This window comes from Moorena sp. SIO4E2 (assembly GCF_010671945.1).
GTDB lineage: Bacteria > Cyanobacteriota > Cyanobacteriia > Cyanobacteriales > Coleofasciculaceae > Moorena > Moorena producens.
The window spans coordinates 1-57671 of record NZ_JAAHIE010000001.1 but is presented as its reverse complement, the minus strand read 5'-3'; the positions used below and the strand labels follow the sequence as shown (position 1 = coordinate 57671).

Genomic DNA, 57671 nt, shown 5'->3' with positions numbered 1-57671 from the left:
CTCGGCCAATGGAGTCCCAGTGGCATTGGAGTGCCACCAGTGGGTTGGGATTACCGTACTGTGGAGAAATCATCTGATCGGGACTATGTGTTAACAAAACCCTTAGCAGAAGGAAGTTTTATCTCTTTAACTCTGGCTTGGGACCGTTTGGTAGAGTTAGAGGATGACAATAATAATGATGCTTATGATCTTGGGGAGAGTTTTAGCGATCGCGGTTTGAATAATCTTGACCTCTATTTAATGCCAGTCGGAGAAGAGGACATTACCAAAAGTGTCTGTGCTTCTATCAGTGAAGCGGATGCTGTGGAACATATTTTCTGCCAAGTCCCTGCTCAGGGTCGCTATAAAATTCGGGTTCAGTATCAACAACAGGTTAATCAGCCGTCTCAAGCTTATGCTTTAGCTTGGTGGACAGTTCCAGATCCCAAATGATAGGCAACAGAGGCAAGAGGGCTAAGCTGCTAGCTTTGAGCAAAAACTTGGCTCGAAAAATAAAAACTTGATTGGGGATTCATCCCATGGTGCCCTTACGGGTCAGATCTCAAGATTGAAGGCGCTAGAAGCTAAAGTTACAATCTAGCTAAAGTAGGAATGGTAGTTGATTCACAATAGAGTTGGAATGGAGGAAGAGTTTTACTACCGAGGAATAGATAAAATTCGTCAAGGAGACTTGAACGAAGCAATCGAGGAATTTGACAAAGCCTTAGAGATTAATCCGAACTTCGCCGAAGCCTACTATAAACGAGCTATGGCTCGCTTTGACTTAGGGGATCAACAAGGCGCGCTTGCCGATTATACTCAGGCTTTACAAATCAATTCTGAAAGTATTGAAGTTTATTTCGGGCGGGGTTTGGCTCGATTGGCACTGGGAGATGCCACTGGAGCAATAGAAGATGCCAATCAAATACTTAAGATTAATCCTAATCAGCCTGCAGCTTGTAAGCTTCAAGGTAGTGCCTACCGTAAGTTAGGAGATAATCAGGCTGCGATCGCATCATTTAAACAAGCAGCTCAGCTCTACCTAGACCAACAAGATAAATTAAATTGTCGTCGTTGTCTTGAGAGTATCAATCAAATTCAACAACAGCAAATACTAGCTTTAGGTCGAGCCCAGACTAACGATTTTTGCCATCAAGCAATAAATAAAGTTAACACAGGCAAGTACCGAGAAGCCTTAGAGGATTTCAACTGGCTCCTTGAGGTTGACCCCAAAAATGCCCAAGCTTATTGCTATCGAGGTATTGTTCACTGCAAACTCGGTGATTACAGGAGAGCCATTCAAGACCTTGGTCAAGCTATGGAACTAAATCCCCAAGATGCTCAGGTTCGTTACCATCGAGGATTAGTACGAATTGAATTGGGAGATTACCGGGGAGCTATTGATGACTTGACCAAGTTACTACAAAGTAATCCGGAAAATCGGGACGTCTTAATCCATCGGGGTAATGCCTATATCCAGATGGGAGACTATCGCCAAGCCATCGAAGATTATTCCCGAGTTATTACTCTTAAACCCAATGATGCTCAATCATATCGTTATCGGGCAACCGCTCGTGAAAAGTTTGAAGATCTACGGGGAGCATTTGAAGATTATCAACAAGCGGCAAACCTGTATTTCGATCAACAAGACTGGACTAATTATCGGAAACTGCTCGATAAACTCAAACAGCTACAGCCATTACAACTGACCGAGGGGTCGAGCAATCGAGAATCACAAGCACCATCAAATATCAAACCTAGTAGGGAGTTGCAACAAAGACTACTAAGACTGGTAGGAGGACAATCCGATATCGCCACACGCCTACTTGACTTGGCTAAGGGAAAATACCCAGGGATGCCAGAAAAATGGTATTGGGAGAAGGTGATCAAGGATTTAGAACGATAGCGCTATAATAATTGAAATATTGATAAAACTAGCGACAATTAATCATTCAGCTTATGCGCTACAGATGGTGCTACTTGAGGTGCTATCAGCTATCAGCTGTTGCGATTGCTTCAATGGCAGCTTCTAATGCGATCGCAATATGAGTCCAATGGGTTCCTCCCTGACAAAACACAATATAAGGCTCCTTAAGCGGACCATCGGCAGAAAATTCTGACGTACTGCCATCAATAAAAGTCCCCCCAGCCATCACTAACTGACTCTCATAACCCGGCATTGCGGCTGGGACAGGGTCGAGGTAGGAACCTATCGGAGAATGCTGTTGTATCCCTCGACAGAAAGCGATTAATTTTTCCGCTGAACCCAACTCAACTGCTTGAATTACATCCCGACGGGGTACCATCGGTGGGGGATTGACAGGATAACCAAGTTGTGCTATAGTATGAGCGATTAAATGACTCCCTTTGAGGGCTTCACCAACCATTTGGGGAGCTAGGAATAATCCTTGAAACAGCAATCGATTTTGATCGAAAGTCGCCCCACCTGAACTACCAATCCCTGGAGCAGTCAGACGACAGGTCGCCGCTTCAACTAAGTCAGCTTTTCCAGCGACATAGCCTCCAGCAGTAGCAATCGTTCCCCCAGGATTTTTAATCAAGGAACCCGCCATCAAATCTGCTCCTACTGCTGTCGGTTCTTGTTCTTCTACAAATTCCCCGTAACAGTTATCCACAAAACAGATAGTATCAGGATTTTGTTGTTTGACAAGCTTGACAATTTTTTCTATTTCTGATATTGAAAGACTCTTTCGCCAAGAATACCCACAGGAACGCTGAATGAACACCAGGCGGGTATTCTCTCCTACCGCTGTTGCCAAGGCTGACCAATCTAAACTTCCCTCACTAGTTAGGGACAACTGGCGGTAACGAATCCCAAATTCTATTAGGGAACCTTGACCATCACCCCGTAAACCAATCACCTCTTCCAAGGTATCGTAAGGGGCACCGGCAATCGCTAGCATTTCATCTCCAGGACGCAATACCCCAAACAGGCAAGATGCGATCGCATGGGTTCCGGAAACAAATTGTACCCGTACAGCTGCAGATTCAGCTCCCATGACATCAGCAAACACCATGTCGAGAGTTTTGCGTCCTAAATCATCATGTCCATAGCCCGAAACACCAGCAAAGTGATGGACTCCTACACGATGTACTCGAAAAGAATCCAGTACCTTTTTGAGATTTTGCTTGACGGCGGTGTCAATACCATAAAAGATCGGAAATAGTGCTTTTTCTGCTGCTTGCAGCCGTTGAGAGCTGTTGATTCCCAAAATTCGCGCCTCGAAATTTTAGATCAAAATTTTAGATCAAAGAGAGCGGGTTATGACAATTTGTATCCTATTAGACTTACTGCATGACAATTGCTACTTCAGATAATCTTCGTTTAGATTGGGTCGTTATTACCTATATGGCCTTTATTCACCTAGCAGCCCTGTTTGCCTTACTTCCGAGCAACTTTAACTGGACAGCAGTGGGCTTAATGATCTTTTTCCACTGGGTGACAGGGGGCTTGGGGGTAACTCTGGGATGGCATCGCTTAGTGACCCACCGCAGTTTTCAGACACCCAAGTGGTTAGAATACTTCCTAGTTTTGTGTGGTACCATTTCCTGTCAAGGAGGAGTGATCGATTGGGTAGGACTACATCGCATCCATCATTTGCACTCTGACACCCAACCGGATCCCCATGACTCCCATCAAGGGTTTTGGTGGAGTCACATGGCTTGGATGTTGCATAAAATTCCTGCTGATGAGCAAATTTCTAAATTCACTAAAGATATTTCTGGAGATCGGGTTTATCAGTTTTTGGATAAGTATTTTGTGCTTGTTCAAGTGGTTCTAGGACTGTTGCTGTATGCCATGGGTGGCTGGCCATTTGTAGTGTGGGGGATTTTTGTGCGGCTAGTACTGGTGTTTCACTGTACCTGGTTTGTCAACAGTGCTACTCACAAATTTGGTTATCGCACCTATGAGTCTAATGATTGCTCAAAAAACTGCTGGTGGGTAGCCCTACTAACCTATGGCGAAGGCTGGCACAACAATCACCATGCTTATCAGTATTCTGCAAGGCATGGCATTAAATGGTGGGAAATTGACCTGACTTGGATGACGATTCAGTTCCTACAACAGCTGGGTTTAGCCAAAAACGTGAAACTGATTAGTCCTGAACAGACATAAGTTTCCCTAGGGTAGTACCTTGAGTGCTACCCTGCCAGTTGCCGAGCGGCTTCAGTTCTGAGGGCGGCTTAGTTGTAAAACCTCCTGAGCAGCAGAGTATACTCCGGTTTCCAAAGTGCAAGCACCATGGATTTATCCTGTCTACTTCAGGACTTATGACTCTAGCACTGAGGCTTAGGGAGTTTCTGGTAAAATTATAAAATATTAAAAATTCTTAGCTTTTGTTTACAAAAAACGTAAAGTCTGCCTTTATAATCGTATAAGTATTGTTACTAATCTCAAATTGTTCTTATCGAACGTTAACGGATACACCTTAGCAACAACTCCTTAGTGATGCCCCGGATACTGGTCATCGATGACGACCCCGCAATTTCAGAATTAGTCACCATCAATTTGGAGATGGCTGGCTACGATGTTAGTCAAGCAATGGATGGCATCAAGGGTCAGGCTCTAGCTCTGCAACTGCAGCCAGACCTGATTATGTTAGACTTGATGCTACCCAAGGTAGATGGTTTCACCGTCTGCCAACGGTTACGTCGGGATGAACGCACTTCCGATATTCCAGTATTGATGTTGACTGCCCTAGGTCAAACCCAAGACAAGGTAGAAGGCTTTAATGCTGGTGCCGATGATTATCTCACCAAACCCTTTGAACTCGAAGAAATGCTGGCGCGAGTGCGAGCATTACTACGGCGCACAGACCGAATTCCCCAAGCTGCTAAGCATACGGAAATACTGAACTATGGTCCTTTGACCCTAGTTCCAGAAAGGTTTGAGGCGATTTGGTTTGATAAAACCGTGAAACTGACCCATCTGGAGTTTGAACTACTGCACTGTTTACTGCAGCGCCATGGTCAAACTGTTTCTCCGAGCGAAATCCTTAAAGAAGTTTGGGGGTATGACCCTGACGATGATATCGAAACCATTCGAGTGCATATTCGTCACCTGAGAACCAAGCTAGAACCTGATCCCCGCCATCCTAAGTACATCAAAACCGTTTATGGAGCAGGTTATTGCTTAGAGTTACCCAATACAGAAAAGACCCTAGAAGTGACTTCGGCGACTGCCTAGGATGAAATTGGTAATGTCAGAGGTACTACAAATCTACCTTCTTAAGCTAGAGTGGAAAGCCCCCGCCCTTAAGCCGGGGGTAAGCTTTCTCACCGTTAGTCAGTTGGCTAATTCTGATCAAAAATTGATCAAGTTCTAGGGAGCCAAGGCATTGCCCCGCAACAAGCTACCAATTGTCTTCGCTGTAATCTTCATTTGGATAAGAGGATTAGCAGGTACAACGGTTTTATAGAGATAGCTATCGAAAGTCAGCCGCTGCACATCCTTGTCAGCACACATCTCTACAAAGGCTTCTCGGCTAGCATCGGAGTTATAGAAAACTCGTTGTAGAATATCTAGGACTTTGTAGGTCATGCCGTATTTCTTATCCCAGCGCTTCAGGTAAAGCTTGAGGTCACTCTCTGTGGGGATACGGCTACCGCCATTAGAGGTTTCCACAATGGTTTCAGCACACATGCGAGCTGATTTAGCCGCAAAGTAAATCCCTTCCCCAGAGGATTTAGTTACTGTTCCAGCAGCATCACCTACCAAAGCTACCCGACCAACTACACGTCTAGGTCTGGGATGCTCAGGAATCGGATGGGCTTCCACTTTGATAATTTTTCCACCCACAAGTTTTTTAGCCGCACGGGCGCGAATCCCTGCTTGTAGCTTTTTGATCAGGGATTGGTTGACCCTCATAGTGCCGGTGCCAACAGCAACGTGGTCGTATTTAGGGAAGACCCAGGCGTAGAAATCAGGAGAGACATCATTACCCACATACATTTCTGCCAGGTCTTGGTAGTAATTCATCATGTTCTCTGGCAAACTGATGCGCTCTTGGAAAGCGATCGCATAATTGTAATCCCCAGCATCAATTGCTTTGGCAACCCGGGAATTTGCCCCATCAGCTCCAATCACCACATCTACTTTCAAGGTTTTGTGGGTTCCCTTGACACTGCCATCAGAATGGTCAGAATAATAGATGGTATAGGGTTGAGAGTTACTGGTGGGAATATCGAGTTTATAAACGGTGCCATTAATTAAGTTAGCCCCCAACTCAGCCGCACGATTGCGCATGAACCCATCAAGCACCTCGCGACGGCACATCCCAATATATTCGTTTTCCTTTTCTATATGGATATCAACTTCAAGATCAGACGGTGAGATCATCTTCATGTTTCTCACTTGCCGGTCAATAATTTCTGGTGGCAGGTCAAACTCACTCACCATACATAGTGGAATCGCACCACCACAGGGCTTAGCATTGTCCAGCTTACGCTCAAACAAATAGGTTTCGATTCCTGCTTTAGCTAACGTCTCGGCAGCAGAAGAACCTGCTGGTCCCGAACCAACTACTGCAACCCTTAGTGCTGGCATGTTTTCTCCCATGGTTTTTTAAGCTACGCAATGCATACTATCATGGACTTTCCTGTGATCTGAAGCTTCCCTAATATTTGGGGTCAAGTTGCAATACACCTTAACAAAAGTTCGTCACATTACTTAACAATTACAGCGGTGATTGGTCATTTTCATCGTTACCGATTAATTGTTAAGATTAATTATTAATTATTAATTATTGTGTAATTTTTAGTAATTGTTATTGTTAATGGTTAATTCTTAATTAGACCGAGCTTAGACCTGTTGGGAAATAAGAGAAAATATCGATAGTGTAGGCAAATCGGTAAAGTAATACCAATTCCTCAAAGTAGGACTACAGATGCAGATGATCCGAGAGTCGAGTTTTGGAACTACTGAATTTAGCGTTGCAGTTTCTTCCGTGCCTGCTGACGTAGCTTCAGGGCATTCCGGTGGTTAGGTTCAATCTGGAGTGCCTTATTTAAAGAAGTGATTGCCTGATTAAAGCGTCCTAGTGTCATCTGAGCTTCCCCCTTAGTCATCCAAGCCTCTGCCAAATTTCGTTGAAGTGCGATCGCTTTCTCCAAAGCCGTAATCGCCTCAACAGAACGACCCAACTTTTGGAGGGTTATTCCCTGTGAAAGCCAAGCTTCCGTTAAATCTGGCTTGAGAGTAAGGGCTTGGTTATAGAGTCTAAGGGCTTCTACAGACCTTTGCTGTTGGTCAAAGGCTTGACCAAGGCTCCACACAGCTTCTGGATAGTTAGGTTTGAAATGTAAGGCATCATTACAAGCAACAATTGCCATCTCCGGCTTTTGGAGTTTATTCAGACTGTAGCATCTGCCCCAATAGGCTTCCGCAAAATCGGCTTTTTTAGCGATCGCTTGGTCGTATAGTTTGAGAGCTTCCTGGTACTGTCGAGATTTCCGCAACTGCTCAGCTTCCTCTAAAAATTGCTCTTCTGTAACCGTAGCCTCAGTCTTATAGTCAGTCTTATAGTCAGTCTTATAGTCAGTCTTATAGTCAGTCTTATAGTCAGTATTTTCACCAGTCGGTTGAGCAGATAGAAAAGTTTTCCACAGCAGCAAGCTGACCCCCAAGATAGTTATCGATACAGTAATTAACCCCAACTTCACCAATCGTTGCGGAATAGATACTGTTGTCAAGTTAGTTGCTGAACCTCTCGAATGTTCGGTGAGGTCAAGTTGAGGCGTAGTTCTACTTTGACTCCTGGTCATCATTGACGAGTGGACTGTAGTTTTTGGTAGGTTCCTAATGTCGGGAATTGGGAGTTCCATCCCAGACTGGCTTTCCCTGGTAATTTCCTGAGTAGGGATTTCTTCCTCAGCTTCAGACAACAGTTGCTGTGTTGGTAAACTAGCCAATACCTCTAGAGCGTCAGTTGCTGTCCGATAACGGTCACGGAAATCATAGCGCACCATAATGTCAAGAATATGGGCCAACTCTGGGCTAACCTGCTTTGCGTAGTGTTGCCAATCAATTTCACTAGTTATGGGATTTTCCTTCAAGTTTTTGGGATGAACCCCAGTTAATGCCTGGATACCAACCATCCCGACAGCATAGATATCACTGCTAAAGCGGGGCTTTCCTGCCAATTGCTCATGGGGCATATAGCCCTGGGTGCCTATAGAAACCGTTAAATGAGTTTCCCCGGTTTCAGGATTAATCTTTTGGCTACTGACTTGCTTAACAGCACCAAAGTCAATCAGCACGATTTTCTCGTCCCCTTGGCGGCGGATCAGGTTAGAGGGCTTAATATCCCGGTGGATAATCTGTTGTTGATGAACAAAGGCCAATACCTGTAGAATGTCTGTTAATAAAGCAATAACTCGCTCTTGTGAACACGGATCACCCTGGACAAGTTCTCGATTCAAAGGTTGTCCTTCAATCAATTCCTGAACCAGATAAAACTGCTGATCTTCCTCAAAATGTGCTAGTAGGCGAGGGATCTGGTCATGATTACCTAGCTGGTAGAGAAATCGAGCTTCTCTATCGAAAAGGCGTCTTGCCATTTGCAGCGTTGCCGTCTGTTCGGTTTGGGGCAAAAGATGTTTAACCACACATCGGGGTTGATTTGGCAAATGTATATCTTGTGCCAGGAACGTTCGACCAAACCCACCAGATCCCAGTTGGTTGATAATTTTGTAGCGTCCGCCTACTAGGGCTTTTGCAGGTTTTGTCTGTGCAGATAAGCGGCTCATCGAGGGGTTAGTGATGACTACCTAATTATGATTCCAAATTCAGTAAATATACCATTGATTTGGATCCTAAAGCCAGTTATACCACAAAGAAAGTTAACATTACCAGTTGTTTAATTAACCCTCAACTCCCTCGTCTTGGTGCCCGTTCACGCTTAGCTTTTAAAAAGCGCAGGGTCCCACGGCAACATTAACTTTTTCCTTGACTATCGGACATTAAGAGACTTGTCCCTTAATCAGCTCAACTAACGATAAGTGACTCAAATGAGGGAGTAAGCTGTCACCCATTGAAATTGTGCATGGGGCTGATGGTCAGATGGTCAGATGGCGAGATAGTCAGAGGGTAGACCGGCTTTTGCAGAAGTGGCTCGGACTGAAATTTCAATAGACATCTGCGGAAAATACTCAATACCTCTGTGCAACTGCCTGTAAAAACGCGATCGCCAATTTCAATTACGAGTCAGTTTCTAGCTCAAAATAGGTAGTTGAGCTAATTGATGTTAATAAATCGGCCTTTTTACGAGGGTTATACTCATTGTTTATTTCGACAAAAAAAGTAATCAATTATTATAACGCCATTATATTGGGGGTATTAGTGCCCCAAATCTTAATCTCACTAACCCCAAAATACTGCTAATTATATTTTCATACTTCCTGGGATTCTTTATCGATGATGTTTTGACAAACAAACATCAGATGCACCCATCACCAAGCAAGATGCGCTGCTCTACATGGATTTGAAATTGACCATAGCTGAACAAAATCCCATCAGAGTGCATAATACCCATAAGACCAGTATTAAACCAGCCTTAAAACCCCCTACCCCCTTTTAAAATTACCAATTCATCGAGTATGCTATGGCTATACCCTTTTGTCAGGATAGTAGCTTGGCCGCAAAACAAGCGGTTGCTTAGGTCTACTTTCTGAGATCTTCTTCCAGAAGTGGTACAAAAGCGTACAAAGTACGGCTGGCTATCGCCTTTTGGCTCTTAGCTCAGAGATTCTCTCTGGGATGATGTATGTCAGTCGATAAAATCATTACCTGAAACGAGTATTTTCCGACCAGACGTTTATAGGACCAGACCTTTGTAACTTGATCCAAGACTACCAACCGGATAATGCCAACAAATTTTGGTCATTACTGACTTTTAAACTATGGTATAAATAATTTATTTCATGAATACATCTGTCTCAGTAGTTATCACCACCTTTAATAAAGCCCAGTACCTCGAACAATCAGTAAAGAGTGTACTAGCGCAAACATTTTCCCAGATTGAATGCATTATTGTCGATGATGGCTCTACCGATAATACCCGCCAAGTTGCTGATCAGTTAGTCCACTACCACCCAGAGATACAGTACTTTTATAAAGACAATGGAGGGGTATCGTCTGCTCGTAATTTTGGCGCTGATAAAGCCACTGGAGAATGGATTCAATTCTTAGATGCTGATGATTGGATTCATGAAGATAAAATCAGATTTCAATTGAGCTGTTTAGAGGGAACTGGTGATAATGTAGTATTTTACTCCGACTATGAACGGGTCTATGTTGATCAAAACGAAAACATTATTGAAACCAAGCCTCATGTTGTTGGTGCTCTCACCAAAGAACAGCTCATCGAACGACTGCTAATTTGTCCAGATTTTCTGGCAGATTCTCCTTTTCCCTTGTTACAGCAATCGATGCTGTTCAAGAAAAAACTCTTAGACCAGAGAAATTTTGATACTCGCCTGAAAGCCTGTGAGGATCGAGAATGGGTATTAGAACTTCTGCAACGGAACGTCAGATTCGTCCATACTCCAATCATCGGAGCCTATTATAGAAAACACCGCTTCAATCTCACCGATAATAGCTCACTGATGCGGGAGTCTTACATTAAGTATTTTGAAATTGTCTTGACAAATCACCAAAAATTAGTTAGCTTATGCCAGAAAAGTATTAAGTATTTGATAGAAAAAAGTTTTGAGGAAAAAGACCAGGAAAGTTTTACCAGATTAGCTAAATTAGTGGAATTACCAGTAGATCTGCTCAATGGCAAAATTAAAGTTAATCATCGTTGGTTATTAAATTTACTCTATTGGCTCAGAACGATGATACCAAACTTTTTACTATACGAAAGATACCGAGGTCCCCGTTCTCGTAAACTTTTATCCATCATTAGCCGTCGGTCTTAGCATAAACTGGGATAAAAGTCCCGTTCCGTAGAATCAGCCTCAGGATAAATCCTAGAGAGCATCCTGATTAAATTCCTGATTAAATTCCTCCTGTCAACAGCAGCAACACTGTTTGAAATAGTCCCACCATCACTCCTAAAATACCCCCTAAATTCACAATAGCTTGTAATTCACTTTTCACTAAAGTCTGAATCGTGATTTCCATATCTTTTGGAGAAGTAGCGTTTACCCGTTCAACAATCACCTCATCAATAGATAAAATCGGAATCACTTCAGTCATAATTTTTTCCAAATCCTCCTCCAGGTAGCGCTCTATAACCAAAGCGAGTTCCTTGCTAATCATTGTCAACGATGTAGTCATAATTGCTGAATCTCGGAGCCGATTAACAATTAAGGCAGACACTTTTTCCCAGTCAATAGATTGATTTAATCCTTGTATAAATTCAGCACCCCCCTCTTGAATATAAGCACGCACCGAATCCCGCATAGTTTTCCGTAGTTGTCTCACTGTTGACAAAGGCAGATTTTGCAATGAAACATTTTGCAACCATTCCCGCAAGCGATCGCGAGTTCCTAGAGCCACAATTAACTCTTCGATGCGAGCATTAGTCGCTTCTTTTTCGTCAAGGCAAAAGCTTCGCAGGCGGATCAAAGCATTGCGTATACCAAATAAATTTGCCACTACCCAGTATGTCCCACTGGACTTTTCCCGAAAGTCTTCATCAATGATTTGAATGTTGCGGTCAGTTAGGAAATCAATAACTGCCTGTCGCAAAATATCTGGGGGTAGTACTACTTTTAATATCCACTCAGAAAGCTTCCGAGCTTGTTCTTGATCCAGTCGAAACTCCAATAAAATCTGGTCAAAAACATGGTTAAGTTGGGCTTCTAGGAAATCCTTACGACGGGCTAAGACTTTTAGCATACGTGGCAACGATTCCCCGATCAAGTCTCGGAGAATCCCAGCAAGAATATGAGCTGTTTTCTGTTGCTTATCCGACCGGACTTGATCTAGCGCTAGGTTTAATAGCCACAAGATCGCTCCTTCCACACGTTCAGTATGGAGCAGACGCTTTGCCAAACGCTGTAACTCTGTTGGCGTCAGCAGAGAACCCATAATAGTGTCAGCAACTCGCCTAGCCAGCCGTTCCTGGTTGCGAGGAATTAAACCTGGTGTAAAAGGTAGCTGACGCTTACCGATGTAAATTGGTCTGTAGGGACGGAACAACATTTTGATGGCTAAATCATTGGTGAAATAGCCAATAATTCCCCCAGCTATGGGAGGAACAAACAACAATAATAGGTTAAACAGATCCAAAACAAAAATCGAGTTGTGTAGAACTTAAAAAGCAGGTAATAGGTAAGTTTAAAGTATGATATAAAAAGTCATAAGTTTACACTAGTTATAGCATTTATTAAATAGGTGAGGTACCACGCTCTGGGGGGTTTAGGGAGTAGATAGTAGGGAGTAGGTAATAGGGAATAGAGAACTTCCGTTAAGGGAATAGGGAAAAAATCCTGTGTACCTCATTACTAGTAGAAACGCTATATATGGCTGCGGTTCCTTAACAATTATTAGGTTTGAGGATTAATTTAAAGATGCACCATCCCTCACCTTTATCATTATTGCTGCCTTTACACTTGCTATCTTCATCTTTTATACTTCAAGAATTTATTTAATGCCCAATCTCTATTGTAGGCTTTTTCGAAAAGTGACATCCTGCTACACTAAACCCGAACGGGATATAATACACATTGCCGTTGATGGCACTGTTCGTTTTCTTTTTCTTTAAACCATGACTGAAGTACCACCAGGCTCTCCTGAAAGTCACCCTCAAACCAATTCAGAACAGATAAATGCTGAAGATTTATTAACCTTACTGCGGCGCAAAGAACGCAACTGGGTGGAGTGGGGTCAAGCCTGTCAGCAGCTACAAAAAGCTGGCTACAGTTCTCAGGTAATTTTTGAAGAAACTGGGTTTGAGCCAATTCAACAGAATCAAGTGATGGTGGCATCTCAGGTTTACACAAGTTTGATTACAGTCGGGGTGTCCGATGAAGTGCGATCGCGTTTTGAGAGTACTGGTAGCGATTCCCTGTACGAGTTGCGGATTCTCACCCAAGAGGAACGAGCTGCTGCTGCTGAATTTCTCGTTGCTAGGAACTTGAACTCCGAAGGAGCCCATGAAGTTGCCAAAGCACTCAAGACCTTTTCCCGCAGAAGCCGTCCACCGGAGGGATTCACCAATCATCCTGGTGATGCTGTTGCCTATCAGTATTGGAAACTTGCCAAACAACACAATGATTTGCAAGAACGTTCTCGTTTGATTGCCCGAGGCTTGATGTTTGCTCATACTCAACAAGCCCGACAACAAATCGAAGAATTACTCACAGGAGCATTTGGTAGCACTCAGCGTCCAGCCCCCAGATTACCCATATACCGCCTTGAAGCTGAAGAAGATTTGCCCCGTTTGCTTCCGGTAGTGGGTGCCTTACCCCTGACAATAGCTGATCTCAACCAGGTTCCTAGAACTGACTATAAGGGCACTTTTAGTATAGTTAAGGGGCTTCGAGAGCAGATGTTCGCCGCAGTACCGGGCTGGCAGGTAGTTTTGAAGGCACAAGATCCAGTGGTGATTTTGTGTAACAGTAATCAGCTGCCTATTCAACAGAATAACAAACCTGAAGAGATTTTGCTTATTATTGACCGCTCACAGCAGCAGTGGGATGGGGACAGCTACTTTTTGGTTGAAGAATCAGGACAGTTAGAGATTAAGTGGTTTCCAGATTCTCCTGATATTAGTTTTTTGGGACGCCTCATCCTAGTATTACGACCGAAAAAAATTCTGGATGAAGCATTAAGTCAAGATGTCTGGCAAATTGATGAGTAATTAGTCATTAGTTATTAAGTTAGTTAATTTCTGTTTTGTTGACTCTTGACTCTTGGCTGTTGACTCTTAAAAATTACCCTCAACAAAACCCTTTTCATCAGGCTCAAGTAGTTCGATTAGCCAGTACTGCATAGAATGGATCGCCTAAAGTGATCCCAAGCTGTAGCAGAAAAGTAGGAAGCGGGGATGGTCGAGCAACAACCTCAGGCGAACTAAATCCAGGAATAGACTGGTAATAGGTTTTCACTAACTCCACTCGACTTGTCTCGGTCCCATCTCGCCAGGACTGAATCGCCTTTTGAAAAAACATTCGGTTAGAAAAGCTAATAATTGCCATTCCCCCTGGTTTTAAGACACGATGAATCTCAGCAAAAACTTTTTCAGGGTACTGAAGATACTGAACTGAAACAGCAATCAGCACAGCATCAAAGTCTTGGTCAGGCAATGGCAATTGCTGGTTTTGATTCAAGTCTTGGATAAAGTAGTGATTAAGTCTAGGATTTTTGACCAATTCTTCCAGATTCATGCCATGCCCCTCAACATGAGCAAACTCCATGTCTTCTGGTAAGTGAGAAACCCAACTGCTCATGAGATCCAGGATTCGCGTGTTGGGTTGTAGTCGTTCCCGGTAGAGGTTTACCAGCTGATCGATAAAGCCCTCATCGACATGAGTCACAAACCGTGGAAATGAATAGAACAGAACATCATCGCTCTCATCCAATTTACTGCGTTGAAGGCGCTGGTAGATCATTTTATGATATGGTACGTATCTTGCTCACGAATATTATAAAGATTTATGAAGTTTATGGTAAGTATTTCTGAGTTTGGGTTATTGCAAGGAATATTTTGAGGCGGTTAGACAGGATTCTACAACAAAAATAGGGAAGAGCATTAATATCTCTTCCCCATTGTTGATTTTTGTATTGATTTTGGTTGTCTTGGTTTCGGTTTTGGAGTGCTTTCCGACTTTCCTTAAGCTTCCGGCGCAGCATCTGAGTCTGTTTTTTCAGTTGTTTGCGCCGTGCAGAGCCGATACTTTTTAGCTACCAGAATCTACCAAAGGTAAACTCTAGCTCGCCAATGCAAGCTGATTTCTCAGCCAGGGGGTATCTCCCAAAGCCCTCAGGAATATCCCGCGAGCGCCATAAAAATTTCAACAAATTTGGTTCCACCGGGAACTAAGCGCAACTATTAAACCCTTGGTTTTCGGCTTTAATTTAAGTTACATAATAATCCCTGTCGGTGTTACCCTAATTTAAGTCTAACAAATAATAAGAGTTTTTGCTAGACTCTGCGACATTTTCTCTAGCTGTTTACTAACCCTTAGTTACAGTGGGCGGGGAGAGACTCGAACTCTCATGACCATAAGGCCGCCACATTTTGAGTGTGGTGCGTCTACCAATTTCGCCACCCGCCCGTTTGGGCATCTCCTTTATTATAACTAATTAATCGCTGATTTAACAAGGACTGATAAGATTGAGAACTTGCCCAACGGTCAATTTCTCGCGCCCGTAGTACAGGTAAGGGATGGCTCAGTTGAGAGATCTGCAATTGTTGGAGTACTTGACCCAGCTCAGTATCACCAGCGCTATCGTAAGCTCTAGCTTGAGTAATAAACGCATCTAGGTTAAGTTGTGGTGCCAGAGTTGGCGAACCACCAGCCAGTTTCATCAATACAGACATGACCACTCTCGGATTTTGAGTAGCCAGTAAAGCAGCGCGATCGCAACTAAATTCCGCACATCTTAGCCACTCTAACATCTTCTCCTGTATGCTTTGAGCAATGAGCATCCCCCAATTGGGAATTAAACTAGCCGCTAATACCATGATATTGAGCGGTGTCAGGTACACCCCATGTTCACATTTGAGATGACCCAGTTCATGGGCAATAACCGCCTGAATTTCCTCTGGTGTCAGGAGATCAATTAAAGAGGTGTGCAAGACAATGAAAGGCTGTTTACCCCGCATAGCGAAGGTATAGGCATTGGGAGCGGGATTTTGCTGCACATAAAGCTGAGGCGGCTCTAAATCTAAAGTTGTGCAGGCATCTTCGAGTAGTTTATGAAGATGGGGCAGTTGATTTTCTCCCACCAAGACACTAGCAGCAATATTGTTCAGGTAAAAAAACTGTTCCGCCACAGGACCTAGTAAATTTCGCACCACCAAGTCTATCCCTGGCAACTGTTTCAGGGCTGTGGTTGCTTCCAAATCTAGGGGATGACGAAAATGATCTGCCTTCAGACCAAATAGTGATGTTTTAGTCATTAGCTGTTAGTCGTTAGTCATTAGTAATTACTTATTAGTCTAGGACTTCCCCAAAATCTATGGCTCAAGCCTAATCTATTGTAGGGGTACAAGCCTTGCACCCTAACTAGTTATAGCGCTACCTCTATATAGCTAATTCTATAGCGTCACTGCCTAAGTCTTCTAGTCCTTGGTTGTAGTCTTGAATTGACAGACTTTAAACTAACAATGCCCTAAACGCTAAACGACTTACCACAGCCACAGCTTTGATTGGCATTGGGGTTGGTGAATTGGAATCCACCACCAATCATAGCATCGCTGTAATCCAGTACCAGACCGTAGAGATAAAGCAGACTTTTTGGATCACAGATTATTTTGAAGCCATCGTAGTCAAAGATTTCATCATTCTCCCGAATGTTACTAGGTTCTTCAAAATCCATCATGTAAGACAGTCCTGAACAGCCTCCCTGGCGAACACCAACTCGCAGGTAAAGGTCTTTTCCTTGACTTTGTTGCAGGGCTAAAACGTGCTTTAGAGCTTTGTCTGTCAGTTGAATACCTTTTTGCTGTGACTCAGTTACTTGTGCCATTGCTTACTTTTGACTCCTAATTTTGCTTGGTCTTAAGTTGTTGTGGATTTTCAAGAAAGATAATTATCAGGCTCTAACCCAAGATTTAGCTTAGAGTGTCTCATCAAACTAGATGCTTCACAGCTTATAGCTGAATCAGCTCTGCCAGTTCACAGTTTTGTTGTTTATCGATAATTCTCTAATTTGCGTGAAATGGGAATTATCGGGGGTTTAGATTTTAATTGTAACGAGTCTTTAGGCTACCATGCATTAATCATTCTACGTTATGGTTTAACCTTCCACCGTGACTAAGATACTGGCTAATCTCTTCTTCACTAACTCGGTAACCACAGTTAATAATCATCTTCTGTACTTGTTGGCTGCACTGCACCCCTTGCTCAGATATACCCAGACAGTTATAAACTGTCCTGAGTTGAGAGAATTCAGCCTTTTCATGGAACAAGCTCTCCCCCTCCCCAGGATGGGCGATTTCTTGCCAAAGTCTTAAGGCTTGTAAGTGATAGGCTAAGGCATGGGGGTAATTTCCCAAGTGGTAGTGAACCGCTCCGATATAATCCAAGCTTCTGGTGTTACGATGAAGTGATTTACTCAGTTCCTGACCAATCTCCAAAGCTTGATGATAGAAATCCAATGCCCGTAGTTCCTCACCTAGTCGGAAGTAAACTGTGCCAATCCTCTCAAGAGTAGTTAACTTCCGACTAGAGTAACCAGAGGATGTTTTTTTTTCGTGAATGCTTAGGGCTTGCTCCAAGACAGCTAGAGCTTGACGGTATCTTCCAAGCTGGGTATAAGCTTCCCCTATATTTTCCAGTGCTCTGCCTTCGCCCTCAACTGAATTGCCTAAGTTTTGAAAAATCTTCATGGCTTGGCGAAAGCATCTCAGAGCCAGCACTGGTTGATGCCAGCTATTGTGAATTTCCCCTAGGTGATTAAGGATTTTAGCAATTTCTGAATGATCTTGAGTTTTTTGGAAAATCCTCAATGCTTTTAGATAAACCTTAAATGCCTTATCATCCTGGTTAGTCTGGCAATAAGCCATTCCGAGATGATGAAGAATGACGCCTAAACTCTTGGGCGAACCAATATCATTGGCCATTTGTAAACTTTGCTTGAGACACTTGATTCCCCAGGCATACTCTCCCAAACGGCAATGAACTAACCCAATGCGTTTGAGAGTATCCACTTGACCAGCCAAATCTTCCTTAGTTTGACAAATTGCTAAGGTGTTTTGCAGTGTTTTGAGTATATTTTGTAACTGACTTTGGCGATACTTACGAGGTTGAGGCTGGACAGGGTCATCTCCTGCACTCTTGTTTTGGTGTTGCTCGACTTCCGTTTCAACTAGATTCTGAACCAGATGTGCCATAGTAATATTGCTCCCTGATGTAGATGGGGGGGATGATGGAGCCAAAGAAACTTGAGTAGCCCATCTCCCTTGCTCATTTTCAGCAGTTATGTCTCTGTTTTACCTCGGTTACCAGAGATAAGATTACTCACAACTTGCTGTATATTCCTAAATATATTTTTCAGTAAGTTAAGGAAATTATTGAGCTATTTATAAAAATTAACATCAGTAGCCTGTGCACACTAATCTGGAAAGACCTAGTTGCCGTCATACATACTACCTTCTTTCCCAATGTCCCCCTCAACAAGTTGCCGAGGATGCGCTTCTTGAAGCGAACTCACTCTCAAAATCTGTCCGGAGAAGCGTCATACCTACTCGAATAAGGAAGTAGTAGATGCACCCTGATCACCGCCCCCAGCTTTTACAGCTTGGGGGTTTCCTGATTTTTTAAGCTATTCCTCTGGTGTTCAGTTTTATGAGCAATAACCACTTATTTCCCCCGAAGAGTAGTAATTTCTTTAAGCCTCAGCTAACACAAATAAACTCAAGCCTCAGCTAACACAAATAAACTCCCGCACCTGCTCTAGATAAATCCCTGGAGCCTCCAACATCGGAAAGTGAGCTGTATCAGGAATTTCAACATACTTGACTTTTTGACTTAATTGTGATGCTCTACGTCCTAGTGCTGAAGGAATAATTTTGTCGTATTCACCAGAAACTAGCAGGGTTGGCACCTTTAACTGAGCAAACTTATTAGGCATTACCTCCGCCGCATACTTACTAACCGCAGTCAGCATTGTTCCCAAAGCTGCCTCATGATCTGCCATTAGGTAATCTGCCAAAAAATCCCGGCTCACTGCCCTAGGTAGGGGATGGTGCAAAAATCGCATCATGAACAGTGTACTGGCCAAGGGAATATTTAACAACCAACCGGGGCGGAACTTTACTACTAACTCACCAACTTTGTGAAAAGCGGTGAAGGATTTCTCGTCATAATCAAAAACACCGCTATTATTCAAAATTGCCTGCTCAACCCGCTCAGGATAACGATTGAGAAACATGGTAGCAGCAGATGCGCCTAGGGAGTGGGCATTGATATAGATACGACTAACTCCCAGGGTATCTAACAACACCGCTAAATCTTCAGCATAGTCCTCCATCTCATAGGTCAAGTTTGTCCCCTGTTGGGGTAATTTTGACCTACCAAACCCCTTTAGGTCATATAGGAGGCAGTCAAAGGTATTGGATAGAGCTTTAGCGGTACTTTCCCAGTAGCGAGACGAACCACACCAGCCATGGATAAATACCATCACAGGTTTATTTCCACAAGCTGTTGACTTCTTTACCCATTCATAGTAGTGTTCTACACCCCGAATTTGAATGTAAGGCATTTTTCGACCTTTGTCCTTTGTTAATTGAAAATCAACAATCAAAAATTAATAATCAACAATTAACAATCAACAATTAACAAGCAATAAATTTTATTTTGACCAATGACAAATGAAAAATTACTACTATGCTACTACTATGCTGATTCTGGCTTTGGCAATGAAGAAGGATGAACCAATAGTTCAGCAGTGGAGCGCTTCTCTACCATTTCCCTAGTGATTGTACAGCGAGTGACATCCTTACGAGAAGGCAACTCGTACATCACTTCCAGCATCAATTCTTCCACAATGCCCCTTAACGCCCTAGCACCAGTTTTACGACGGTAAGCTTCCTGGGCCAGCGCTCGAATTGCATCTGGCATAAACTCCAAGTTAACATTGTCCATCTTCAACAGCTTCATATACTGTTTGACCAGTGCATTCTTGGGTTCTGTCAAAATTGCCATCAGGGCTTCCTCATCCAGGGGTTCAATGACCGCTACCATTGGTATGCGACCAATGAACTCAGGAATCATGCCGAATTTCACCAAGTCATCTGGCTGCAAGTGTCGCAGAATATCTGCTGTGCGCTTTTCCTTCGACTGATTCTCTCCAGGCTGAATAAATCCCATGGAACGCTTGCCTAGGCGTTGCTCAACCACCTTATCCAAACCAACAAACGCACCACCGCAAATAAACAGAATATTGCTGGTGTCAATCTGAATGCAGTCTTGATAAGGATGTTTGCGTCCACCTTGAGGCGGGACATTAGCAATTGTTCCTTCTAGCATTTTCAGTAATGCTTGCTGGACTCCTTCCCCAGAAACATCCCTGGTAATGGAGGGATTTTCACTCTTGCGGGCTACCTTATCGATTTCATCGATATAGATAATCCCTCGCTGGGCTTCCTCCACATCCAGATCTGCCACTTGCAATAGTCGCAGTAAGATGTTTTCTACATCTTCGCCAACATAACCAGCTTCTGTCAGGGTTGTGGCATCTGCCACAGCAAAAGGCACATCTAATATTTTGGCTAAGGTTTGGGCGAGTAATGTTTTACCACAACCAGTAGGACCAATTAGAAGAATGTTGGACTTTTGTAGCTCTATGCCATCATCGATTATTCCCTGACCCTGACCCTGAGCTTTAGATTGGAGCAAGCTTAGGCGCTTGTAGTGGTTGTACACAGCAACTGACAGAACTTTTTTGGCTTCCTCCTGACCAATCACATGGTCATCTAGATACCGTTTAATTTCCCTGGGTTTGGGAATCTGATTCATGGAAATGCGGTTGGCACGGGGACGACGTTTCTTGGCAGGTTCTGGTCGAGGAGCAGGCTGGGGAGCAGGCGCACCGGAATCAAGTAACTCCTCATCTAAAATTTCATTACATAAATCAACACACTCATCACAAATATAGACTCCGGGGCCAGCAATTAATTTGCGTACTTGCTCTTGAGACTTACCGCAGAAGGAACATTTTAGATGGGAGTCGTATTTAGACATAAGAAGCCTCTTTCTAGATAGAAGCGACAGCTGCTTCCTGGTTAGGAAGATTCTGCCGGGAGATCACCTGGTCAATTAAACCATAGTCTTTAGCTTCCGCCGCTGACATGAAAAAGTCGCGTTCGGTATCTTCGGCAATTTGCTCCACCGGTTGACCGGTGTGATTAGCCAGTAATTGGTTAAGGGTTTGCTTGTGGTATAGAATTTCCCTAGCTTGGATTTCTATATCCACCGCTTGTCCCTGAGCACCGCCTAGGGGCTGGTGAATCATAATCCGAGAATTGGGCAATGCCATCCGTTTACCAGCAGCTCCCCCTGCTAGGAGAAATGCGCCCATACTAGCAGCTAAGCCATAGCAGATGGTAACCACATCAGGGCGCACTTGCTGCATCGTATCATATATTGCCATCCCTGCAGTTACCGAGCCACCTGGGGAGTTGATATACAATTGGATATCCTTTTCCTCGTCTTCAGCTTCTAGGTATAACAGCTGGGCAACAATTGAGTCAGCTACCACATCATCGACCTGGGTTCCCAAAAAGACAATGCGTTCTCGCAGCAGCCGCGAATAAATGTCAAATGCTCGTTCTCCCATTCCAGACTGCTCTACCACCATTGGTACAACAGTACTACTGGAGGTGATTTGGTATTGGTCTAGAGAACTTAAGCTGGTGATTGAGGAATGAGGGGACACAGATTGCAGCATAGGATACAACTCGTCAAGACCTCTCGATTTATTAATAAAGGTGCTATCTAACAAGGGCACGAATAGGCATAAAGTCAAAGTCTCTATAGAAACTATTATGCCTTAACTGTTTGCTTGTTGGTGCAAGAGTTTACGGTTAGAGAGTTGAGGCTTATCTACAAGCCTAAGCTGTTGAGCTAAGGTGTGTTTATTCTAAGCAATCTAAGCTGAGCCTTGGGTTTCAGCCTCAGAATTATGAAAGTTAAATCCGCAACAGCTTAGCCACTCACTACCACTTCCCCTGGGCAAATCACCAACAAGGCCAACTCTAGGATTTACTCAGAAACTGGTTCAGCTGGTACTTCAATGGTCTGGGAAGCCGCATCGGTTGTTTCTAGTTCGGTTACTGTAACGGCCGTGTCTTCTGCTTCAGTTTCTTCTTCTTCGGTGATGGTTCCTTTGGGAACCAGCTCTATAGTACCGTGATCTTCTAACCATTTAATGGCTTTGAGTTTGAGCAAATCGGACTCGACGAATTCCCTCAGCCGATCCGGATCTACCTCTTGACCAGCCAACTCCTTCATCAATTCTTTACTTTTCGCTTCTATTTCCGACTCTTCAACGGTTAGGGATTCACGTGTAGCTATTTCCTTAAGGGCTAGGGATTGTCGGAGGCTTTGGATGGCATCAGGACGTGATCTTTCTCGCAGCTGTGGTAGATTCTCTTCGGTAAACAGCCTTTTGACATCCATTCCCAACTGTTGCATCTGGATCGCTGTTTGGGTCAAAATTGTTTGGAGTTCCTGGTCAATTAGCGTTTCAGGCAATTCAACTTCAACCTTTTCCAGGAGAGCGTTGATTAAAGCCTCCTCCTTGCTGGCTTGCGTTTCTTGATCAGCTTTTTCCTGAAACTCCTGCTGTAAATATTCCCGTAACTCTGCCAAGGTTTCTTGATCACTAACTTCTTGAGCGAAGTCGTCATCTAACTCTGGCAGCTCTTTTTCCTTGATTTCTTTTAGGGTGATGCTAAAGACCGACGACTTGCCAGCTAAATCTTCTAGGGGGTAATCTTCAGGAAACGTTACTGGTACTTCTTTATTCTGATCAGGATTCATACCAACGATGCCTTGAAGAATGTCCTCTAGGAACTTGCCTTCCCCAAGTTCAATTTCAAAATCCTTAGCCTCACCGTTAGGTATTACTGAGCCTTCATCCTCTTCGCTATCACCAGTAAATCGACCGACATAATCCACCACGACCACATCTCCCATCTGAGCTGGGCGTGATTCCACTGGTACTAGGGTAGCCTGCTCAACACGCCGTTCTTCGAGAAAATTCTCGACGGCATCCGGTTCAACCTTAGTTTCCTCAGCTGTCACACTTAAGCCATTGTATTCCCCTAAATTAACCAATGGTGGCACATCGACCGATGCGGTGAAGGTTAGGGGTTCCCCTGGTTTGAACTGGCTGAGCAAATCTTCTAAGGTAGAGGTTAAATTATAGTTCCCTAGTGCCTCAATTTGGGCTTGCTCAATCGCCTGCTTTAGACTACTGTCTAGCAACTCTTCGATGGCAGCAGCTTTTACCTGTTGGGCACCAAGACGTTGTAGCAAAACCTGACGGGGTACCTTACCTTGGCGAAACCCAGGAATTTTGACGGTGCGGGAAAGGTTCTGTAAAACCTTTTCATAGGCTTGTTTGGTCGTTTCAGCCGGAATTTCAATTTTCAGACCAACCTGGCTAGCGGGAAGTTTTTCCTGAGTTACTTTCATTGACGCTTGGGTGTGAAGAGTTAATTGTTTAATGAGTCGGGACAGTGGATAATCAACCAGGCTGAATCAAAGATTCGACCTGGGGACTCCTATATTACTTTAGGTGTTGCCTGCTTCGACCAACAAAATTCACCAAAAAGATTTACATTGTTTCAGCCAAGGTATTTATCCACATGCACTAGTTGCCCTAGCCGACGCGCCATCAGGGGGTTTGGCAACAAAGTCGCTAGCCACGAATTTCTCAAGGGGTTTGAGTCAAAACGCCGATCTCCAAAGGAGTAGAGGTGAACATTAACCGTTATCGAGTATCGATACAGATGGACAACCTCTACTTCGGATTGAACTAGACGGGAGAATCCAAAGCAATTATGGTATGCTGATCCTAACAACCAGTAAAGCGTGAAGCACATCTACCAGTTCCTTTACGGCAGTAGACAGAACTATCTATAGGTGGTTACTACAGCCTTTAAGCCAGCTCTTAGTCGATCAGAGCTTTTTAAGTGTACCTAACACGCCAGTCGATGACTCTGGCCCGGGCTAAATAGGGCAGTGTGAGCGATTACACTCGCGCTAATTGATAAGTTTATTATTTATGTGGTAATTCCAGGCATTTTATTAAGACGCCAAGGGAAGATAGGGAACAGGGTAAGGCCAAGAATCAATAAGGAGGCATTATTATCAACAATATTGAGACAAAAGTGCAATAGTACTGAGAATCAAGGCTTATTATGGTCATAACCCTTGGGCCATATCACATTTTGGATCAATTTTTATTTCGCTTACCCTGCTATAGCGAACCGTTATCAGAGGTTAAATACCTAGTAAGGGAAAAAAAATTTAGATACTCTTAAAGAATGCACTGATGAAATTATCAAAATATTTACTATGTTGAATTGAATGAGTGGAGGAAAGTCATTTGTCTAGTCAAGTTCGCGTTGCCATCTTAGGCGCAACGGGTGCCGTAGGTGAAGAACTACGGTTACTCTTGCAAAGCCGAAACTTCCCACTGGCTGACCTTAAGCTGTTAGCCTCACCCCGCTCTGCTGGTCGTGTCATCCCCTTTCAGGGAGAAAAGTTACCAGTGGAAGCGGTGGGAGAGCACTCTTTTGATAAGGTAGATTTGGTCTTAGCATCAGCTGGGGGGGCAACGTCGAAAGCTTGGGCGGCTATTGCTGTAAAAAGTGGTGCAGTGGTCATTGATAACTCCAGTGCCTTTCGGATGGATCCACAAGTGCCTCTAGTGATTCCGGAAATCAATCCAGAGGCAGCAGCAAATCATCAAGGAATTATTGCGAATCCCAATTGCACTACGATTTTAATGGGTATGGCAGTATGGCCATTACATCAGGTACAGCCAGTAAAACGCATAGTGGTAGCTACTTATCAATCCGCTAGTGGTGCTGGAATGAAAGCAATGGAAGAATTAAAATTACAGACTCAGGCAATTTTGGAAGGAGGAACGCCACCAACAGAAAGCTTTCCTTATCCCCTGGCATTTAACTTGTTCCCCCACAACTCCCCTTTAAATGAGCAGGGGTACTGTCAGGAAGAAATGAAGATGGTCAATGAAACCCGCAAAATATTTAATGCTCCACAGTTAAAAATTAGTGCTACCTGTGTACGGGTTCCCGTACTGCGTGCTCACTCAGAAGCAGTTAACTTAGAATTCGACCAACCCATGCCAGTGGCTCAGGCAAGAGAAATATTAGCCACTGCCCCTGGAGTAAAACTAGTAGAAGATTGGCAGGCGAACTACTTCCCTATGCCTATTGATGCGTCCGGTAATGACGAAGTACTAGTGGGTAGGATTCGACAAGACCTTTCTCACCCTTGTGGTCTAGAAATTTGGTTGAGTGGAGACCAGATTCGTAAGGGTGCTGCCTTGAATGCAGTGCAAATTGCTGAGTTATTGGTAGCCAAAAATTGGCTAAAGTCCTTAGTCCCTAGTTCTTAGTCCTTTGTCGGGTTTTGTCAAAAGTCCTTTGTCGCTCGCAAAAAGTATTCTGGCACAGAAGCTACACCAATGACTAATGAATAATGACTAATGAATAATGACCAATGACCAATGACCAATAATTAATGAGGAGTTAGAAAAGGGTGGTCAATTTTGGACGTGTGCTAACGGCGATGATTACGCCGTTTAGGGAAGATAGCAGCGTCAATTATGCTGTGGCAGAGCACTTAGCAGCTCATTTGGTTGACAATGGGACAGATACTTTGGTCGTATGTGGTACGACTGGGGAATCTCCTACCCTTACCTGGGATGAAGAGTACCAGCTATTCCAAGTAGTCCAAAAAGCAGTTGCAGGTAAAGCCAAGGTAATTGTTGGAACGGGTTCAAATTCTACAGAAGAAGCGATCGCTGCTACTGAAAAAGCTGCTAAACTAGGGTTAGATGGATCATTACAAGTTGTACCGTATTACAATAAACCGCCACAGTCAGGACTATACCAACATTTCCAAGCGATCGCAAAATCGAGTCCTGACTTTCCCCTGATGCTCTACAATGTACCGGGTCGCACAGGACAAAATCTCCAACCGGAGACGATTGCTCGTTTAGCCCAAATTCCTAATATCGTAGCTCTCAAAGAGGCTAGTAGCGACTTTGAACAGACTAGTCAAATTAGGCGTTTAACCCCACCAGATTTTGCCATCTATTCTGGCGATGACTCCTTTACCCTAGCCACCCTGGCACTAGGAGGAGCAGGTGTAGTTAGTGTAGCCAGTCATCTGGTTGGCTCCCAAATCCAACAGATGATTCAAGCTTTTGAGGAGGGTAAAACTACCGAGGCTACTCAAATTCACCTCAAGCTTTTTCCCTTATTTAAAGTACTCTTTTGTACTACCAATCCTATCCCGATCAAAACAGCACTAGAACTTCAAGGTTGGCAGGTGGGTAGTTTTCGCTCACCCCTGTGCGAACTACCCTCTGAATTAAAATCCCGTTTAAAGGAGGTTCTAATTGAGCTGGATTTAATTTAAATCAGTACTCATTTTTTGGTAACAATTACCTTTGATCAGATCTATCTTCGCTTTGTAAGGGAGGAAAGATGAATGACTGCTTAGCGAAGACTATGTTAGGGATTGCGAGGGAGATTAGTTAGCTATAAAGGGTTGATTGAATTTTGGCTTCCTTTATCCCTAATTTTTTACTATTTTTTTATTTTATATTATTTTATTTCCTATTATTTTCACGTTTATTTGCTAATAATGATTTTAGCATAAAAAGCTATACATCATTGCTTTATATGTGTAATTTATATCTATATTAAAAAGGTAATTGGTATCACTTTTATCAAATTTTTACTATCAAAAACCCCCCGAGGATTAAAATGACTAAGCAAACATCTAAACCAGCTTTAAAAATTATTCCCCTAGGCGGACTCCATGAAATTGGCAAGAACACTTGTGTTTTTGAATTCAATGACGAAATCCTGCTCTTAGATGCTGGGATTGGCTTTCCTAATGATGAGATGCATGGAATTAATATCGTCCTCCCCGATATGACCTATTTACGGGAAAATCGTCACAAAATCAAGGGCATGATTGTCACTCACGGTCATGAAGACCATATTGGTGGCATTCCCTATCATTTAAAGCAGTTTGATATTCCCGTGATTTATGGACCCCGCTTAGCCATGGCATTACTTCAAGGCAAGCTAGAAGAAGCTGGTGTAGCTGATCACACGGAATTGAAACCTGTAATGCCCCGTGAAACGGTACATATCGGTTCTTCATTCCTTGTAGAATTTATTCGCAACACTCACTCAATTGCTGATAGCTTTACCATTGCCATTCATACGCCAGTGGGTGTGATTATCCATACAGGTGATTTCAAAGTTGACCATACCCCTGTCGATGGAGAATTCTTCGATTTCCAAACACTAGCGGAACATGGGGAAAAAGGGGTCTTGTGCTTGATGAGTGACTCGACTAACGCCGAAGTTCCCGGACATACTCCATCTGAACGTTCGGTTTATCCGAATCTAGAACGGGCCATTGCCCAAGCACCAGGACGAGTCCTAGTGACTACCTTTGCCTCCTCAGTTCACCGGATAAGTATAGTCCTGGATATCGCCCAAAAACAAAACCGGAAGGTGGCAATTGTGGGTCGTTCCATGCTGAATGTGATTGCCCACGCTCGTAGCCTGGGTTACATTAAATGCCCAGATAACTTGTTTGAGCCGTTAAAAGCAATTAAAAATATAGCGCCAGAAAAAATCCTGATTCTGACAACGGGTTCTCAAGGGGAACCGCTAGCCGCAATGACTCGGATTTCTAAAGGGGAACACCGGGAAATTCAAATCCAAGCAGGGGACACAGTTGTCTTCTCTGCCAACCCCATTCCTGGTAATACGATTGCGGTGGTGAATACCATTGATCGGTTAATGAAGCTGGGAGCCAATGTAGTGTATGGTCGTAAGCATGGCATTCATGTTTCTGGTCACGGTGCTCAGGAAGACCATAAACTGATGTTGGCTCTAACACGACCAAAATTCTTTATGCCGGTGCATGGTGAACATCGGATGCTAGTTAAACATGCCTTGATGGCTCATAGTATGGGTATCCCTGTGGAAAATACTGTGATTACCGACAATGGGGATGTAGTGGAGTTATCTGAGGACAGCATTAGTATTACAGGTAATGTCCCCTCAGGTATTGAACTGGTAGACCGCACTGGTATTGTTCATGACAATGTTATGAAAGAACGTCAGCAGTTGGCTGGAGATGGAGTAGTGACTGTAGCTGCAGCAATCAGTTGGGATGGCAAACTCCTTGCCAAGCCAGAAATTCATCTGCGGGGTGTGGTCTCACCGTTAGAAACATCCCTCCTGCAACAGTTGGTGATCAAAAGAATTGAACGGACATTAAGCGATCGCTGGTCAGATTTTGATAAATCCTTGACAGGGAAACCGACGGAAATTGATTGGGAAGGCTTGCAAAAGCAAATTCAAGCTGACCTCCAGCGTTTAGCTCGCCGGGAACTCAGAAGTCGTCCGCTGTTGGTGTTCTTGCTGCAAACCCCAGAGGAACCACCAGTTAAGGTCACAGGTACACGACGTCGGCGCTCTACTGCCAAGGTGGCATCATAAGCAGAAGGGTGAAGGTTCGCCCTTGGCGTCCTTTTTGCCTTATTTTCGTTCTTAATTCCCAAAAAGACTGACTTCAACACTCAGGAAACAACTCAATGTTGAAGTCAGTCTTTTTTTTTATGACATTAGAGTCACTGATGAGTTATTCTAATCAGTGTGATGAGTTATTCTAATCAGTGTGATTACTCAATCCCTATTGCCAAATTGCCAAAGTTCCGTAAGACTGACCAAGCTTGGTCATTAAGGATCTTGGCAGCATATCAGTAGATGCAGTTAATTACACAGATCAGCTAGTTTCACAGATAAGCTGGTACACACTAAACTGATCTATTGGAATTGATCACAGCTTGTTGGCAGTTGATGCTTAACCCTTAACAGTCAACTATGCTTTAAGCGCGCTACTGGAAAAGCTGCGCTTGCCAGTTATCAACTCTGATGCCCCTGTAGCGAAGGAGCTGAGGCTGGATTACTAAACCAAAAGCTCAGTTTATGTCCCTCGGAACTATCGCGCACCAATGGCTGCAATTGAGTAGCGTAAATGGGTATTAGCTTACCTGGTTTACACTAACTGCTATCTATAGGATTTTTCCAGGATTTTTCCTGACCTAGCCATGTTTGTGTCGATTGACTATATATATTTAATTCGATTTTAAGATCAGCTGCTGATTTCCAGCGGCGAAGAGACCCTATTCCAATAGTGATAGGGTAAGGACAAAAAAAAGGCGGTATGCCTGTAATAACCACCAATATCGGCTCTCCTCAGGCAGAGGGGGGGGTGTTATCTTGCTCTGGCAAGATATACATAAAAATGATCCTCTGTCAATCCGGTATGAGAAAGATATCTTGTGTAGTTATATTACAGGCGACTGGATTACCGCCTACTAGTAGTATCACAGGTAAAAGACATGAGTGTATCTGATTATACAATAAGTAAGCTAATCATTACAAGCCGGGTTTGGATTAACCCAGGAACAGATTCCTCCAAGGTTACAATTCCTGCCTTACCCGGCAAGACCAGGAAGACTTTTGATCTGCTGGAGTCATTACGGCAGTGGCTGAACCAAATTGAGGTTGATAACCCCAAATTAGCCCACCGTCTCTGCCGACTAATTCCAGCCCAGTGTCCTTTTGAACGGCAGATTAAACTGTTCAATCGCACTCTACTTCGGATTCCACCATTGTGTAAACTCAATCCTGTCTATGATGAAGTGGTAGCCCTGCGCTTCCGAGCACTGTCTTATCTGGCGGATGAATGTGGTGAAGATATCACCTGTTACTGCTAAAATTCCGAAACGAGAATTTTAGCTGCGGGCGTCGGGAAACCGTGCCTATTAGAAAACATCATGGCCATTATTGCCCTAAAAGCCTGGTATCTCCAGAAATACGAACCCATCAAAGAATTGGAGAAACGCCACCATGACCTGCGTTTGAGCAAAAATAGTTTGCTTAAGTCAGGCTTAAGAGCAGATTTTTTGGATGATAGCCAGGATGTGAAAAACTCTGAATGGTTTAAGCGCTACCTAGCAGGGGAAACGGTGGAGTTCTACATAGAAGGTAGTGGGGGCTATGCCATTTCCAATATTGACTTGATTTCTCACGAGATTTACTTCACGAAGCGAGAGGTAATGGCACAACTGTCGCCAATAATCTTTGTGAGTTACCAGACTGAATACAGTGCCTCTAGTGAGGCTTTGCGTAGCACCCTGTCAGATACCCTAGACACCTTTAATCAGCGATCGCGTTTACCCCTAACCCTAGAAGAATCCCGACGCCCAATTGGTCAACCAATGCGCCTGGGGAGTACCCAGATGCGTAAAATCCGCAAAAGTCTGGTATTCATTGCTGATGGCACCCCGGTGGCTGGTCTAGCAACGGAAAACAAACCGTTACTGATCCCTAGTCCCTATGTTTGTGTGGAAATCGGCTATGCTTTAACGGCTAAGCCGACGGAACAGATTTTGCTGGTGAAAATGGAGCGACCAGATTTACCAGGACAGTTTCCTTTTGATCTGCCTAGCTACCAGCAGCTGATTTGGCAAAATCCACAGGAACTGCGCCAAATGTTGCCAACGGTGATGGAAAATTTGCTGAAACGGTTTAATTTATCAATCTAAGTAATCTGTAAATCTCAAGCAAGACTGGTGGATAAAGGACAAAGGAGGTGTAAGGGGATTTGGTGTATTGGGAATCCCTTTGAACTTGGAGCAATGACTTTTTGCCTTCCCCTTCAAGGTCGCTGATAATAGTTGGGATGGATTAAGGAGAATTTTCGATGCCAAGAACCCCAGACGAGTACGCTGTTCACATTCTTTTGTCAAGTGGTCACCGGGAAGAAGTACGGTTTGCCACAATTAAAGAGTTTCAAAAGTGGTATAGTGGCGAACTTATCCCAAAATCTAACTCTGAAGACTTCATTAGCGTACCCATTAAAAATGTTCAAGGGGAGTACATGGTAGTACGTCCTGCTCGGATCGCTGCTATCCGGGTGGAACCTATTTTCTCTGGTAGCGTCGAACGTTTTTAATGCAGCTTGACTGCTTTGACTCGGCAATAGCTGGTGATTGAATTCTTGGCAAGTATGAGAAAAACTCTAACTAGGATTTCCCTGACCATAGGAATAGCCATCCTACCGATTAGTGGTGCTGCAGTTGCTAGTGTTCCGCTGCAAGCGGTTCAACTAGAGACTGTTCAGTTCAATCAGGATCCATTGGGTTTAGATGAACAGCTTTGGAAGCGTCCTGGTGGTAAGTCAGGGGACTGGCGAGTGATGTTGAGGGCGATAGACAATAGCTTGCGTTATCTGAAAACCCCTAGTGCGGCTAAGGCTTACCAAAACTATTCCGTACCAGGAGTAACTCGCGATCGCGTCCGCCGTTCTCTAGTCCGTTTCCGCCAACTCCTGATCAAGTCCCCTACTCCTAAAGCGCTGCAAGCAGCCATCCAACAAGAGTTTGTCTTTTACAAGAGTGTGGGGAAGGACAATCAGGGAACTGTTGGGTTCACGGGTTATTTTGAGCCAGTGTATGCTGGGAGTCGCACACCTAGTGCTGAGTATCGCTATCCCCTTTACCGACTACCTTCTGATTTCCAACGTTGGCAAAAACCTCACCCAACCCGTGCGGCATTGGAAGGATGGGATGGTTTAGGGAAAAATAGCCCACTACGAGGGAAAGAACTAGTTTGGTTACGCGATCGCTTAGAGGCGTTTTTGGTTCACGTTCAGGGTTCAGCGCGAGTTAGAATGCCGGATGGCACCTTGATGAGCGTGGGCTATGCCGGTAAGACGAGTCATCCCTACACTAGTATCGGGGGACAACTGGTTAACGATGGCAAGATGGAGCTAGAAGGGCTAACCCTGCCTGCGGTGATCGATTATTTCCGCACTTCACCGACGGAACTGAGTCAATATTTACCCCGCAATAAAAGTTTTGTGTTCTTTCGGGAAACCAGGGGGGCACCTGCTACCGGTAGTCTTGGTTTGCCAGTAATGGCTGAGCGCTCGATTGCTACCGATAAATCTATCATGCCTCCAGGAGCCTTGGCCCTTATCCAGACTAGTATCCCTTATCCCAATGCTGTAGGTCAGTTGGAATCTAGGCTAGTCAGTCGCTATGTGTTGGATCAGGATACTGGTAGTGCGATTAAAGGGCCGGGTCGAGTGGATATATTTATGGGTACTGGTAAATTAGCAGGTAATCGGGCAGGGCTGATTAATGATACGGGAGAGTTATACTATTTGTTGCTGAAAAATTAAGACCTCAAAATAGGCGTCAAGCTTTACCTATAAACTTTAATTATAAAACTATACATAAAACTATACATAAAATTATAAATAAAACTATATTCGAAAACACACCTGATCACCTACATTACCCGTTGAAACTGAGAAGAAAGGCTAAAAAAACGAGGTAGGTCAATATGAGTCGTTTTCAAGGGTCAAACCAAAATTATTTCAGTCAGCTTGATGTGGTTGCTGTGATGTTTTTCAGTTCTTTTGTACTTGGCTTTATTCCTATTAATATTGGTTTTAACCAAAACTTACCAGTTAATGAAGATTTTGTCAATCCAACAGAAGTAGAACTTTGGGGGGTTGAACTTTCCCCCGGCTTAAAGCACGGGGGCAGCCCGTTAACCTAATTTCCCTTATCAATCTCCCACAGTGGCAATTGTTGAATTGGGTCTAACTGGACATTCTTTAACCCTGACTGGGCAAAAGCATATTCCTTTGGTTGCCATAAGGGTATTAAGGGTACATCCTTTGCTAACAGTTCTTGGATCTCAGCAAAAATCTGCTTTCGAGCGGCTGGATCTGATTCCTGACGCTGTTGCTGAATCAGTTTATTGATGCGATCGCTATAGTAAAAGGATCCTTGAGAACGACTGGCTCCGGCTTCACACCCTTTCCCTTCCGAACCTTTAGTACAACTGACTAAGGGCTGAATAAAGTTATCGGGGTCAGAAAAGTCAGGATACCAATCGACTAAAGCACTCTGATAAACTCCCTTACCTAGATTGCCAAAGAAATTCGCTGACTCCACAGTTTGGGGCTGGATTTCCACAATTCCCCCAAGTTCCTGGGCAGCATATTCTTTCAGAAGACTCGCAAGTTGTTGCCGGGTTGCTGAACCTGAGGAATACCAAATTTCTAATGTCAACGGATTGTCTTTAGTAAATCCCGCTTTGGCTAGCAGTTCTTTGGCTTTGGCAATATTACCGTCACCGTAGGCGTCTTTAAAGGTGGGCTTGGAGACATCAAAGCTAGTGGGAATGATACTAAAGGCTGGTGCAGCTTGGTTTCTTAGCACCCGGTCGTTGATCAGTTTACGATTAACAATCGCAGCGATCGCTTGTCTGACTTCTGGTTTATCCAAGGGTGCCATCTGAGTATTGAGCACCATGTAGTTAATATTATTGCTGGGAGATTCTATGACTTGCCAACCACCAGAAGCTGCTCCTTTTTGCAAACTGAGGATTTGATCGGGATCTAAACTTTGATAACCAATGTCTACAGCACCGGTCTTGATGGAATTGAATAAATTAGCCGAATTGGTGAGGATTTGAACGTTTAATCCCTGATTGGGGGGTTTTTTACCCCAATATTCTTCAAACACATCTAGGCGAATCCCATTAGGACTAAACTTGACTAGCTTATAAGGACCAGTGCCTACAAATTTGGTCGGTTCAAATTTACCACTACCAATTTCATAGGCATTGGGGGAAACAGCACAGGTTCCAGAAAAAGCTAACAGTGCTGGAAAGGCAGCGAAGGGATTTTTGATTTTAATCGTCAGTTCGTACTCTCCAGAGGGTTCAATCGAATCTACCAAACCTTCCAGTAGAGAAGAGGGCTTGCCACCATTTTCGATAAACCGACGCAAGGAAAATGCCATGGCTTCAGCGTTAAATGGGGTGTTATCATGAAAGACTACACCTTGGCGTAGGGGAATGGTATAAGTTAAGCCATCCTTGCTGATGGTAGGCATAGCAGTTGCCAGTTGTGGCACTAATTCTGAGGTACCCAGCTTGTAGGTATAAAGGCGATCGCCTAAGCTGTAATGGATGTTACTAGCTGCTAGTTCGTAGGCATCGGCTGGATCGAGGGTTCTCGGTTTTAGGGTAGTACCGATGGTGAGTCTATTACTGTTACTGGTGATGGAGGAACCTGTCTGTTGATTGCTCGGAGAACCACCACAACTAATAATTAGGAAACAGCTACAGAGGAATAAAGCTAGGAATTTGGTAGTTGACCAGTGTTTGCGGGATAGGGTAAACCAGTTCATGCTTTGGTAATTGTGATTAGCGACGAGTAATTTCTTATCGTAGCTATCTTATAACCAATTTCAAAAAATCTAGCGTTGTAGAATACAGCGATGATTGATCTAGAGGGGGGTTCTTCCGTAATTAGTATGCTAATTTAGCCTAAAAAATAAACTATCAAAATATCAAAGCTATATAACGTAGTAGGTTTATTTAATTTAACTTATTATTTTAGCAGAAAATGTACCGAATAGCCATATTATTTAATCCTCAATCCTAAGCAGTCAAACACAAGCTGATAGCTGTTCGCGTAGCGTGCGCGTAGCGCATTACCTAAGAGCTTACCTAATACCTGAGAGCTTACCTAATTTGTGAATAATTGTTACAAAAAAACCTACTTTAGTATAAAAACACCCAGCTTAACCTGAATAACTAATTAGATCCCATAACTCCTAGCTAACTACCGTTGGATGAAAACACTTCCCCACTTACTACACTCAGCACTCAGCACTCAGCACTCAGCACTCAGCACTATTGTCAAATCGGGATTAAATGGGAATATAAAACACAGATATAGCGATATGTGGCAACCCAACATAAAACATCTTACCCCAGAGCAAGAGACTTTAATTTCATTTTATCAAGAAAAATGGCACAACTTATCTTTTTTAACTGGAGTTATTGATCGTCACGAAGCAACACTAGCCATAAACGCTGCCTATACAGCCATTGGCAAACCAGTACCAGATATTGTTTTTTGTGATAGCCCTTACGGTTTTTTTAAAATTATCCTGAACCAACTCCAGCAACACATTGACAGCCAACTAGAGAGTAAACTCCAGCCACGACTAGAGAGTCAATTAATCAGTCAACTACGGCAACATCTCAACACCCAACTCGGCAAAGAACTCCAACAAGAGCTACTCTACCAACTCGGGCAAAAGCTTAACATTAAACGGATTAGCCGTCAACTTGAAGAGAAACTGTGGCAACCCTTGGACACTTCCATGGGAACCCAACTACACAGGCAATTGCAAAACCAATTGTTATATGAACTAGATACCTCAACAGTTAGTCAACAGCGAATTCGACTGGGCTTGCAAGTACTTGAACAACTTGGGACTGAATTGAGACTATTCATGTCACCCTTATACTGGAGTATTTACAGTAGTCGGTTTGACTTTTATATTTCCGTCTTAAATTGCCCTCACCATCAAACCACATGGCAAATATTCCAATCCCTAGCCAAACACTGTAGTTGGATGTTCCCATTTGAAAACATCTGCTTCGTTTGCGATCGCCCAACCAAGCTCTCCTTTGACACTCAACACCGCCTTCATAGAGAAGGACAGCCAGCCATGGAGTTTGCCGATGGATTCAGCTTATACTCTTATCATGGCGTGAAATTACCAGAAAAATACGGTAAAGTCAACCCCAAGCAGTGGCAAGCTGGGTGGCTTTTAGAAGAACCCAACGCTGAACTTAGGCGAGTCCTGATTGAGGGGATTGGTTACGCCCGAATTTGCCAAGACCTAGAAGCACAGCGATTAGATTCCTGGGAAGAATACACCCTATTAAAAATTAATAACGATATCGATATCGAGCCAATTTTTCTACTCAAGATGACTTGTCCTAGCACCAACTTTGTTCACATTATGCGAGTGCCGCCTCATGTAGAATCAGCCCGTGAGGCAATTCGCTGGGTAAATTGGAATACTGATCCAGAGGAATTTTTAGTCCAGACTTGAGTCCAACTCAGGTTAATATCAAGTGGTTAATACCAAAGTTGCCTTCAAACATAGCACCATTCCCATCACCAGGGATAAGAGGGAGCAGGACTTACGGAACGACTCTAAGGGACTCTAGCTGTAGGGTGCCTTAATAACGCAGCCTACAACATCAGCGCGTTTGTTGCCCAGTTTGGCGTAAGTCTTGAACTTGCACAAATGGTGCAACTGTTTTGTGGTTGAAGGGTGACCTTCAACCTACCCAACAAGGGACGCCTGGGCAAGAACAACCTTCAACCTTGAAAATGTATATGGGAGTCAGGATTGTTTTAGTAGAACCCGCTGGTCCATTGAATGTGGGTTCTGTAGCACGAGTGATGAAAAATATGGGGTTATCGCAGCTCGTGCTAGTGAATCCTCAGTGTGACCATCTCAGCCAAGACGCACAGCAGATGGCAGTGCACGGGGTAGATATCTTAGAAAAAGCCCAAGTCGTAGCAACCATACCAGATGGCTTAGTCGGGTGTCAAAGAGCGATCGCAACCACCGCTCGTAGCCGCGCCATCCCCACTACTCTCGAACATCCCAGAACCGCCTTACCCTGGTTATTGTCAGCTGGCGTAACCTCTGCCCTGATTTTTGGGCCTGAATCTAGGGGATTGAGCAATGATGAACTCAATCATGCTCAGCGGTTTGTCCGGATTCCCACTAGTTCCACCTATCCAGTCTTAAACCTAGCCCAAGCCGTAACAGTGTGCTGTTATGAACTTTATCAATATCAACTTTATCAAAGTACACACCAGCCATCACCCGTCCCAAGTCAACCCTTATCCCCCGCTCCCCCCTACCAAGATTCTGCTCCTTTGGACCTGATAGAACGCTACTCTAACCATCTAGAAGCCCTACTATTGAAAATTGGTTATCTTTACCCCCATACCAAAGCAGCACGGATGGAAAAGCTGCGACGTCTATTAAACCGAGCAACCCCCACCACAGAAGAGATCAACATGCTCAGAGGAATGGTCCGCCAGGTAGAATGGGCGCTACAATTTTTGCCAAAGTCTGGGGTAGATGATCCATCAAAACCAAACCAGTCCTAAAATAGGCTTGCATAGGTTCTATTGGAGGTGTGATAGATGGGCGCTTCAACTGTTGATACTAGATCAAAACTCTGTAATCGGAAGACTCAAGAAAAACTGAAAGGGAACCTTGATAGCGCTACATTCATTAAAGTTCTCTCCCTTATGATTAGACCATACTCAGAAAATTCCGAGAACTAGCAGATTGTTTCGGGTTTTATGTATCTGGTAAACCTCAGCCTAAGATTCAGCAGTGGAAAAACAACAGAAACCAACCTCCTCCCGCCGCCGCCCGCGTCGCCACGTTAGCAAACAGCCACAAACTAAGGACATTAAACCCTCCAAATCCCAACCAAAACAGAAAGCGCGCCGCCAAAGCTCATCCGCAAAATCACATAAATCTCGGTCAACCCCGCCACCTACCCCCCGTACCCGTGCTCGTCTATCCCGTTCACCAAACCCTTCTACAATTCGCTCCAGTCAATCCCAACTGAGGGTAGCATACCGAACACCCCATTTACCAAACCTTCGTAGAAGAGTCAATCCCTTTGCCACACCAGCGTCCTCATCCTTGCCCACCATAACCAATGCTCGTAATCCAATTCGGCAACGTCCTCAGCCACAATTAGTTGCTGATTTATCCTCTAAATCCTCCAAACCAAGCCGACTAAAGGCTAGCCTACCCCTCCCCAATACCCTAAATCATCAATCTGTACAAATTCGGAGAACTCGCCGAGAACGCCGTTCCGAAAACTCCTCTACCCGGCTTTGGATTTTGATTATCCGTTTGCTGATTGTAGGAATTGGTCTCGGAGCGATCGCAGGTACCGTATTATCCAGCTTGGGTACTGCTAGCCAACCATCTACCAAAACCACAGACAATGCTCCCATTGAAGTCCAGCAGAGTTTGAGTCAGACAATTAGTTCTCAATTGACACCCCTGCTGCTGAACAAATCTCCCTTACAAAAACAAATTCAAACTCTAGTAAAGCAACACCCCCAATTGCAACCGGGAATCTTCATCCATGATCTTGATACCGGTGCTTTCCTAGAATCAAATAGCCGTCTAATTTTTCCTGCTGCTAGCACCATTAAGTTACCAATTCTAATTGCTTTCTTTCAGGATGTAGATGCAGGCAAAGTTTTATTAGATGAATATATAACCATGAAACCAGAGATGATTGCTGGTGGTTCTGGAAACATGCAATATCAAAAACCAGGCAAACAGTACAAAGCTCTGGAAGTAGCCACCAAAATGATCACCATTAGTGATAACACGGCTACGAATATGCTGATTGAACGTCTTGGTGGCATCGAAGTTCTCAATCAACGATTCCGCTCTTGGGGTTTGAAAAAAACTGTACTGCGCAACCCCCTACCAGATTTGCCAGGAACAAACACCACTAGCCCAAGAGAACTAGCTAGTTTGATTTTTAACCTTGAGCAAGGTAAGTGGATTTCTCCCCAATCTCGTACTGACCTGATCGATATCATGATCCAAACTAAGACCAACACCTTATTACCCCAAGGACTAGGTAATGGTGCCACCATTGCCCACAAAACTGGCACCCTTGGCCGACTACTGGCCGATGTAGGTTTGGTAAAAATGCCCAACGGCAAGCGTTACATTATCTCTGTAATGGTCAAACGCCCCTTTAATGATGCCAGTGCCGAAAAACTGATTCGCACCATTTCTCGACAAGTCTATGACTACTTTAATAATTAGCCATTAATAATTAGTCATTTCTTAATTACCGGTTAAACCTTGACAGTTGACTGTGGAAGGTTGACTGTTGTCTTTGAGCAATCTGCCACTGACAACTGATCTAGAGATTGCCAGATTTTCGATAACAAAGCATCCAAGCCGATTTTAGCAACAGCTGAAATCGAAAAAACTGGTACCTGAGTAAGCTGATTTAGGTAAGTAGAAACCTCTTCGATCATGTCTTGATCAACCGCATCTACTTTATTAAGGGCAAGAATTTGGGGACGCTCTGGCAATTCTCTGCCATAGGCTTGTAACTCCTGTTGAATGGTGTGATAATCAGCAATCGGGTCAGCAGCAGTAATATCAATCAAATGCAGTAACAAGCGAGTGCGTTCGATATGACGTAGGAAGTCGTGACCGAGACCAATACCTTGATGAGCTCCAGCAATCAACCCAGGAATGTCAGCAAATACAGTACCATCCCCAGTTGGTTTACGAACCACACCTAAATTCGGAATCAAAGTGGTAAAGGGGTAATTGGCTATCTTGGGTCGTGCCGCTGAGAGTGCTGAAATCAGAGTAGACTTACCAGCATTAGGTAGACCAATAATGCCCACCTCCGCCAGTAACTTCAACTCTAAGCGCAACCTCAATTGCTCTCCTGGTAGTCCAGGTAACGCATGCTCTGGTGCGCGATTGTGATTACTCAGGAAATGCCGATTTCCCAAACCTCCTTTACCACCCTTGGCAACACAAAGCATTTGCCGAGGTTGCACCAAATCCCCCAGCATTTCTCCCGTGTCAGCATTGTAAACAACCGTGCCACAGGGAACTTCAATAATGCGATCGCTACCATTTTTTCCCGTCCGATTATTAGGGCCTCCCCGACCCCCATTCTCAGCTCGAAAGCAATGGGCGTATTTAAAATCTAGCAACGTTTGCAGGTGCTCTATAGCATTCAAAATCACGCTACCCCCCCGACCACCATTACCCCCCGCCGGTCCTCCAGCAGGAACATACTTTTCCCGCCGAAACGCCACAATTCCATCGCCCCCGTTACCAGCGACAACTTCAATTTCTGCTTGGTCGATAAATTGCATAATTAGTTCTTAGTCCTTAGTGTTTTCTTGACACCAGTCAGTTGACCCCATTCTCCTTAATCAATCTAACTACGAATGACCAATGACTAATGACTAGTCACCAATGACTAATGACTAATCACCAATCACCAATTACCAATCACCACTTATAAATAAGATGAAACATCTTCACCACAATCATCGGCTAAATAAGATAAAGCCCGGAAGCGCAAGCCGACTAACTGATCATAGAGAGGATTAAGCTTACACATCGGTGGGATGTGGACGATTTTGTGATTAAATAGCTTCACGTCCCGTTCAAACGGACACTGAGCAGGAATCAGTTTGCACATAAATCGAGCAACACGTGGGTCATTAACATCCATACCATCTAACCAATCCCGTACTGGCTGTAGAATATCCGAATGGGGATGGTCAGAACTTCCTGGTTCTTGAGCTAACGCATCAGCAGAATCCCTTTGCTCAGTTGCCTTATCGTCATAAAGAGTTACCTGCAGTGATTCAAGAGCCTCAACCTTATGACCTAGTGCTTCACAGAACTGGTCTAGAACATCAGCTTCAGTCGCAGAGTACACCCCATCTGCCAAGGCTACCATTACAGCAGTTCGTAGAAAATTCTCTGCCGTTGTGTTATCCTTACCTAAAGCTGCTGCCAGTTCTTCAGGAGTAATCGGTTGATCAAAAGACTGCAAATCAGTACCAGGAGCCAATGTCTCCTGGGTGATTTGAGCCATAACCTCTTGTTCTTCAGGGTCAAAGTGACCATCAGCCCAGGCAACGGCAAATAAACCCCGCAGCCAAGCTGAAATCTGTTCTTCGGTGTAGGTAGCAGTGCTGGAAGTAGCCATAAATACTTAAAATCAATCTCCTAACACTATTTTAGGAGCAATCACAATAACTTAAGCTCCTGAAGGTTGAAGCCTATAGCATCAAACTAGCAATCGGATTAAGAAGCATCGACCACTTGTAATTCTGAGATATTCGTGAATCTAGCAGAATTTAGTCTTTTCTTAATGTCAGTCCTAACCAGTGCTACTGGACAGTTCTTGCTCAAAACTGGAGCCGAAAAGCTGGAAAAAGTTAACGCTAGCAATTGGCTAGATCAGATTTTCAGTATACCCAAGACCCCAGAAATTATAGCAGGGCTAAGTTGTTATGGTTTAGGGGCACTGGCATACATTTTGTTGCTGACGCGGGTAAATCTCAGCGTTGCTGGTCCTTCAGTATCCTTGACTTACGTCTTCTCCGTACTGATGGGCTATTTTTTCTTTAAGGAAACCATCCCCGTTAGCCGTGCCGTGGGGTTGGGTTTGATTATCTGCGGTGTAATGTTGGTAATTTGGAAAAAATCAGTTAGTCATTAGTCATTTGTCAAGACTATGGATGTAAGCCTCTTGTTTACCCGGCTTTTTTAGGGGGGTAATGGGGGGATACCATCCAACCATACAAGCCTTTTACCTACTCAGGACTTACCCACTCAGATCTGTAAAATCAGATCTGTAAAACTGCTGTAATTCCCTATTCCCGGTTCTTTCCAGAGCCGAAGTTCCCTATTGGCTAAAACCTTAATTTCTCGATCAGCTGCGTAAGTCCTACTTGTGATACACACACATAACTTATTCATAAGTTTGACATCGTGAAAACGCGATCGCGAACAACAGGTGGCAATACTGTAAATAATCACTAGTCTAACTATTACGGCAATGGCAATAAAAAATCAACGGAATGAATTAGATTATTTACCTGCTATTAATGTACATTTGCTAGAGCGTAGAATATCTTGTGTAACCGTCCCTAGGATTGTAGACGCCATTCATGCCGCTTGCGTTGAAGACAGAAAAATAACCGTAGCTCACTATAACGTACATAGTTTTAATTTTTCAATGCAGCTCCCATGGTTCTATGAATTTATCCAAAGTGCAGAAATCGCCCATTGTGACGGTATGGGTATATTAAAAGCCCTTCAGTTTATGGGGTACAATTTATCCCTAAAATACCGCGCATCTTACACACTATTAATGCCCAAATTACTGGATAATTTTAACCAAAATAGTTTGTCAATGTTTCTGCTGGGGTCAAAGCCTAAGCATCTAGAAACAGCCCTTAATAACCTTAGACAACAATACCCCAATATTATTGTCGATGGTCATCACGGATATTTTGATAAAGAAGACCCCAGCCAAAATGAAGAGATAATTAATAAAATTAACCAGGCAAAACCTAATATTTTATTAGTAGGCATGGGTATGCCAATTCAAGAAAAATGGATTTGGCAGCATCGTAGTCGTATTAATGTCAATGTGTTCATGCCTTGTGGTGCAGTGATCGACCGATTAGCAGGTTTGGTTCCTGACTGTCCAGAATTTATTTCCAATCTTGGTGGAGAGTGGCTTTATCGTCTATCCCGTGAACCCAAACGTCTCGCAGCTCGCTACTTACTCGGTAATCCAGCCTTTTTCTTTCAACTTGCTCTAGCTAAATTTTATGCACAACCTTTGAGAGTAGAGAAGATGGGGTACATGCTAAATGGACAAAAACACAGTTTAGACGAGCCTGTAAGCCTTCTTTCACCATTACCTCAGGGAATGAACTAGCAAAATCAGGATGTACCTGATGTGTAGCTGTTAGTCAGTTCTAGCCAGTCAACTCAGAATAACTGAGAAAATTAATTTTATTAATTTTGTCTCAGTCATGGTGCAATAACACCATGATCGTGATTCATACCAAGTGATACTAAGTTGCATTCATACTTAGCACTTTCTTCCCATCACCCCATCACTCCATCACCTTTTGAGGAAGATACTATCTTTGATCCCAACTTAGTATCAATTGCCCATTAGCTACGGTTGACATTTACAAAGCACTTCGTATATTGCAGGTATATTTCCGTATTTTAGAGTGTCGGTTCACTGATCACTATTGACATAGGCAAAATGCTGTGAATACCCTGGCACCATCCCCCCACTAAGCCTGCGGCTAAGCTGGGGGTCTTATGTAGTGTATGGTTGTATCCCAATTGTATAGGCACCACAGAGGTAATTCACCAACCTTCCAAGATCGGGAGAAAGTTTTGGAGTTTCCACAAAGACACTGCTTTCATGATCGATAATTTTTCTGCTTGAGAGTAATAGTGTTACTTTTTCTCCACTAATGGGAATTCTGTCATTAGATAGTCTGAGATTTCTCACTTAGCCAGGGCAATGCTTTTATTGCCCGTTTTCTGATTACTCTTTTCAATGCTAGTCTCCTTAACTACTTCTCTATCCTTACTTTTCCCTTGAATAGGAAAATCAGGGTAGTCAGGAAAACGAAAACATAGATATGGCAAGGCAAACCCAAAACTGGATTAGTTTTTTAGCAGCTTAGCTTCAAGATAGGTCAGATGGATCACACACTAGCCAAGATCATCAGTAAATCAAAATACGTATCATTTGATATCTTTGATACCGCAATTATACGCAATGTTTTAGAGCCAAGTGATGTCTTTACACTGGTTCAAAGGCAGTATGAGTATTGTCATTCCGAGTTATTACCAAATTATCCTAAGCTTAGGCAAAAAGCATAAAAAAAATCTAGGGAAAAACTCTGGAGACGAGAACAAGTGTCAGAAGTTACCTTGGATACCATATTTGAGTGTTTGGTAGAATATTTTGGAGTTAATGACCAAACGGCACAAATACTCAAAAAAATTGAAATAGAAACCGAAAGGGATGTTTGCCGACGTAATGAATTTATTTTTTCGGTCTATAACTATTGCCGAGAAAATCAAAAACAGATTATTTTCATCTCAGATATGTATCTCCTATCGGTGATTAATAAAATTCTTCATGCCGCAGGCTATGATCAGAGTGACAATCTATTTTTGTCTTCTGCTATAGGGAAAACTAAATTTACGGGAGATATTTATCCATATGTTCTTGAACAGCTAGGATGTACCCCAAATGATATCCTTCACATTGGTGATGTTTTGAATGCCAAAGCAAATGGCTTATTAAGTTATTTTTATGAAAATCAAAGAGAGAGAGCTATTAATAATTATTGGTTTCAAAAGGAAAAATTTCATCAGCTTATAACAAAAAAATATATCGATAGTTCATTTTACCTAGCAACCCTTATCAATCAGTATTATAGCAGAAGTCAAAAGTCAGAAGTCAGAAGTCAGAAGTCAAACTCTTGCGCTTACTTAGGTTTGAGACTTTTGTCATGTCCTAACTGCCCTGGCGACTGCTATATTGTGACCCTCAGGATAATCAAACGGGTGCATCTCATATTTGTAAACAAGCAGGGGCGGGGGCGCGGGGAGTCTGGAGATTTTATTATAATTTTTGGCTAATTGCAAAAGTGAGATGCACTCAATCAAACTAGCTGCGAGGAGTAATTTTGCTATAACTTCGGGTTTAATAATTTTGGGATCCTTTTTTTTTGTTTCATGAATTGACTGATATCCCCCTACTAGTATTGAGATTTTATAAATTATTCAGTTAATTCAAATAATCTTATTGGCGTAGGGGCTATATAAAGAGGTTGTTAGCTAATATTTATTCCTTTGAGTACTTACAAATTTGAGTTGGTTTTGGTCCCCTAATTACCCAAGGGTAGCCATGCTTAATCAGTCCCTAAAACTGGTTATTTTTTCAAAAAAATATTGCCAATCATTAGGATTTATAATCAGCAGAAATTTTTCATTTTACATATCATCAGGAGGATATAACCTTGAAACCCTTAGTTAGTGTCGTAATACCTACCTATCGCAGACCAAAGTTAGTTAAACGAGCTGTTCAAAGCGCTCTAGCTCAAACCCTTAGTCAAATCGAAGTCATTGTTGTCATAGATGGTCCGAATGAGGCTACTTGTGCCTCACTCGCAGAAGTGGATGACTCCCGGCTAAGGGTGATTGAACTGCCCACCAATCAAGGTTGCACTGCCGCTCGTAGGGCGGGGATTGCTGCAGCTCAAGCCCCATGGATTGCTCATCTAGATGATGATGACGAATGGATGCCCCAAAAACTTGAACTGCAACTGGAAGCGGCTAATCGTTCCCAATACAAATACCCCATTGTTACCTGTTACCTAATTGCTCGGACTCCCCAAAACGATTCCATTTGGCCGAGAAGAATTCCCTCTAAATCAGAAGAACTGAGTGAATATCTGTTTGTTCGCAATACCTTCTTCCAGGGAGAAGGACTAATTCAAGCTTCAACTATTCTTACATCCAAAGAGTTATTGCAAAAAATCCCCCCCGGAAGCAGCGGTAAAATTCACGAAGATTGGGGCTGGGTGTTACGGGCGACTACTTTGGAAGAGGTAGGAATTGAGTTTGTGACTGAACCATTGTCAGTGTGGTATTTAGGAGAAAACCATCCTAGTATTAGTAGCACTACTAAATGGCGGACTTCATTAAACTGGATTCAAAATTTACAAGAGTTAGTTACACCCCGTGCTTACGCATCCTTTATCTTGACACAGGTAAGTTCAAGAGCTGCCTTCGCTGGTGAGTGGAAGGCATTTTTTCCCCTTCTCTGGGAAGCCATTCGCCATGGCAAACCCCTACCTATGGATATAATTTTGTACTTCGGTATGTGGCTAATCTCTCCCAAGACTCGACGCTGGTTGCGGAATTTACTGACTAAGAATCCTCAGCCATTAACAACTTGAGCAAAACATCAGGTTATATCAAGTCCGTTTTTGTCGTTTGTCATATTTAGTGTTCATAATGTAGTGTTCATAATCCAAGGTTGTTTTGGGTAATGGGTCACGGAAATAGGCAACGGGTAATCGGTAATGGTACAGGAGTAATCGCAATTGCCAATTACCCATTACCTCTTACCTATTACCCACGCCTTACAATAACGATGCTACCGGAGTGGATCTAAAAAATTAATCTAGCAATCTACCCTGCTAGAACCGTCTTCTACGGTTTCGGAGTCTTCGACGTTCCCGATGTCTCGCAATTTCTTTACGTTTGCGTTTTTGTGCAAATGTCTCAAAATGACGATTCTTTTTCATATCGGCAAAGATGCCAGCTTGGGAGACTTTTCGCTTAAATCGACGTAGGGCTGACTCTAACTGCTCATTTTCACCAACCACCACTTGGGTCATTCAATGTCCTCCTGTTTTGATCGCTTCCGTGGTCGAATAACAAGTCATCATTCATCCCATAAGTACAGGACAGGGCAAACCTCTGATTGACTGAGAAAACTCCTACAACTGACGGAAGGTGTTGGCATCTGGCCAGTTTTTAAAACGAATGGCTTATATCTCAAGTCCGTTGAAAATCATAATCTTGCACCTGGATAGCCTGCACTCGTCTATGGCAAAGAAATCCGAATTAAGCCTGCCAAAAGCAGGCTCTCAAATCCTTATTTTTTCCTTACTCCTTGTCAAGTGGACTGTGATGGTGTACCTCCACGCTTCAGCCTGGAGAGTTTGCTACAATATCTCCCTTAAAACTGACTTTAGCTATGAGCCGTGGAATTAATGATATTGTTGGTTAACTCACACACTACAACTAGTGTGATTCTCGATCTGAACACTGCCTATTTGGGTTTTCCTACTTTAGGTCTTAAACGTTCATACTTGTCTGAATCAAAAAGTTTAAGATGCCTTCAATCGACTGATAGACAGCAATCCTACCCACACTAGTATCTTCCAACTAGAGTTCGAGTTTGCTTTACCCTACCAGGATTACTCCCTAAATTCTGACGCGCAGGGTAGAACTAGACAGGGGTAAAACCCCTGCCCTGGGCTCAGACCTGAGAATTGGGTTTTGATTTAGATCAAAGCGAGCTTAGTAGCGACGAGCGCCGAAGTTATCACCTTTGCGACCGCCCCCAAATGAGTTTCTTTTTTCCCGAGGCTTGGCTTTATTGACTTTGAGCTCGCGCCCCATCCATTCAGCTCGATCAAGCTCTTCAATGGCCTTCGCTTCTTCCTCCTCTGTGTTCATTTCCACAAAAGCAAAGCCCCTTAAGCGACCTGTTTCGCGATCGGTGGGCATGTGAATTCGCTTGATTTCGCCATATTCTTCAAACACAGATTTCAGATCCTCTTCTGTCACCTCACGTGCAAGGTTACCAACATAGACAGACATACAATATCTCCAAAATTTGATTTATGTAGAGATAGAAATTTCGGAGGCATGCTTAGCAATATGAAACAGAAGAAACCTGTCAACACTGAAAACAAAAACTGCAACCGATACCTATACTCGCTTTTTATGATAACATAGACATTAACGTGACTAACCTCCTACTTGGGTTGTGCAATTAAGTTGTGCAATTAAGCTGTTGTGGATTTTAATTGCATAGTTGCCAGTTTTGAAAAAACTTTTCATACCCACTCCTCATCTCTCCCTCTCCCCTCACAGCGGTTTCATTATAGCCGCAAATCTCGATAAACCAGGGCAGGTGACCGAATTTGGGACTGAGCTTTTGACGGACGCTATCAGCGTGTCGCTTATCAGCCCATTTGGTGATCACCTTTTGCTGATCAGTAGTCGGACCAAAGTTTTTATCGCTATGTAAATTTTTGTAAATTTTTATGGGATCTGCTTGGAGTAAGGATGGCAAATTTTTTAACTTTTCTTCATGTAGCACCGTTTATTTTTGAAAGAACTTCAATTTGTAATACATTAAGTAATACAGCGGTTGGCCATTGGGTGAGGTACAAATTCTTGGGTTTTAGGGAACTTCGGATCAGGGAACAGGGAAAAAATCCTGAGGTGCGACCCGAAGGCGCGACCCAAGGCCGGGTAACCCGGCCTTGGAGGCGCGCAGCTAATGGGAATTTAATAATTAGATGCGGAAAGCGCACCTATGTACCTTATAGTTATGAAAAACGCTGTATATAAAAACCTCATCCTGAGTGATCATCCCAACTAGAAATACTTAGAATTATTTAACAATTTGCGATTAGCCCTTCGGGCGATAAGGTCAACCCCATTGCAAAATCCTCAAAATTCGTAATCTTTTAGAACTACACAATGTAGTGAGTAATTTTTGTGACAAGATGCTCACAAGTGACCCAAACAGAACCCAAACCACTCGCTATTGCATCAAAACGGGGTAATAAACTTGAATGTTTCTCATAACTGAAGTCACACCGTTCATTTGTACTACTTTCAGCCTCAAACTCTCTTACTGTAAACGATGTAGCGATTGAGTTTCCCAAATATGTACCCATGTAGGTTTTGGCTTGATGCTTGCAATCATGGTACTATGCACAAAAATAGCATTCGCTTCAAATCCTTTCAAATGCTTTTCAGGAGTCGCTTCTAAATGTACCCAGTAGCGGTAGCTTAAAAATGGCTGGAAACCTCTCTAGGCAAGGGTTTTTATGAAATCGCTAAGGGTAACTTCAGTCGTAACCGTCCCAGCCTCCAACGAAGAAATGTGGGTTTCAGTGGCGATTCTGTGGTAAGATTGGGTTTATGAGTGTAGAGATTAACATCCCAGGGATTCAAATTCCTTTGGGAGATTGGGATGCCACCCCAGGGAGTGTAAAAGCGGTGGTAACAGTTTTGAGTGAGCGTTTGGCCTATATAGAAGAGCAACTCAAGCAAAATTCACAAAATTCATCTCGTCCCCCCTCAAGTGACGGTTTTGGTCAGCAAGATTTGTCAAACCCCCAGACTCTCAACAAGAAAAAGACAAAGAAAAAGAAAAAGTCTAGCAGTGATGGCTGATCCGAGAAAACACCACAGCTCTATCCGCTCGAAGCCTGTAGCGAAGTCCATTCCCATGTACCAGATATTGGTCAGCATTGTGGAGAGCAGTTGAGGGGCAACGACCAGCGCACCCTTATCGTGATCAAATCGTTGATATTCCGCCGCTATCGGCCAAGGGAATTGAACATCAACTGCATCAGTTGGAATGCACTTGCTGCGGCAGGAAGAACCGTGCACCACTCCCTGCCGAGGTACCATCATTAGGCTTAGGAGACCGATTAGCGGCAGTGGTTGCAAGGTTTAGTGTAGAACATCGCCAAAGTCACCGGATGGTGAAGTCCTTACTTGCTACAAAGTTTAGTGTTCAGCTTTCCCGTGGGAGCATCAATCGTCTTCGTCACCAGGTGAGTGAGGCGGTCGCAGCTCCAGTGGAACAAGCTCAGCAGTATGTTCAAGGCCAGGGGTTTGTTCATAGTGATGAAACCAGCTTTAGCCAAGGCAATGGTGATGGACTTTTGTATATGTTCCAGGGGTAGAGCCCACGAATAATGCCGCAGAACGTGCCCTACGCACTGCCGTGATTTGGCGGCGAACCAGCTTTGGTTCCCAATCTCAAGCCGGCAGTGAATTCGCGCACGAGAATTCTGACTGTGGTGACATCCCTCAAAGCACAGCACCAAAAAGGGATTAGGGTTATCGGCTCCATCCCTATTACCACAAACTCTGATCAACACTCAAATACCTATGGTGGCGTAAGGCCATGGGACGGTTACCTTCAGTCATAAGTATGAGTAAGGCTATATAGCGTTGATCGCAGTTATGAGGTACAGTCTTTTTTGACGTTGATTCCCTGTTTTGATGCAGCGCATTCCTCTTCCCTCTTCTGATTTCCCAGATCCGCTGTTCCCTAAAATCCCGAAATTTTGTACCTCATAGCTATGATAATTGCTATATACCGCAATTATACGTAATTTTTACGGGTTTTTACCTAATGAAAAAATGTAGAAAAATAGTAAATATATCGAAAAATAATCTAAAGTATTCACACTATAATTAAATCAGACAAATTGATGAATATAAGTAGGTTTCAAAAAAATAGCTATTTTTGAATTAAAGCTAATTAAAGTCAGCAAATTATTTTTGCATAAAGTAAGATCTACTTAGATTTAGCACATGTTTATAGATGAATGAATGAGCAGATATAGATCAGACCTCGCAGCATTAGTATTGTCTTGATGCAAAGCAGGGTAAAGGCATCTTGTCAATACACTGGGGATAGTTCTCAATAAACCCAGCCTTATTGTGCTTGTTGACAAGGTATTTTCCACATATAGTGTTTATTTAATTACAAAAACATTATATATAGGAATCAGCAAATTAGATACGTTTACCCTGTGATGCAAAGCACGAGTGGGGAGGGGCTGCGTGGCTCGATAGTGGTACACAAGTAGTGATTTTAGCACCGGAAATCATGACCAGACCTTAGCCAAATCACTACATCTTTTGAACTTCAATAATATTCTTCACCCGATGACCCCATCATTTCATCATCATCTGTATTATCTGTAGTCTGAATAAGTGAAATAGATATTAGAGATAGGAGTTTTGAATGATTACTTCACCAAAAGTCAGTGTTGTCGTTCCTGCTTATAACGTTCGCTCCTACATTTGGGAAGCGCTAGTCTCTCTTGAGGGTCAGTCTTGTCGAGAATTTGAAGTCCTCATTGTTGACGACGGCTCTACTGATGATACCGCTGAACTGGTTAAACCGTTTTGTCGGCGGGATTCACGCTTTCAGTTATTGCAGAAGTCCAATGGAGGACTCTCATCGGCTCGTAACTATGGCATCCGTCATGCTCGTGCTAGCTACATCGCTCTACTTGATGCAGATGATGTCTACAAGCCGGAGAAACTAGCTAACCATGTGGCTGTACTGGATCGGGAACCAGAGGTAGGGGTTGTCTACAGTGCCTCACAAGCAATCCGTGATGATGGAAGTCCCACGATAATGCGTCTGAGTGGTAAGCCAGTTATGTCTGACCCACTCCTAGCCCTACTGTGCAAGAATTTCATTGGTCATGGTTCTAATGGTGTATTCCGAAGCTGTCTAGTGGATGAAGTCGGGGAATTTGACGAAGGGTTACGCAGTTCAGAAGATATAGATTTCTGGTTAAGAATTGCCGCTACGGGACGCTGGCGTTTTCATCGGGAGCCACAAGTCTTGTGTTGCTACCGAGTTCGTCCTTCTGGACTTTCTTTTAACATAACACAAATGCAGCATTCTCATGAACAGGTACTTAAATCAGCTTATCAACGCTCTCCAGAATTGGTAGAGACAGTATTGCCGACGGCTTACGCCTATATGTATCGCTACCTAGCTCGATTATCCCTAACTGCTGGTGATGCAGCTAAAGCTGTTCACTTTATCAACCAAGCGTTAGCTGCCAATAGCTCAATCTTCTATCGGGATCCGCGATCGCTTCTGACGCTCGTAGCTGTACGTCTGGCACCACTAGCCAAGCTGGTGATTAAGCGATCGCTTGGCTCCGTAGAATACAGAGCAAACAACTAAAAATTTTGTATTAGTCATCAGTCATTGGTCATTGGCCTTTGACGTGCAAGCCTTTTACATGCAAGCCTTTTGTCCCTTCCAAACCTTGCTAACCTAATGAAACTCAGCTCGTTACTCACAAGTGGGTTCTGGACAACATACGGAGCCCTCGGGACACGTCTGCTGGTATTGCTAAGTAACCTGATACTAGCAAGGTTGCTGTTGCCATCTGAATTTGGGGTGATTAGCGTTGCCTATATTTTTTGGTCTTTCCTGAATTTGTTCACCCAAGGCATCATCAACTCTTTTATTGTCTACAAGGGCATTGAAGACCAGCGTTATTTAAATACAACATACACAATTGCTATTGCCAGGGGATTGATGTTGGCAGTGGCAATGGTGGCGATATCTCCCCTAGCGGCTAACTTTTTCGGTGTACCAGACCTGGTATGGATTCTGATCGTGTTCGCCTTTAATCTGGTGGTGGCTTCTATCCAGTCTGTTTATCAGGGAGTACTCACTAGACAGATGAGGTATCGGGAAATAGCCCATGCGACCATAATCGCCTCGTTAGTGCGAGTAGTCTCTACCACTGGTTGCGCCTTTATCGGTTTGAGCTACTGGTCATTTGTAGTGGGAGATGCGGCTTTTTGGTTTATAGAGTATTGGATTAGTCGTGGTCATGTAGAACACAAATTCCGCTTACAGATTGATCCACAGGCTAGCTCAGAAGTTTTGTCGTTCTGTTTTGGTGCCACTGGCTCCAGTTTGGGATTTTATGTAAATGCCAATGGTGACAACTTTGTCATTGGTAAACTGCTGGGTAATACGAATTTGGGATACTACAACTTTGCTTACCAATTGACCCAGACAATTAACACTGTAATGGGTGAGGTGATTAATCAGGTAGGAATGTCCTCCTTCGCCCAGTTAGAGAATGACGAACAGCAGCAAAGTGTTCTAGTCACAATGGTTGAACAAATGGCTTTCCTGGGGGCTCCTCTATACGCCTTATTTTTTTTAGTGGTAGACGATCAGCTCATCTCTATGATATTTGGCCAGAAGTGGGTGCCAGCCTGCCAGGTGATTCCTTGGTTACTTGTGTTTGCTTACTTTAGGCTGATCAATAATTCACTGATTAATATGCTTGCAGCAAAAGGCAGAACTGGGATTAACGCCAAGGTTAACCTTATGATTGCTCCGGTCGCTTTCTTGAGCTTTATCATTGGTGCTGAGCAAGCAGGACTAATTGGGGTGGGAATTGCAGTTGCTTTCGTGCTAGGAATTGTCTGGACAGTCTACTGGTGGTGGGTAGGTTGCCGAGCACTAGGTTGGCCATTGATGAAGTTTTTACTTCCGTGCTTTAAAGCTGCTCTGATTGTACTGTTAGCCATTGTCAGTTGTCTAGGTTTACCAACAATCCTGAAGCCCTTCCTATTTATGAGTCTCTATATCGTCTGTATGCGCCTGATCGCTGCCAAACAATTTTTGAGTTACCAGTCTCTACTAGGGAAATTGGCTAATCAGCTGACAAAGTTAGGTAAAAGTCAGTTATAAGCTAATAAATTCAGTAAATTTACTGAATGTTAGGTTAACCGAATTCACTGTTTAATCCGTAATTTTTCTAATCTAAATTAAGGCATTAAATAGGCACAATGTTATTGTAGCTGCTCATATATAGCAGTTATCACTTGAGTAATGGAAAAAGTCATGGATTGTAGGGAGTAGGAATCCCCTCTTCCTTAATCAGGGGGGAAGAAAATTGACTGTACCTCATAAGTATGATAAACGCGATCAAACAATACTGTTATGGAAACGGCAAAACCTTGGGAATATCAATAAAAATAAAAAATGACAAATAACAACCAAAATAACACTATAAACGAACGAAGCTAGTAGATTTGAATCACTCTCATCTAATGAACGTGCTCTAAAACATCAAAGTATGGACTGTTAACTATGACCTCTAGCATACCAGATTTCCACACTAGAAACTTTAAACTGGGTGCCATGTCATTTCCAGAAAAAGTTATTTACTGGGTGATTGTGCTAACACCGCTCTGGTGGTTGTTGGGAATACAAACACTCTTCTACCCAGCGGTAGTTGTTGGTTTCTTAGGAGTCAACTTTGACATTGACAAACTCACTAGAAGATCGATACCCGCCTGTATCTGGGCTTGGTTAGGTATGGCTCTAGTCATGGTCTGGACTGCTACGTTTGGTCTCAATGACGTCGGGTTTGCCTTGCAGAAAATTGCTGCTACGTTCGTAACTTTTTTCAAGAGCTACTGTTTAATTTTTGCCGCACTGCTCCTACCATTTTGGCATGCCATCAGGGTTAAGGTGGTGACCCGTGCTGTAGCTTGGATGGCAACAGGATATTTAGTGACTATCGCCATTGAGATGCTCATGCTGGTAGTGGGATTAGGCAAAGAACCTTTTCTACCGCCCTTAGCCCGTCTAATTCCGGGAGGTGCTTTGAGTTTGCAAGTTACATTTGCTGACTTACAACCTTTTTTTGGTATCCCTTTACCCAGGACAGTTCTTTACACCCCCGACCCCCCCATTGTAGGGGTGTGTTCCATTCTAAGTTTTTTCATCTGCTTGGGTGAAGAAAACCGCCGCTTACGTCAAATATCCGTAGCGGGTTGTTTAACCGCTCTGCTAATTAGTTTTAGTCGTTTATCCTGGGTTTCCTTTGTGATGGCATTGGTGATTACAGCTTGTTTCCGCAGCAGTTTGGCTCGTCAAGGTTCTTTATGGATTGGTTCATTAAGCTCATTACTTTGTGCTCTTTTGGGAGGTCTGACCTTCAGTGATTTAGTGAAAAAGCCCCTAGAAATCTTCAATAGTGCTCGTGCCGAATCCTCTAAAGACCGGGAACTGGTGGTTACTAAAACCCTTGAGGCTTGGCAAGAACGCCCTTTGATGGGATGGGGAATTATACAAGGCTCCGTCAAATGGTTTATCTACGACATTGCTTTGGGTTCCTTTTCAACCTACGCCTCAGTTCTTTATTTGCACGGCATCATTGGCTTTATCTTTTTTATAGGTGCCCTAGGTTCAACCCTTTGGAGTACTTGGATTCCAGCGATTCGTGGTAACTATCATTGCCAGTGGGCATTTGCCAGTCTGGTGGCTTTGTATATGCTTCTCAACGGAACACCCTTGAGCTGGATGGCAGTGTATTTGTGGTATTTTTGGGTCTGGTTAGGGGCAATTCTTGCCGAAATACAGCGAAATGAGCAGTTTGTCTCTCGATGGGAGCAGTTATCTAGAACTTGAAAATGTTTGATTGAAAATTAAAAATCAAAAAAATAGACTTTTATTTATTTTTTGAAAATTAGTTATTAGTTCTTATTTATGAAAATTGCTATTGATTAAATTAATCATTATATAAATTAAAAATTGACACAAGATTGTATTAGGAATATATCTTATGAAAAAAGTAGTTGCGATCCTGAATAGACATTGGATACTTTTATTAGTTTTTAATTCTTTGGTGCTTGCAGCTAGCTTTGGAGCCTTTTCTTTATTAAAGCCTTTTTGGATTGCTAAAGCACAGCTAATTCTACCGGAAACAGGCAAGTTACAAGCTAGTTTAGGAACCCTTGGGTCATTAACTAAGGGGGATTCTGAATTGTCAGCGAAGAGTCATCCTCTGAATATGCAGGCATCTATTCTCAAAAGTGATGCTTTGATGAGGCGCTTGTTGGAGTCTGACCCAGAGAAAACGGATTTTCAAAGGTTAGTTCAATACAAGCAGTTGTTCGCGGTATCTCCTCACCAGGAATCGACGACCATCTGGTTGAATGCGACTGGGGCTAGTCCAGAATTAGCAAGAGATCGAGTCAGGGCACTGATCAGTGCGTATCAGGAGCGCCTGAATGAACTGCGTCAAGCAGATGGTACCACTAGGGTTGAGTTTAATAAGAAAGCGCTCGACCGAGCTAAGCAAAAATTGGATCAGTCTCAGGAGGCATTAGCAAAGTTTCAGGAATCCTCTGGTTTAGTGAATAGCGAAGCCCAAACTGAAGGACTGGTGAGGGCAATTACTGATCTGAGTATTAGCCAAGCTCAGGCTCAAGCTGAAGCTCAAGCTAGTCAACATCAGCTTCAAATCCTATCGACTCGTTTGGGTCTTACTCCTAAGCAAGCAATCCGCTCTCTAGGTCTAGCAGAAAACCGGGATTACCAGTTTGTGCGGCAGCAGTTGACTGAACTGGAAGCGACTTTGGTCAAAGCTCAAGCTACTTATACTTATGCTCATCCTGAGATCCAAAATCTGCTGCTACAACGTGAGCAGTTGCAGCAGCAGATTCAACAGTACATCTTTCTAGCAGCTGGTGATACGTTAGTAGACCCGACGCTAACTGATAGTGCTCAAGGAAGAGCAATGTTAATCCAGCAACTGATTCTGGCGGAAAGTGCTGCTAGTGGTCAACAACAACAAGCGGAGCAATTACAGCAGCAGATTGACCAGATGAAAAATACTTTAACGGTGATTCCTGTCCATCAGTCTAGGCTGCTGGAACTAACGCGACAGTACGATGTGGCTGCGGGAGTCTATAACGGTTTAGTTGCTCAAATGGAGCAAGTCAATCTTGATGCGTTTAGTGCTTATCCCAATGTACAGGTGCTTGACCCTCCCACTGTTGACGAGAAGCCTGCTGGTCCGAAGAAGTTGTTAATCATAGCTAATGGTTTTCTGGCATCGGCAGTGGGTAGTATAGCGCTGGTATTGCTTCTAGAACGGCGCAACCCACTGCTGAGTCCCAAAGACCTACAGGCAATCAAGTTCCCGATGGTGGTCAATATCCCTCATCTGAGGCACGCTGGTATGGGATTAGAGCTGGGTACAGAAACGGATGTAGAGTTTCAGCGACTAGCATCGGTGATTAGCTTACGCTCTGGGGAGGACCGTCGCATCTTGATTACTAGCGCGATGGTCTCAGAAGGCAAAACTACTGTCACTCTGGGATTGGCGACAGCTCTGGTAGATTTAGGGTTTCGGGTCTTGGTAGTGGATGGAGATTTCCGACAGGCAACCCTTTCTCAGCGCTTGGGTCATCACCATGACCCCCTCAAACCCGGACAGCCGGTGAAGATCCAACCGAGTCTTGACTTACTGCCTACCTCCCACAAAAAAGGCAAAATTGTGGAGCTGGTGACCCAGGGTAAATTTGAGCAGAGCCTAGCTACTGCGGAGGAATCGGGTGACTATGACTATGTTTTGATTGACAGTGCTCCGGTCAGTATGACCAGTGAAACTGCCCTGATGGCTGCTGTCATCGGTAATTTGTTGTTTGTTGTTCGACCTGAGATTAGTAAGCGTGACTTTGTCAGTGACAGCTTGGAACAACTGGCTCAGCACAATGCTCAACTGTTGGGTTTGGTGGTGAATGGGGTAGAAACTAAGTCCAAACCCTACTTATACAGATCTAGTGATAGTTTAGTGAAGTCATAAGCGATGAAACGTAGAACATTACTCCAGCTAGCTTTATCTGGCGCTGCGATCGCATTCCTCTTACCAAGACTCTTTGATAAGCAAAGCGCTACTAATTCGGTAAGAGCATCACCAATACAAAATTTGTGGTTGTCCGGAAAGTCAATTAAAACTAAAGTTAGGGTGGATTGGGCAAAGCCAGTCGCACAAACTACACCCTTCACCTTTGGCTCCAACGACTACGAAATTACTATTCTGGAAAAGGCATCAGACTAGGTTTTCCAGAAGCATTTGGCGGAACTGGATATCAGGTTAATTCGTATTCACCATATCGATCTATGGGAACGTTGGACTAACCGAGCTACGAAAAGCTGGGACGAGGCAAAAATTCAAGCCTGCTACGATGCCTCTTATCCCCAAAAGCCTACCATTATCCAAAACATTCCCCGCTGGCCCAGTTGGATGGCTACAGATCCGGATGGTCTACTTTCGAGAAAGGAGAATATATAGCAGTCGCCAGGGCAGTTAGGACATGACAAAAGTCTCACACCCTTTGTAAGCGCAAGAGTTTTACTTCTGACAAATGACTTCTGACAAATGACTTCTGCTATAACATCAACTACTCATGGAACTCTGGTGAAGACCGTCAGAATACCCATGTCGGCGCGGTTTGGTTTGCTTCAGTATTCAAACATTTAGCTGACGCTGGGATTGACATGGCGACCTCCTGGCATCTCAAGGATAAGTATTACGGCATGATCGACCCAAGTAATAATCTGCGACCTGCTGCAACTGTATTTCCCTGGGCGATCAAGTACCTGACTGGCAAGGTGATGTACACCCAGAGCGGCCATAAGTTTGTGGAGGCTATGGCAATAGAGCAGTCCAATGAACTGCGATCGCTATTGTTGATCAATAAATCAGCCAAACCTGCCAGCATCAGGATTGAGGGAGCACTGGATTTTCCCGACACTGAAAGCCTAAAAAGGCTACCCATGTTTTCTTTAGATACCAACGCTGTCAAGAGCAAGACCCTAGCAACAAGACTACTGAAGTACTCATCGGTGAGATTTAATCCTTACTCTCTTGTGTTACTGGGTTTGAGTAATTAGTGATTAGGCATTAGCCATTAGGCATGATAGCACTAGGCATTAGTGGAATTACGTAGTAACTCCCGTCACTTCAAACAGACCCACTCATTTGAGGACCTCCGATTGAATAACAAA

49 protein-coding genes, 1 tRNA gene and 1 pseudogene (1 of these 51 running past the window's edge) are annotated in these 57671 nt (G+C 43.5%); 31 read left to right on the top strand and 20 right to left on the bottom strand.

Annotation, left to right across the window (positions count from 1 at the left end; genetic code table 11):
- On the top strand, positions 1-432 hold the end of the coding sequence (locus F6K37_RS00250; RefSeq protein WP_287247413.1) for a S8 family serine peptidase. The gene continues 1248 nt to the left of window position 1, outside the view; only the last 432 of its 1680 coding nucleotides appear in the window; its start codon lies beyond the left edge, outside the window; it ends in the stop codon at positions 430-432.
- Positions 433-598: 166 nt separating this feature from the next.
- The gene (locus tag F6K37_RS00245) at positions 599-1885 is read left to right on the top strand and encodes a tetratricopeptide repeat protein (RefSeq protein WP_229419060.1); all 1287 of its coding nucleotides are present in this window, start codon (positions 599-601) and stop codon (positions 1883-1885) included.
- Between the two features lie 85 nt (positions 1886-1970).
- Here the strand turns inward: F6K37_RS00245 and F6K37_RS00240 are convergent, their stop codons facing one another.
- Positions 1971-3206: a methionine gamma-lyase family protein gene (locus F6K37_RS00240; RefSeq protein WP_044493645.1), complete on the bottom strand. Its 1236-nt coding sequence runs from the start codon at positions 3204-3206 to the stop codon at positions 1971-1973.
- Between the two features lie 89 nt (positions 3207-3295).
- On the opposite strand from F6K37_RS00240, the gene F6K37_RS00235 reads away from it, so the two are divergent.
- Positions 3296-4117 (top strand): acyl-CoA desaturase, encoded by an 822-nt coding sequence (locus tag F6K37_RS00235; protein WP_008185731.1) that lies wholly within the window; start codon positions 3296-3298, stop codon positions 4115-4117.
- 333 nt (positions 4118-4450) lie between these two features.
- Positions 4451-5188, top strand: coding sequence for a two component system response regulator RpaA (rpaA, locus tag F6K37_RS00230; RefSeq protein ID WP_008185733.1), 738 nt, complete (start codon positions 4451-4453; stop codon positions 5186-5188).
- A gap of 135 nt (positions 5189-5323) precedes the next feature.
- Here the strand turns inward: rpaA and chlP are convergent, their stop codons facing one another.
- The gene (gene chlP / locus F6K37_RS00225; protein ID WP_008185738.1) at positions 5324-6559 is read right to left on the bottom strand and encodes a geranylgeranyl reductase; all 1236 of its coding nucleotides are present in this window, start codon (positions 6557-6559) and stop codon (positions 5324-5326) included.
- 368 nt (positions 6560-6927) lie between these two features.
- Positions 6928-8748: a serine/threonine-protein kinase gene (locus tag F6K37_RS00220; RefSeq protein WP_008185740.1), complete on the bottom strand. Its 1821-nt coding sequence runs from the start codon at positions 8746-8748 to the stop codon at positions 6928-6930.
- Positions 8749-9921: 1173 nt separating this feature from the next.
- Here F6K37_RS00220 and F6K37_RS00215 point away from each other — a divergent pair.
- On the top strand, positions 9922-10920 hold the full coding sequence (locus tag F6K37_RS00215) for a glycosyltransferase family 2 protein (RefSeq protein ID WP_008185744.1): 999 nt from the start codon (positions 9922-9924) through the stop codon (positions 10918-10920).
- Between the two features lie 79 nt (positions 10921-10999).
- Here the strand turns inward: F6K37_RS00215 and F6K37_RS00210 are convergent, their stop codons facing one another.
- Positions 11000-12238, bottom strand: coding sequence for a DUF445 domain-containing protein (locus F6K37_RS00210; RefSeq protein WP_008185745.1), 1239 nt, complete (start codon positions 12236-12238; stop codon positions 11000-11002).
- Between the two features lie 478 nt (positions 12239-12716).
- Between F6K37_RS00210 and F6K37_RS00205 the strand changes: the two genes are divergently transcribed.
- Positions 12717-13811, top strand: coding sequence for a RuBisCO accumulation factor 1 (locus tag F6K37_RS00205; protein ID WP_008185747.1), 1095 nt, complete (start codon positions 12717-12719; stop codon positions 13809-13811).
- Positions 13812-13914: 103 nt separating this feature from the next.
- Here F6K37_RS00205 and F6K37_RS00200 read toward each other — a convergent pair whose 3' ends face one another.
- From F6K37_RS00200 to tig, 9 genes are all read right to left on the bottom strand, one after another.
- Positions 13915-14562: a class I SAM-dependent methyltransferase gene (locus tag F6K37_RS00200; RefSeq protein WP_008185750.1), complete on the bottom strand. Its 648-nt coding sequence runs from the start codon at positions 14560-14562 to the stop codon at positions 13915-13917.
- A gap of 582 nt (positions 14563-15144) precedes the next feature.
- Positions 15145-15228, bottom strand: a tRNA-Leu gene (locus F6K37_RS00195).
- Positions 15207-16076 (bottom strand): M48 family metallopeptidase, encoded by an 870-nt coding sequence (locus F6K37_RS00190; RefSeq protein WP_071986898.1) that lies wholly within the window; start codon positions 16074-16076, stop codon positions 15207-15209. Before F6K37_RS00190 ends, F6K37_RS00195 begins: the two co-directional genes overlap by 22 nt.
- A gap of 212 nt (positions 16077-16288) precedes the next feature.
- Positions 16289-16645, bottom strand: a complete 357-nt coding sequence (locus F6K37_RS00185) for a HesB/IscA family protein (RefSeq protein ID WP_044493591.1) — start codon at positions 16643-16645, stop codon at positions 16289-16291.
- A 253-nt stretch (positions 16646-16898) separates the two neighbouring features.
- Complete coding sequence (locus tag F6K37_RS00180; RefSeq protein WP_008185754.1) at positions 16899-18011, bottom strand: tetratricopeptide repeat protein; 1113 nt, start codon at positions 18009-18011, stop codon at positions 16899-16901.
- Positions 18012-18541: 530 nt separating this feature from the next.
- Entirely contained in the window at positions 18542-19381 is an 840-nt protein-coding gene (locus F6K37_RS00175; RefSeq protein WP_044493593.1) for an alpha/beta fold hydrolase, read from the bottom strand.
- Between the two features lie 134 nt (positions 19382-19515).
- Complete coding sequence (clpX, locus tag F6K37_RS00170) at positions 19516-20862, bottom strand: ATP-dependent protease ATP-binding subunit ClpX (protein ID WP_008185758.1); 1347 nt, start codon at positions 20860-20862, stop codon at positions 19516-19518.
- Between the two features lie 13 nt (positions 20863-20875).
- Entirely contained in the window at positions 20876-21568 is a 693-nt protein-coding gene (gene clpP, locus F6K37_RS00165; protein ID WP_008185759.1) for an ATP-dependent Clp endopeptidase proteolytic subunit ClpP, read from the bottom strand.
- A gap of 314 nt (positions 21569-21882) precedes the next feature.
- The gene (gene tig, locus F6K37_RS00160; RefSeq protein ID WP_008185761.1) at positions 21883-23319 is read right to left on the bottom strand and encodes a trigger factor; all 1437 of its coding nucleotides are present in this window, start codon (positions 23317-23319) and stop codon (positions 21883-21885) included.
- A gap of 916 nt (positions 23320-24235) precedes the next feature.
- On the opposite strand from tig, the gene F6K37_RS00155 reads away from it, so the two are divergent.
- The 8 genes from F6K37_RS00155 (at position 24236) to F6K37_RS00120 (ending at position 32549) form a co-directional block, all read left to right on the top strand.
- Complete coding sequence (locus tag F6K37_RS00155; RefSeq protein ID WP_044493596.1) at positions 24236-25273, top strand: aspartate-semialdehyde dehydrogenase; 1038 nt, start codon at positions 24236-24238, stop codon at positions 25271-25273.
- A gap of 143 nt (positions 25274-25416) precedes the next feature.
- Positions 25417-26301, top strand: a complete 885-nt coding sequence (gene dapA, locus F6K37_RS00150; protein ID WP_044493598.1) for a 4-hydroxy-tetrahydrodipicolinate synthase — start codon at positions 25417-25419, stop codon at positions 26299-26301.
- 350 nt (positions 26302-26651) lie between these two features.
- Positions 26652-28412, top strand: a complete 1761-nt coding sequence (locus F6K37_RS00145; RefSeq protein WP_008185769.1) for a ribonuclease J — start codon at positions 26652-26654, stop codon at positions 28410-28412.
- Between the two features lie 905 nt (positions 28413-29317).
- Positions 29318-29695, top strand: a complete 378-nt coding sequence (locus F6K37_RS00140) for a Mo-dependent nitrogenase C-terminal domain-containing protein (RefSeq protein ID WP_008185771.1) — start codon at positions 29318-29320, stop codon at positions 29693-29695.
- 60 nt (positions 29696-29755) lie between these two features.
- Positions 29756-30526, top strand: a complete 771-nt coding sequence (locus F6K37_RS00135) for a hypothetical protein (RefSeq protein ID WP_287247398.1) — start codon at positions 29756-29758, stop codon at positions 30524-30526.
- A gap of 158 nt (positions 30527-30684) precedes the next feature.
- Positions 30685-30936: a hypothetical protein gene (locus F6K37_RS00130; protein WP_008185775.1), complete on the top strand. Its 252-nt coding sequence runs from the start codon at positions 30685-30687 to the stop codon at positions 30934-30936.
- 54 nt (positions 30937-30990) lie between these two features.
- Entirely contained in the window at positions 30991-32166 is a 1176-nt protein-coding gene (mltA, locus tag F6K37_RS00125) for a murein transglycosylase A (protein WP_287247396.1), read from the top strand.
- 164 nt (positions 32167-32330) lie between these two features.
- Positions 32331-32549 carry a hypothetical protein gene (locus F6K37_RS00120; RefSeq protein ID WP_008185779.1) on the top strand — a complete coding sequence of 73 codons (219 nt, stop codon included), beginning with the start codon at positions 32331-32333 and terminating at the stop codon, positions 32547-32549.
- On the opposite strand, the gene F6K37_RS00115 is transcribed toward F6K37_RS00120, so the two are convergent.
- A complete protein-coding gene (locus F6K37_RS00115) occupies positions 32546-34192 on the bottom strand; it encodes an ABC transporter substrate-binding protein (RefSeq protein WP_008185781.1) in 1647 nt (548 codons plus the stop codon). The two genes, F6K37_RS00120 and F6K37_RS00115, sit on opposite strands and share 4 nt — an antisense overlap.
- Before the next feature lie 558 nt (positions 34193-34750).
- On the opposite strand from F6K37_RS00115, the gene F6K37_RS00110 reads away from it, so the two are divergent.
- From F6K37_RS00110 to F6K37_RS00100, 3 genes are all read left to right on the top strand, one after another.
- Entirely contained in the window at positions 34751-35917 is a 1167-nt protein-coding gene (locus tag F6K37_RS00110; RefSeq protein WP_287247393.1) for a DUF6745 domain-containing protein, read from the top strand.
- A gap of 284 nt (positions 35918-36201) precedes the next feature.
- A complete protein-coding gene (locus tag F6K37_RS00105) occupies positions 36202-36996 on the top strand; it encodes an RNA methyltransferase (protein ID WP_044493650.1) in 795 nt (264 codons plus the stop codon).
- Between the two features lie 232 nt (positions 36997-37228).
- The gene (locus F6K37_RS00100; protein ID WP_287247391.1) at positions 37229-38701 is read left to right on the top strand and encodes a serine hydrolase; all 1473 of its coding nucleotides are present in this window, start codon (positions 37229-37231) and stop codon (positions 38699-38701) included.
- A gap of 32 nt (positions 38702-38733) precedes the next feature.
- Here F6K37_RS00100 and obgE read toward each other — a convergent pair whose 3' ends face one another.
- Together obgE and F6K37_RS00090 are read right to left on the bottom strand one after the other, a co-directional pair.
- A complete protein-coding gene (gene obgE, locus F6K37_RS00095; protein WP_287247390.1) occupies positions 38734-39783 on the bottom strand; it encodes a GTPase ObgE in 1050 nt (349 codons plus the stop codon).
- Positions 39784-39929: 146 nt separating this feature from the next.
- On the bottom strand, positions 39930-40631 hold the full coding sequence (locus F6K37_RS00090) for a Mo-dependent nitrogenase C-terminal domain-containing protein (RefSeq protein WP_008185791.1): 702 nt from the start codon (positions 40629-40631) through the stop codon (positions 39930-39932).
- A gap of 135 nt (positions 40632-40766) precedes the next feature.
- Between F6K37_RS00090 and F6K37_RS00085 the strand changes: the two genes are divergently transcribed.
- The 4 genes from F6K37_RS00085 to F6K37_RS00070 all read left to right on the top strand — a co-directional run bounded on the left by F6K37_RS00085 (position 40767) and on the right by F6K37_RS00070 (position 45438).
- Positions 40767-41147, top strand: coding sequence for an EamA family transporter (locus F6K37_RS00085; RefSeq protein ID WP_131827148.1), 381 nt, complete (start codon positions 40767-40769; stop codon positions 41145-41147).
- Between the two features lie 339 nt (positions 41148-41486).
- Positions 41487-42377, top strand: a complete 891-nt coding sequence (locus F6K37_RS00080; RefSeq protein WP_044493600.1) for a WecB/TagA/CpsF family glycosyltransferase — start codon at positions 41487-41489, stop codon at positions 42375-42377.
- Between the two features lie 1007 nt (positions 42378-43384).
- Positions 43385-44116 (top strand): hypothetical protein, encoded by a 732-nt coding sequence (locus F6K37_RS00075; protein WP_287247386.1) that lies wholly within the window; start codon positions 43385-43387, stop codon positions 44114-44116.
- Positions 44117-44496: 380 nt separating this feature from the next.
- The gene (locus F6K37_RS00070; RefSeq protein ID WP_287247384.1) at positions 44497-45438 is read left to right on the top strand and encodes a glycosyltransferase family 2 protein; all 942 of its coding nucleotides are present in this window, start codon (positions 44497-44499) and stop codon (positions 45436-45438) included.
- Between the two features lie 18 nt (positions 45439-45456).
- Here F6K37_RS00070 and F6K37_RS00065 read toward each other — a convergent pair whose 3' ends face one another.
- The 4 genes from F6K37_RS00065 to F6K37_RS00050 all read right to left on the bottom strand — a co-directional run bounded on the left by F6K37_RS00065 (position 45457) and on the right by F6K37_RS00050 (position 47378).
- Positions 45457-45600: a hypothetical protein gene (locus F6K37_RS00065; RefSeq protein ID WP_154659833.1), complete on the bottom strand. Its 144-nt coding sequence runs from the start codon at positions 45598-45600 to the stop codon at positions 45457-45459.
- Positions 45601-45681: 81 nt separating this feature from the next.
- Complete coding sequence (gene rpsU / locus F6K37_RS00060) at positions 45682-45882, bottom strand: 30S ribosomal protein S21 (protein ID WP_008185800.1); 201 nt, start codon at positions 45880-45882, stop codon at positions 45682-45684.
- Positions 45883-46570: 688 nt separating this feature from the next.
- Positions 46571-46873, bottom strand: coding sequence for an RNA-binding regulator (gene rbp, locus F6K37_RS00055; RefSeq protein WP_008185801.1), 303 nt, complete (start codon positions 46871-46873; stop codon positions 46571-46573).
- 205 nt (positions 46874-47078) lie between these two features.
- Positions 47079-47378 (bottom strand): hypothetical protein, encoded by a 300-nt coding sequence (locus F6K37_RS00050; protein ID WP_287247379.1) that lies wholly within the window; start codon positions 47376-47378, stop codon positions 47079-47081.
- 833 nt (positions 47379-48211) lie between these two features.
- Between F6K37_RS00050 and F6K37_RS00045 the strand changes: the two genes are divergently transcribed.
- From F6K37_RS00045 to F6K37_RS00005, 10 genes and pseudogenes are all read left to right on the top strand, one after another.
- Positions 48212-48466 carry a DUF6444 domain-containing protein gene (locus tag F6K37_RS00045; protein ID WP_008185805.1) on the top strand — a complete coding sequence of 85 codons (255 nt, stop codon included), beginning with the start codon at positions 48212-48214 and terminating at the stop codon, positions 48464-48466.
- Between the two features lie 77 nt (positions 48467-48543).
- Positions 48544-48984, top strand: a complete 441-nt coding sequence (locus tag F6K37_RS00040) for a transposase (protein WP_287247377.1) — start codon at positions 48544-48546, stop codon at positions 48982-48984.
- Positions 48957-49122: pseudogene (locus tag F6K37_RS44430) on the top strand (IS66 family transposase); the annotation flags it as partial. The gene F6K37_RS00040 and the pseudogene F6K37_RS44430, both read left to right, overlap by 28 nt.
- A 935-nt stretch (positions 49123-50057) precedes the next feature.
- Positions 50058-51020 (top strand): glycosyltransferase family 2 protein, encoded by a 963-nt coding sequence (locus tag F6K37_RS00035; RefSeq protein ID WP_008185809.1) that lies wholly within the window; start codon positions 50058-50060, stop codon positions 51018-51020.
- A 96-nt stretch (positions 51021-51116) separates the two neighbouring features.
- Positions 51117-52556: an oligosaccharide flippase family protein gene (locus tag F6K37_RS00030; RefSeq protein WP_044493605.1), complete on the top strand. Its 1440-nt coding sequence runs from the start codon at positions 51117-51119 to the stop codon at positions 52554-52556.
- A 402-nt stretch (positions 52557-52958) separates the two neighbouring features.
- A complete protein-coding gene (locus F6K37_RS00025) occupies positions 52959-54284 on the top strand; it encodes an O-antigen ligase family protein (protein WP_008185811.1) in 1326 nt (441 codons plus the stop codon).
- 154 nt (positions 54285-54438) lie between these two features.
- Positions 54439-56466 carry a GumC family protein gene (locus tag F6K37_RS00020; protein ID WP_008185812.1) on the top strand — a complete coding sequence of 676 codons (2028 nt, stop codon included), beginning with the start codon at positions 54439-54441 and terminating at the stop codon, positions 56464-56466.
- Positions 56467-56469: 3 nt separating this feature from the next.
- On the top strand, positions 56470-56721 hold the full coding sequence (locus F6K37_RS00015; RefSeq protein ID WP_008185813.1) for a hypothetical protein: 252 nt from the start codon (positions 56470-56472) through the stop codon (positions 56719-56721).
- A gap of 15 nt (positions 56722-56736) precedes the next feature.
- Complete coding sequence (locus tag F6K37_RS00010; RefSeq protein WP_008185814.1) at positions 56737-56955, top strand: hypothetical protein; 219 nt, start codon at positions 56737-56739, stop codon at positions 56953-56955.
- Between the two features lie 206 nt (positions 56956-57161).
- The gene (locus F6K37_RS00005) at positions 57162-57557 is read left to right on the top strand and encodes a hypothetical protein (RefSeq protein ID WP_008185815.1); all 396 of its coding nucleotides are present in this window, start codon (positions 57162-57164) and stop codon (positions 57555-57557) included.
- Positions 57558-57671 lie beyond the last annotated feature (114 nt).

Excerpts from the sequence above, each read along its gene's own strand:
- F6K37_RS00035 (WP_008185809.1), top strand. The coding sequence starts at position 50,058 with ATGATTACTTCACCAAAAGTCAGTGTTGTCGTTCCTGCTTATAACGTT.
- F6K37_RS00130 (WP_008185775.1), top strand. The coding sequence starts at position 30,685 with ATGCCAAGAACCCCAGACGAGTACGCTGTTCACATTCTTTTGTCAAGT.
- F6K37_RS00105 (WP_044493650.1), top strand. The coding sequence starts at position 36,202 with ATGTATATGGGAGTCAGGATTGTTTTAGTAGAACCCGCTGGTCCATTG.
- F6K37_RS00190 (WP_071986898.1), bottom strand. The coding sequence starts at position 16,076 with ATGACTAAAACATCACTATTTGGTCTGAAGGCAGATCATTTTCGTCAT.
- F6K37_RS00185 (WP_044493591.1), bottom strand. The coding sequence starts at position 16,645 with ATGGCACAAGTAACTGAGTCACAGCAAAAAGGTATTCAACTGACAGAC.
- F6K37_RS00205 (WP_008185747.1), top strand. The coding sequence starts at position 12,717 with ATGACTGAAGTACCACCAGGCTCTCCTGAAAGTCACCCTCAAACCAAT.
- F6K37_RS00020 (WP_008185812.1), top strand. The coding sequence starts at position 54,439 with ATGAAAAAAGTAGTTGCGATCCTGAATAGACATTGGATACTTTTATTA.
- rpsU (WP_008185800.1), bottom strand. The coding sequence starts at position 45,882 with ATGACCCAAGTGGTGGTTGGTGAAAATGAGCAGTTAGAGTCAGCCCTA.
- F6K37_RS00235 (WP_008185731.1), top strand. The coding sequence starts at position 3,296 with ATGACAATTGCTACTTCAGATAATCTTCGTTTAGATTGGGTCGTTATT.
- F6K37_RS00090 (WP_008185791.1), bottom strand. The coding sequence starts at position 40,631 with ATGGCTACTTCCAGCACTGCTACCTACACCGAAGAACAGATTTCAGCT.
- F6K37_RS00175 (WP_044493593.1), bottom strand. The coding sequence starts at position 19,381 with ATGCCTTACATTCAAATTCGGGGTGTAGAACACTACTATGAATGGGTA.
- rbp (WP_008185801.1), bottom strand. The coding sequence starts at position 46,873 with ATGTCTGTCTATGTTGGTAACCTTGCACGTGAGGTGACAGAAGAGGAT.
- F6K37_RS00015 (WP_008185813.1), top strand. The coding sequence starts at position 56,470 with ATGAAACGTAGAACATTACTCCAGCTAGCTTTATCTGGCGCTGCGATC.
- clpP (WP_008185759.1), bottom strand. The coding sequence starts at position 21,568 with ATGCTGCAATCTGTGTCCCCTCATTCCTCAATCACCAGCTTAAGTTCT.
- chlP (WP_008185738.1), bottom strand. The coding sequence starts at position 6,559 with ATGGGAGAAAACATGCCAGCACTAAGGGTTGCAGTAGTTGGTTCGGGA.
- F6K37_RS00065 (WP_154659833.1), bottom strand. The coding sequence starts at position 45,600 with ATGGGTAATTGGCAATTGCGATTACTCCTGTACCATTACCGATTACCC.
- F6K37_RS00120 (WP_008185779.1), top strand. The coding sequence starts at position 32,331 with ATGAGTCGTTTTCAAGGGTCAAACCAAAATTATTTCAGTCAGCTTGAT.
- F6K37_RS00180 (WP_008185754.1), bottom strand. The coding sequence starts at position 18,011 with ATGGCACATCTGGTTCAGAATCTAGTTGAAACGGAAGTCGAGCAACAC.
- rpaA (WP_008185733.1), top strand. The coding sequence starts at position 4,451 with ATGCCCCGGATACTGGTCATCGATGACGACCCCGCAATTTCAGAATTA.
- F6K37_RS00215 (WP_008185744.1), top strand. The coding sequence starts at position 9,922 with ATGAATACATCTGTCTCAGTAGTTATCACCACCTTTAATAAAGCCCAG.
- mltA (WP_287247396.1), top strand. The coding sequence starts at position 30,991 with ATGAGAAAAACTCTAACTAGGATTTCCCTGACCATAGGAATAGCCATC.
- F6K37_RS00115 (WP_008185781.1), bottom strand. The coding sequence starts at position 34,192 with ATGAACTGGTTTACCCTATCCCGCAAACACTGGTCAACTACCAAATTC.
- F6K37_RS00030 (WP_044493605.1), top strand. The coding sequence starts at position 51,117 with ATGAAACTCAGCTCGTTACTCACAAGTGGGTTCTGGACAACATACGGA.
- F6K37_RS00110 (WP_287247393.1), top strand. The coding sequence starts at position 34,751 with ATGTGGCAACCCAACATAAAACATCTTACCCCAGAGCAAGAGACTTTA.
- obgE (WP_287247390.1), bottom strand. The coding sequence starts at position 39,783 with ATGCAATTTATCGACCAAGCAGAAATTGAAGTTGTCGCTGGTAACGGG.
- F6K37_RS00080 (WP_044493600.1), top strand. The coding sequence starts at position 41,487 with ATGGCAATAAAAAATCAACGGAATGAATTAGATTATTTACCTGCTATT.
- F6K37_RS00025 (WP_008185811.1), top strand. The coding sequence starts at position 52,959 with ATGACCTCTAGCATACCAGATTTCCACACTAGAAACTTTAAACTGGGT.
- F6K37_RS00005 (WP_008185815.1), top strand. The coding sequence starts at position 57,162 with ATGGCGACCTCCTGGCATCTCAAGGATAAGTATTACGGCATGATCGAC.
- F6K37_RS00200 (WP_008185750.1), bottom strand. The coding sequence starts at position 14,562 with ATGATCTACCAGCGCCTTCAACGCAGTAAATTGGATGAGAGCGATGAT.
- F6K37_RS00145 (WP_008185769.1), top strand. The coding sequence starts at position 26,652 with ATGACTAAGCAAACATCTAAACCAGCTTTAAAAATTATTCCCCTAGGC.
- F6K37_RS00135 (WP_287247398.1), top strand. The coding sequence starts at position 29,756 with ATGGCCATTATTGCCCTAAAAGCCTGGTATCTCCAGAAATACGAACCC.
- F6K37_RS00220 (WP_008185740.1), bottom strand. The coding sequence starts at position 8,748 with ATGAGCCGCTTATCTGCACAGACAAAACCTGCAAAAGCCCTAGTAGGC.
- clpX (WP_008185758.1), bottom strand. The coding sequence starts at position 20,862 with ATGTCTAAATACGACTCCCATCTAAAATGTTCCTTCTGCGGTAAGTCT.
- F6K37_RS00140 (WP_008185771.1), top strand. The coding sequence starts at position 29,318 with ATGAGTGTATCTGATTATACAATAAGTAAGCTAATCATTACAAGCCGG.
- tig (WP_008185761.1), bottom strand. The coding sequence starts at position 23,319 with ATGAAAGTAACTCAGGAAAAACTTCCCGCTAGCCAGGTTGGTCTGAAA.
- F6K37_RS00045 (WP_008185805.1), top strand. The coding sequence starts at position 48,212 with ATGAGTGTAGAGATTAACATCCCAGGGATTCAAATTCCTTTGGGAGAT.